Raw genomic sequence first — 57,134 nt, forward strand, 5'->3', positions numbered from 1 at the left:
GACCCTGAGCGCGACCCAGGAGCAGCTGCTGGAGAAGAACCTGGAGCTGGAGCGGGCCTACAAGGCGCTGGAGGATGTGAGCCTGACGGACCAGTTGACGGGCTTGCGCAACCGCCGCTTCTTCCTGCAGAACGTGGACGCCGACGTGGCCATGAGCCTGCGCGGCTACGACCAGCCGGCGCACCGCGCGCCCACCGAGTGCGAGCTGCTGGCGCCCAAGGACCTGGTGTTCTTCATGGTCGACCTCGACCACTTCAAGGAGGTCAACGACCAGTACGGCCACGCGGCCGGCGACGCGGTGCTGGTGCAGATGCAGGAGCGCCTGCGCGAAGTGTTCCGCGAGTCGGACTACCTGGTGCGCTGGGGCGGCGAGGAGTTCCTCGTGCTGGCGCGCGCCACCCACCGCGACGACGCGCGCGTGGTGGCCGAGCGCATGCGCCGCGCCGTGGCCGAGCGCGACTTCGAGCTGCCGGACGGCACGCGCCTGGCGCGCACCTGCTCGATCGGCTTCGCCTGCTATCCGTTCCTGCCGTCGCAACCGCGGCTGCTGCCGTGGCCGCAGGTGGTGGAGCTGGCCGACCAGGGCCTGTACATCGCCAAGCGTTCCGGGCGCAACGCCTGGGCCGCGCTGTACAGCACCGACGCCGCGCGCGCCGACGGCCTGTTCCCGCGTCTGATGCACAACCTCGACCGGGCCGTGGCCGAGGGCGAGGTGCGCCTGCTGAGCAACCTGGCCGGCCCGCTGGTGCTGGGCGGCGAACGGCGCCGCGTGGGGCTGTCGAGCGATCTGGAAACCTGAGCGGCCCGGCGGATTCCGATCTTTCATACGGCGCCGCGCCCGCTCGTCCAATGATTCGGACACGGGGTGCGCCGGTCCCGTCCAATACGTGAAAATCCCTTGTTAAAACAAGCGCTTGCCCGCTTTTCTTGTGCGCGCCGGCATTGGCATGCCGATTGCTATCTCCCTGTGTTCGACGTCACAACAACAACGGGAGATGGAATATGCGAAGCAATAAAGTAATGATGGCGGCTGCGCTGCTGGGCATGATGGCCGGCGCGGTGGCGGGCGAAGCTGGCGGGGCGCTCAAGCTGGCCAAGCCCGGCGCGATCACGATCGGCTACCGCGACGCGTCGCAGCCGTTCTCGTTCGCCGACGCCCACCACAAGCCGGCCGGCTACACCATCGACCTGTGCGGCGCCGTGGTCGAGGCCATCAAGAAGGAGCTGGGCCAGCCCGACCTGCAAGTGAACTATGTGCTGGCGTCGTCCAGCGACCGGATCGCGAAGGTGAAGGATGGCGCCGTCGATCTGGAGTGCGGTTCGACCTCGGTCACGCCGCAGCGCGCCGCCGAAGTGGCGTTCTCCACGCCGATTTTCTACTCCGATACCAAGGTCATGGTGCGTGCCGATGCCGGCATCCAGTCCGTCGCCGACCTGAAGGACAAGCGCGTGATCGTCAACCAGGGCGCGTCCGGCGCGCCACTGCTGGCCAAGGCGGATATTGAGCAGGGCTTGCACATCCAGTTCGTCAAGTCGCACGACAACGTGGAATCGTTCGGCGCGCTGCAGCAGAAGAAGGTCGACGCCTTCGTCCATGACGACGTGCAGCTGGCGCAGTTGGCGGCCACCGCCAGCAATCCGAAAGGCTTCGTGCTGCTGAAGGAATCGCTGGCGACCGACCCGATCGCCATCATGCTGCGCAAGGATAACAAACCGCTGCAACAGGTGGTGGACGCCACGCTGGCCAAGCTCAACGCCTCGGGCGAATTCACCAAAATCTACGCCAGGTGGTTCCTCACGCCGACCTTCAAATTCCCCATGAGCGAAAACCTGAAGCACGCGCTGAAGAACCCGGGCAAGTAACACCGGGCCGCGCGGGGCGGCGCACGCGGTCAGCAACGTTGTTAAAACAGTGATAGATTGTGTGCCGCCCCGGTCGATCTTTCTCCTTGCGCGGCCGGGCTTTTCCGAGGAGCGCGCATGAAGACGAAAACGGTCGCCGTGATCGGCGCGGGCGTGGCCGGCCTGGCCGCCGGCATCCACCTGGCCCAACGCGGGTTCGATGTGACCGTGTACGAACGCGCGGACCGCGCCGGCGGCTGCTGCACCACCACGGAGCTCGACGGCTACCTGTTCAACGACGGCGCCATGTACCTGGCCATCCCCGGCATTCTCGACGTCGGCTTTGCGCGGCTGGGCATGGACCGCGCCGCGCTGCTGCCGCTGCGCCGGATCGAACGCATGCAGACTTCCCTGTTCGACGATGGCAGCGCGATCCGCTTCGGCGTTGGCAGTGCGCTGGCCGCCCAAGGCGCCGGCCTCGATGGCCGCACCGCCGAGTTGCAGGCCGAACTGGCGCAACTGGTGTCGCGCTGGCGTGAACTGTACGACGTCCTGACCGGTGAAATCATCGTGCAGCCGTTGTCCGTACCACGCCTGCTGGCGGCCACCTGGCGTCATTTGCCCAAGCTGGCCGGCACCGTGGGCAAGGAACTGGCGCGTCACATCGCCGATCCAAAATTGCGCGCCGCGCTGGCCAACGTCACGCTGTACACGGGGCTGGCGCCGGAGCGCACGCCGGCGTTGCAGATGGTGGGCACGATGGCCATGCTGCTCGACCAGTTCTACCTGCCGGTGGCCGGCATGGGCGCCATCCCGGCGGCGCTCGAGCAGCGCCTGCGCGCGCTGGGCGGCAAGCTCGTTTGCGGCGCGCCGGTGTCGTCCATCGACGTGGCGCATGGCCGCGCCGCCGGATTGACCGTGGCGGAGAGGGGCGCCATGCCGTACGACGCCATCGTGTCCACCGTCAGCGGCATGCACACCTTCGCCTCGCTGCTGAACGCGGCCGACGTTCCGGCCGCCATGCGCAGGAAGACGCAGCGCGCGCCGCTGTCGCAGCGGGCCGTGTCGGTGCAGCTCGGGCTGCGCAACCGCATCGATGGCGTCAGCCACTTCAACTACCGCACGCCGTTGATGGATCAGCAGCACCGCTTCCTCGATGCCGGCGATATGGCGTGCCTGGCCTACACCGTGCCCACCGTCACCGCGCCTGAACTGGCGCGCGATGGCGGCAGCATCATCGAACTGTATCCGACCATCGACCAGTCGCTCTCGCCCGATGCGTGGAGCGACGCGCGCACGGAGCAGGTGGCGCAGGCCGCGCAGCAAGCCCTGGCGGCGCTGCATCCGCTGGACGTGGCGGTGCGCCGCGTGCGTTCGCCGCGCCATTTCCGCGACCGGATGTTCCTGTACGAGGGCGCGGTGTACGGCTTGTCGCCGGCCGCCGACGGCCGCGCCCAGTATCCGCACGCCACGCCCATCCCCAGCCTGTACCAGGCGGGCCAGACCTCCTATCCGGGCTTCGGCGTGAGCACGTCGCTGCTGTCGGGCATCTTCGCGGCCGAGCAGTTGCTGGCGCGCGCGTGAGGCATGGTCGGGCGCCGGTACTGAACACATAGGATAGCTACACGAAAAGATTATGCAAATATCTCAAAATGAGATAGAGTGCCCTTATGCGCGTGATATCTAACAAAGCCCTGGTAGATTTCTCGGCGATCCACCCGTCAGCCGGGGCGTCACTGCAGGCTTGGCGCAAGATTGTCGAATCCCGGCCATTTTCGAATTTCGCTGAGGTAAAAGCGACTTTCAACGCTGTCGATAAGGTAGGGATTTACTATGTCTTCGATATCGGCGGCAATAAGTATCGCCTGATAGCTGCGATACATTTCGATCAGCAAAAGCTGTATGTCCGGCACGTTTTTACGCACAAGGAGTACGCCAAATGGCAGCCGTAATGGACCGTGAGGTGATAGAAGACATTACCAACCGTTTTCAGGCGTTGACGGCTGTGGTCCCGCTGCATGCCATTCGCACGGACGCGGACTACGATAAGGCGATCGCCGTCTTAAACCAGTTGCTCGATGCTGGCGCCGCCGACGAGCGTTCGCCGCTCGCCGATTTGACCAATGCGCTTGGCGCATTGATTGGCGACTATGAGGAAGCGAACAACCCGCCAGCTGAAGTTGCCCCGGTTGCGATGTTACGGTTTCTGATGGAGCAACACAATCTATCTCAGTCCGATCTTCCCGAGATAGGGAGCCAGGGCGTGGTATCTGAGATTTTGCGTGGCAAACGCGATCTCAACGTTCGCCAAATCAAGAAGCTCGCTGGCCGTTTCCACGTACCGCCAGCTGTTTTCATTTAATTATTTATACTGTTCGCCTTCCGCGCCTCAAGCTCCCGAATCCGCCGCCATGACCATCACCCGCTGCCGCTGGGCCAACCCGGCCAATCCCCGCTATCTCGATTACCACGACCACGAATGGGGCGTGCCTTGCCACGACGAGCTGCGCCTGTTCGAGATGCTGAACCTGGAGGGCGCGCAGGCGGGACTGAGCTGGGAAACCATCCTCAACAAACGCGACAGCTACCGCGCCGCGTTCGACCACTGGGACGCGGAAAAGATCGCCGCCTACGACGAGGCCAAGGTGGCGCAGTTGCTGGCCGATCCCGGCATCGTGCGCAACCGCCTGAAGGTGGCGGCCGCCATCAGCAACGCGCGCGCCTACCTGCGCCTGCGCGCGGAGGGCGGCTCGCTCGACCGCCTGCTGTGGGACTACGTGGACGGCCGGCCCATCGTCAACGCCGAACAGCCGCGCCCCAGCAAGACGGCGCTGTCCGACCGCATCTCCAAAGACCTGGCCAAGCGCGGCTTCAAGTTCGTCGGCTCGACCATCGTCTACGCCTACATGCAGGGCATCGGCATGGTGGACGATCACGATCCGGCCTGCTTCCGCCACACGGAGCGGCGGGCATGAGCGCGCTTCACGTGATCCTCGCCACGGATTTCGGCGATGGCGCCCATTTCATGGAAAACTGGGCCGCCAGCTCCGGCGAACTGCACTACATCGCCATCGCACCGCGACCGCCGGCCGCGGCCGACATCGGCGACCCGCAATTGCGCGCGCTGTGGTCGTTGCCCATGCCGGGCACGCACCGCATCGTGCTCGATGGCGGCCGCGTCACGCTCGACCTGATGGTGGGCGCGGTGGAAGCGATGCTGCCGCAGGTCGTGGCGCGCGTGCACGCGTTCCACCTGCCCGCCGCCGTTGGCGAGCAGCCGCCGGCGCGCACGCTGGCCGGCGCGCTGGCCAGCCTGGCCACGCCTGGCGCCACGCTGCTGGCGCAGTCGCCCGACGAGGCGCTGGTGTGGGCGCTGACGGCCGCCGGTTTCGCCTGCAAGGTCGTGCCGGAGACGCGCGGCCATGCTGTTCCCGATATTGAAGCGCGGTTCGCGAGCCGCCGCCCGCAGCCGCCGGCGCCGCCCGCGCCCGTGCGGCGCGCCATCGTCATCGGCGCTGGCGTGGCCGGTTCCGCCGCCTGCCAGCGCCTGTGCGCGCGCGGCTGGGACGTGACCCTGGTCGAACGCCATGAGGGGCCGGCGCAGGAAGCGTCGGGCAACCATGCCGGTATCTTCATGCCGCTGCTGTCCAAGGACGACAACATTCCCACCCGCCTGACCCGTACCGCCTACCTGTTCGCGCTGCGCGAATGGCAACGCATGGGCGGTGTGGGGCGGGCGTTCAAGGGCGCCAGCTGCGGCGTGCTGCAACTGGCGCGCGACGCCGAGCATGACGGCGTGCAGCGCGAGGTGGTGGAGGAGGGCGGCTATCCACCCGAATTCGTGCGCTGGCTCGATGCGCCGGCCGCCAGCGCCTTGCTCGGTTCGGCCACGCCGCATGGCGCCTGGCTGTTCGGGCAGGGGGGCTGGGCGCGTCCGTCGTCGCTGTGCCAGGCCATGCTGGACGCGTGCGGCGAACGCCTGCGCCGTGTGTTCCATGCCGAGGCGCTCACGCTGGCGCGGGTGGACGGCGAATGGCAGGTGCGCGCGGCCGATGGCGCGTTGCTGGCGCAGGCGCCCACGCTGATCCTGGCCAACGGCAATGGCGCCAAGCGGCTGGCGCAGGCGGCCGAATTGCCGCTGTCGGCCGTGCGTGGCCAGGTCACGCACCTGGCGCAGGACCGCGCGCCGGCGCTGTCGTTGGTGGTGTGCCGCGAAGGGTATGTGACGCCGCCGTCGGATGGTGTGGTATGCGTCGGCGCCACCTACGGCATGGCCGACGATCCCGCCCTGCGCCCATCCTGCCATCAGCAGAACCTGACGCGGATGGCCGAGATGCTGGACGGCGCGTCGGCGGCCGACGCGCCGCTGGCGGGCCGGGTCGGCTTCCGCAGCGCGGCGCCGGACCGCTTGCCGCTGGTCGGGCCGCTGCCCGACTATCCGTCGGCCGGCCGGCTCGAGCAGCTCGAGGATGTGCCGCGCCATCCCGGCCTGTATGGTCTGCTGGGCTACGCGTCGCGCGGCTTGATCTGGGCGCCGCTGATGGCCGAGCTGCTGGTGTCGCAACTGGAGGGCACGCCGCTGCCGGTGGAAGCCATGCTGGCCGAGGCGCTCGATCCGGGCCGCTTCCTGCTCAAGCAGCGCCGCCGCAGCCAGTAACGCGCCCGCCGGCCTGGCGAGCGTTGCATCCGCGCCAACTGATCTATTGCTGCAGCGCAATTCCAAGCGTTTTACACTTGTCGGCAGGATATAATTCAACTCCTACAATGCGGGCAGCAAGGGCGCCGCGCGGCCCTTGACGGAGAGCGGAATGATGGATGACCAAGCGGGTGCGCCCGAGCTGTTTTTGTTCCTGGCTTCGACCGTGCACGACATGAAGAACTCGATCGGTGTGCTCAGCGGCACGCTGGAGCAGCTGCTGTCGGCCGCGCCGCCGCCGGCACCGGCTGCGGCGCCGGCCGACAGCGATCCGGCCGCGACGGCCGAACCGACGCCGTACAGCCAGATGGCCCACATGCTGTACCAGACCCGCCGCCTGAACGACAACCTGATCCAGCTGCTGGCCCTGTACAAGGAAGTGGGCAAGCCCGGCTACCCGTTCGACCCGGCACCGCAGCAGATCGGCGAGCTGGTGGAGCAGGTGGCGTCGCAGGCGCGCATCCTGCTCAAGTCGCGCGGCATCGCGCTGGAACTCGATTACGCGCCGGAGCTGATCTGGTCCTTCGATGAAGACCTGGTGATCGGTGTGCTGGTGCACGCCATCAACAACGCGATCCGCTACACGCGCGACCGCGTGCGCCTGGCCATCCGCGTCGACGGCGAAGAATTGGAACTGCGGGTCGAGGACAACGGCGACGGCTTCCCGCCCGCCATGCTGGCCGCCGGCGCGGCGCCGATGGAGCAAAGCCGCGTCAACTTCCTCACCAACAGCAGCGGCCTGGGACTGTACTTCTCGCGCGAAGTGGCGCGCATGCACAAGCACCGCCAGCGCAGCGGCAGCATCGCGCTGACCAACGGCGGCGCGCTGGGCGGCGGCTGCTTCGTCCTGCGCCTGCCTTAGGAAGCCGCGCGCCATGACCCCCACCGTCCTCCATCCCGCCGCCATCGACGCCGTCGACTGGGCCGAGAAACGCTATCTGCTGGTCGACGATTTCGTCGGCATCCGCCAGTTGCTGCGCGAATCGCTGCGCAACCTGGGCGCCAAGCACATCGACCAGGCGGCCAGCGGCGGCGAGGCCATGGTGTTGCTGGCCAAGACGCGCTACGACGTGGTGCTGTGCGATTACAACCTCGGCGACGGCAAGAACGGCCAGCAGGTGCTGGAGGAGGCCCGCATCAAGCACCTGATGCTGCCCAGCAGCGTGTGGCTGATGGTGTCGGCCGAGAAGAGCGTGGAGTCGGTGATGGGCGCGGCCGAGCACCAGCCGGACGCCTACATCATCAAGCCGATCACGGAAGGTGTGCTCCTGACCCGCTTGAACCGCGTGTGGCACAAGAAGCAGATCTTCCGCGAGATCGACCAGGCCTTCGCCGACAAGGACTTCCTGCGCGCGGCCCGCCTGTGCGACGAGCAGATCGCCCACAACAAGCTGCACGAGGTCGACCTGCTGCGCATGAAGGCCAACCTGCTGCTCAAGGCGGGCGAGCCGGAACAGGCGCGCGCCGTATACGAGCGGGTGCTCGAGGGCCGCGAATACAACTGGGCCCGCACGGGCCTGGGCAAGATCCGCATGAACAACGGCGAGCTGGAGGCGGCGCGCCAGATGTTCCAGGGCGTGATCGCGGAGAACCGTTTCTACATCGACGCCTTCGACCAGCTGGCGCAGGCCTATCAGCGCATGGGCAAGACCGAGGAGGCGTGCGACGTGTTGGAGAAGGCGGCCAAGCTGTCGCCCAATTCCGTGCCGCGCCAGCGCAGCCTGGGCATGGCCGCCCTCAAGCTGGGTAACATCCCGCTGGCCGAGCGGGCCTTCCGCAAGTGCATCGAGATCGGCGAATATTCGATCCTCAAGACGGTGGACGCGTATTTCGGCCTGGCCCGCGTGTACGGCCAGAAGAACGACACCAAGGAGGCGCTGCGGCTGCTGAACTCCGCGCTGCAGCAGTTCTCGGGCGACCATGTGAACCTGCGCGCCAAGATCACCGAGGGCCTGGTCTACCACGAGAGCGGCGACTACCGGCGCGCGCGCAAGTCCGGCGACGAGCTGGAACAGATGCTGGTGGAGGAGAAGCTGCGTCCCGACGTGCCCACCTGCATGGAGATGGCCACGCTGCTGTTCGCGGTCGGCGTCAAGGAGGCGCCGGTGGACCTGCTGTGCTACGTGGCCCGCAACAACGACGACAACGAGCCGCTGCTGGACGACATCCAGAAGGTGTTCGACAAGGCGCGCATGGGCGAGGAGGGCGAGGCCCTCATCAAGTCCTCGCGCAAGGAGGCGGCCGACATGATGAACAAGGGCGTGCTGCTGTGGAAGACGGGCAAGCTGGACGAGGCCGTCGACTGGATGCGCGAGGCGCGCCTGGCGCTGCCCAACAACATGCGCATCCTGTTCAACTCGGCCCAGATCATCATCTCCCACCTGCAGCAGAGGGGCTATTCGCGCGAGCTGTCGGACGAGGCCATCGCGGTGCTGATGCATGTCGATCACATCGCGCCGGGCCAGCAGCGCTTCGCCCAGCTGATGGAGCAACTGGCCCTGCTGGCGCCGGCCCCCGTGGCCGCGCTCGACGAGGTGGCCGAGGCGCTGGAACAGAGCGTGTCCGAGTGATGGATGGACGCAACGCCGGCGACGCGCGCGCTTGTTGCACGCCGGTCAAATGATTACACTGAAAATCCGGCGCGGCCCGTGGCCAGTGCGGCTACCCCGCGCCCTATGATAAGCAACAGCCAAGAGAAGGGCACACCCATGCGCGATATCGCCAAAGAAGTCTACGAAAAAATGAAAATCGGCGGCACCGCCTGGATCCGGCCCGTGACCGCCAAGGGCGACACGCTCGACAGCTTCCAGGGCGCGCTCGACGGCGCCAAGCTGTTGGCGGACGAGGGTTTGATCAATATCGAGAAAGTTCAGCGCCAGGCGGACGGCCTGATCGAGGCCATCCGCATCCTGCGCCTGTCCTGACGGCGGCGGCGTACGCCGCCGCGCAACACCGACAGAACGCGCTTACTGCGCCGAAGGCTTGACGGCCGGCTTGGCCTTGACGGCGCGCGGCTTGGCGGCGGCTTTGGCGGGTGCCTTGGCGGCCGGCTTGGCCGCATCCGTTTCCGCCTTGGGCTTGGCGGCGGCGCTGGCCGCCGTGGCGGCGTTGGCCGCCGATTTCGCCACCGAGGTGGCGGCCGCCGTGGCCGCCGCCGCCATCTTGCCGGCGTTGCTCATCGCTTCCGGTCCCAGCGTGCTGGAGACGGCCTGCTTGAACTGGTCCTGCAGCAGATTCCACCAGATGGCCGGATTGGCCATTTGCGCCGTCGCGTCGGCGTTCGGGCCGGCGGCCGGTTTGGCCGCACCGGCGTCGGCGGCCGGGGGCGCGCTCGCGGCTGGCGCGGCCGGCGCGGCCGGCGTTTCCTTCACGGGCGCCTTGGCCGGCGCCGCCGCCTGGGCCGCCTGCTGGAAGAACACGGACGCGTAGGGCACCGTGTCGAGCAGCGACTTGGCGTCGCCGCCGCCCTGGTTGACGGCCGCCGCCATGCTGGCGCCGACCGACTTGAGCGTGGCGATGGTGCCGCGCTGCACCTCCAGCGCCTGGATACTGCCGCGCAGCATGCTCATGTTCAGGTTCAGCCACGTTTCCACGGCCTTCAGGTCATTGATCTTCTTGTCCAGTTCATCCACGGACAGGGTGGGCGCCGTCAGACCCGGCACGCTCATGCTCCCCCACAGGTTCTTGACGAAATCGAGTGTGTCCGTCATGACTGCAGCGCCTGGGATGTTGGGCATTTGAGGGTTAGACATGGCTGGGTTCTCCTGTGAGTGAGCGATTAGCGTAGCAGATATCGGAGGGGCGTTCAAAAGGTTTTGACAACATTCGCGCCCGCGATTGACGCGCCGGCGCCTGCGGGCGCCGCCGTCGTCAGCGGACCAGGGCCCGGACACGTTAAACTAGCGCCATGACGATCGCCACCTTCCTCCGCCCACGCCGCCGCTGGCTGCTGCTGGGCGCCGCCACCGTGGCGCTGCACTACCTGACCATCGACTGGGTCGGCACCCAGCTGGGGCAGCGCGAGGCGCGCCGCCGGCCGCCGCCGTCGCTCGTCACGGCCCAGCTGCACCTGGCCCTGCCGCGGCACCATGAGGCGGCGCCGCTGCCGGAGTTGCAACCGTTGAGCGCGTCCGCACCCAAGCCGGCACCAAAGCCCGCACCCAAGCCGGCCCCCAAGCCAGCACCCAAGCCCGCGCCGCCGCCACCGCCACCGCCGGCACCGGCACCGGCGCCCGCGCCCGCGCCCGCGCCCGAACCAGCGCCCGAGCCAACACCCGCAGCAATGGCCGAGCCGGCGCCCGCGCCGGTGCCGCCCGTGGCCGACGGCGGCGCTGCCGACAACGGCGCCGGCGCGCAAGCGCAGTCCGGCGCCGAGCGCGCCCCGGCCGCCGCCCAGCCGCAGGCGGGCGCCGACCAAGCCACGCCCGGCGCGGCCCCGGCCCCCACGGCCCAGACCAGCGACGCGCCGCCGGCCCCGCCCGTGCAGGCGCCGGGCCAGGGCATGCGCCGCTACAAGGTGAACCTGCCGCCCTCGGCCGATTTCCTGCTCGACGTGCGCCGGGTGGACGCCAACGGCACCAAATGGACGGGCGAGGCGGCCATGAAGTGGCATACTGACGGCGGCAGCTACACCTTGTCGGTGGAGGCCGGCATCAGCATGCTGATCACCCGCCTCAACCTGCTGGTGCTGACCAGCACCGGCACCATCGACGATTTCGGCATCGCCCCGGTCACGGCGACCGAGAAGCGCAGCGGCCGTTCGCAGACGGCCACCCACTTCAACCGCGACGACGGCACCATCACGTTCTCCGCGTCCGAACGCAGCTACCCGCTGCTGGTGGGGGCGCAGGACAAGGCCACGGTGCCGTTCCAGCTGGGCGCCATCGGCCGGGCCGACCCCAACCAGTTCGGCACCGACATCGACATCCTGGTGGGCGAGGACAAGGAGGCGAACATCTTCCGCTTCCAGCTGGTGGGCGAGGAGGAGCTGGAGACGGGGCTGGGCAAGCTGCAGACCTGGCACCTGACCCGCCCGCCCAAGCCGGGCACCTATTCATCGCGGCTGGACGTGTGGCTGGCGCCCTCGCGGTACTGGTATCCGGTCCAGATCCGCAACACGGAAGCGAGCGGCGCGCTGACCACGCAGACCGTCTCCAGGATAACCATGACAGATTCGGGAAAATGACTATGACTACAACGAACACCTCGGCGGCGCTGCTGCTGGCGGCCGCCGTGCTGGCGGCGCCGATGCCGGCGACGGCCGCCCAGCGCGGCCAGGCCGCCGGCGCGGGCGCGGCCAACGCGGCCGCCGCCACGGCCAGCGAGCACCCCAGCGTGCGCCGCGCCTACAACCTGCCGCCGTCGGCCCAGCTGCGCTACACGATCTCCGCGCGCCAGCGCAGCCTGCCCATCTCGGGCGACGCCGTGGTGGCGTGGCAGGCGGGCGAGGGCAAGTACAGCATCAGCACCGAGAGCCACGCCGTCATCTTCGGCAAAATCCTGGAGAACCGCAGCGAGGGACTGGTGGACGGCTACGGCCTGGCGCCCCTCACGTTCTACCAGAAGCGCTTCCGCAAGGACCCCAGCACCACCACCTTCAAGCGCGACAGCAAGACCATCGTGTTCACCGACGGCGACGACAGCTACCCGCTCAAGGGTGGGGAGCAGGACCGCACCAGCGCCCCGTGGCAGCTGCTGGCCCAGGCCCGGGCCAACCCCGAGCGCTTCAAGCCGGGCACCGAGTGGGCCTATTTCGTGGCCGGCCCGCGCGACGCCGAGCCGTGGGTGTTCAAGGTGGTCGACCACGAGACCGTGCACACGGGCCAGGGCGACGTCGACGCGCTGCACCTGGTCAAGGCGCCGCCGCCGGACGCCCAGGGCCAGCAGGTCGACCTGTGGCTGGCGCCGTCGCTCGAGTGGTATCCGGTGCGCATCCGCTTCGCCGACGCGGACGGCGACTTCGTCGACCAGACGCTCGACAAGATCAGCAGGAAATAGCGGCCGTGCCTGATATACTGACGCCCCCGCGATGAAGATGACGGGCCCGCGAGGGCCGATTCTGTTGTCATCTTAATCATCATCGAGAATGGCACAGAATGATAGAAATTTTGGCAAATGCAGCCACGGCTGCGGAAGCACCGCTCACCGGCACCGAGCACCAGGACACGCTGCAAGCCCATTTCCAGCCCAACGTATCGGCTGACGAGATCGAGCAGGTCTACCACCTGAAGCGCGCGCAACCGCTGCTGCAGGTGTTCACGGCCCTGTTCCACGGCGGCTTCGACGGCGTGCTGGTGCGCCTGCTGGTGCTGCGCGAACTGGCGTCCGACACGGCCACGTCGGCGTTCTCGCGCGCCGACATCAACACCCGCCTGGCCTACCTGCTGCCCGAGAGCCTGGAGACGGTGCTGATGCGCCTGCGCTCGAACCAGCTCCTGGCCTGGGACGCCCAGCAAGCCGTGTACCGCGTCACACCCATGGCCCGCAACGTGCTGTCGGCCATCGACGGCCTGCTGGCGCTGGGCCAGAACGAGGACGAGGCGGAGATGGGCTTCCTGCTGTCGCAGGTGGCCGGGGCCCAGGCCGTGGGCGGCGTCACCGTCGAGCAGCTCCAGCACCTGCTGGGCCGCCTGGTCGAACTGACCGAGGAATTCGCCGACGCCATCGCCTCCGGCTCCGAATTCCGCCTGCGCGCCTCGCAGGCCAAGTGGCACATGGCCTGCGACTGGGTCGAGAAGGGTTCCGAGATCCTGCGCGCCATCACGGCCGACGAGAACGCGGACAGCGCCACCCACAAGGCGGCCCAGGCCATCGGCCGGGCCCAGAGCGCGCTGCTCAACATGCAGGGCATGTTCTCGCGCGCCCTGAACCAGATCGAACGCCAGCGCGTGCACCTGGGCCAGTCCGGCCTGTCGACCACCGACATCAAGCGCTGGCTGCTGCAACATGAAGACCTGGCCTCGCTGGCCGACGGCGCCATCGACCAGCCGGTCGTGCCGCTGTTCATCACGCCGGCCGAGATGATCGACGTGGCCGAGACCGAGCTGCTGTCGGACCGCGTGTCCGGCGTGGCGCCGGGCGGCCTGCCGGACGGCCAGGATGCACCCACCACCATCAACGACACACCCGCCATGCAAAAAGAACTGGACGACTGGCTGGCGCGCCTGTCCGACTTCGCCGCGCTGGGCAATTTCCCCAGCATCGCGGAGGAAGCCCCGAAATCGATCCCGATCCAGGATTCGCTGCTGCCGGCCACCTTCGCCGTGGCCTCCTACCGCGCCTCGCTGCTGCCGCTGTTGGGCGACGCCTCCGAGGCCAGCCTGCAGGGCGCCACGGCCGAACTGGCCCGCCTGCCCGTGACCTTCACCCCGTCCGACGAGATGATCGAACTGCCCGACCTGCACGTGGCGGCCATGTCGCTGGCCACGCTCTCCCTCTCCCTCGATCCGCAAGGCGACAAGAACGATGAATGACGACGCACAAATCCTGATCGCGCGCCTGCTGACGCACCAGACCCTGCGCCGCGACGACAAGCTGGTCAAGCGCGTGCTGTCGGACGAGTTGTTCCGCGCCGAGGTGGACACGCGCTTGCAGGCCACCGGCCTCAAACTGCTCGACAACGTGTACGCCGACCATGTGACGCTGGCCCTGACGCGCGCCATCGAACCGAAGATCTTCGGCGCGCGCGACGTCTGGCAGAACAACAACTTCGGCCTGTCGCGCGACGGCGTGGCCCTGCTGGTGGTGCTGTGGGCGCAGATCATCCTGCCCAAGCGCGAGCGCCAGGAGACCCACCAGCACGCCGAGGACGACCAGAACGACATGTTCGGCGTGGAGAAGCCGCTGCCGCGCGCCGAGGACACCTCGATCGGCATCGCCTACAAGGCGCTGCTGGCCGATTTCGGCGACAAGCTGGGCAAGAAGACCCGCCTCGACATGAACCTCGGCATCCTGGCCAAGCTGGGCTTCATCGAACGGCGCGGCGACGTGATCGTGGAAGGCCCGCTGCTGGACCTCTTGATGGACACCGACCTGCTCAAGGAACGCATCATCAACGGCGCGCTGGCCGACGTGTTCAAGCGCGCCCCGGCCCAGATCATCCCGGTGCCGCGCGCCACGCCGCCGCTGGCCGTGGACGAGGCGCCCGCCGCCCCGGCCGACGAGGAAGAACCGGCGTTCGAAGTGCCCGCGTTCGAGGTGCCCGACGCCATACTGCGCGAGGCGCTGCCCGCCGGCGACGCCATCCAGACCCACGCCGCCGACATGGGCGCCAGCGACGACAGCGCCGCCGCGCCGACCGACGACACTCCAGCCAGGGACTAATCCATGTTTCACATCAAATCACTCGAACTGGTGCACTGGGACTACTGGCAGCGCATCAAGAACATCCCGCTCGACGCCAAGATCATCACCATCGCCGGCCAGAACGGCTCCGGCAAGACCACGCTGCTCGACGCGCTGCGCACCCTGTTCGGCCTCGATTGCTCGATGGGCCGCACCTACAAGCACTACGCGCGCCACTCGGGCCAGCAGACGGCGTGGCTGCGCGCCGTGGTCGACAACAAGAACGTCGGCAAGCAGTTGTCGAACCGACCGTTCCGCAGTTCCGGCTTCTTCAGCGACGACGAGGTGACGCTGTTCTGCCAGATCCAGAAGAACGGCGGCGACTGGAAGCGCCAGTACCTGATGCGTCCCGGGAACGTGCAGATCGAGGAGATCACCGAGGCCAACGACTGGCTGGGCGTGGAGAACTACCGCAAGCGCCTGGCCAACGCCGGCCTGTCGCCGGCCATGGCCAAGGTGCTGGCGCTGGAGCAGGGCGAGACGGACAAGCTGTGCGAATACGCGCCGCGCCAGTTGCTCGACCTGGTGTTCCAGGTGTTCGGCGACAAGGAGGTGCTGGACGCCTACGACGAGGCCAAGCGCCACCAGCGCGACACGGAACAGGAACTGAAGCGCTTCGAGACGGAGCTGGAAGCGTCCAAGACCAATCTGGAAGGCCTGCGCCTGCGCGTGGCCAACTACCACCAGTGGGAAGACCTGAACAAGGAACGCCGCAACCTGCAGGAAGAAGTGCTGCCGACGCTGGAATACCACGAGGCGCGCGAAAAGCACGCCAACGTGAGCCGCCAGTTGCGCGACGCGCGCAAGCCGCTGGCGCAGGCCGACCAGCAGTTGACCGACAAGCGCAACGCGCTGGCCGCGCAAGCGAAAGCGCTGACGGAAGCGCAGCAGCATGAAACGGTGCTGGAGCAGGAATCGACGGCGCTGCAAAGCCGCCTCAGTCAGATCAACGGCAAGCTCAAACCGCTCGACAGCCTGCTGGAACAGAAGGCCCGCCTGCAAAAGCTGGCCGCCGATTCCGGCAACGACATCGCCGAAGTGGCGCAGCAGCTGGAGGAGAAGGAAGCGGAACTGGCGCGCCAGAAGCAAGCGCGCGAGGCGCTGTCGGCCCGCATCGCCGGCGAACTGGCCACCATCGCCGCGCTGCAGGGCAAGACCGCCATGCCGGAACCGGAAGCGGTGCGCGGCATGCGGCGCGCGCTGCGCGACGCCGGCATCGGCCACGCCATGCTGTCGGACATCGTGGAAGTGACGGACGCGCGCTGGCAGGGCGCCGTCGAGGGTGTGCTGGGTGGCTATGCCTCCGTGGTGCTGCTCGACAAAGCCAAGGACGCGCCGGCCGCCTACCGGCTGGCCGAGAAGGAGCGCTATCGCCACTTCATCGTGCCGGAGCTGGTCACGGCGCCCGGCGTCAAGGACGACAGCCTGCTGTCGGTGGTGAAGTTCTCGGCGCCGGTGCCGGCCTGGCTGGTGGACCAGCTGTCGCGCATCGCCCGCGTGGACACGGTGGACGAGGGCTTCAAGCTGGGCAAGGACGAGGAATGGATCACGCCCGAGGCCTACCACCGCGAACGCCGCGGCGGCCGCTCGCTGTTCGTGGAGGCGTCGCGCTACCGCTTCGGTTCGGCCGGCCGCACCCAGCGCATGGAGGCGATCCAGAGGTCGCTGCCGGCGCTGGAGGCGCAGGAGGACGCGCTCACGCTGGCCATCAGCAAGCTGGCCTCGGAAGTGGGCGCGCTCAAGGCCCGCATCGCCGGCGTGGACGCGGCCAAGGAACTGGCCGCGCGCCAGGCCGAATTCGATGAGGCGGCCCGCAACGCCGTGCCGCTGCGCGAGGAGCGCATGGAGGTGGGCACGCGCCTGGGCGAGCTGCAAACGCTGATCAAGGACGCCACCGTGCAGCGCACCCGCACCGACACGGTGTGGCAGAACGCGCGCTTCGCCCTGTCCGAGGCGGAGGCCGGTCTGCGCCTGAACAACAAGCGCCAGATCGAACAGCGCGGCGACCACGCGCGCGCGCTGCTGGCGCTGCGCCGCGCGTGGCGCCATCTGCCCAAGAGCTGGCGCCGTCCCGCGCGCCGCGCGCGGCTGGTGGCCGAGCACCAGAACTCGCACCAGGTCGCGCTGCGCATCCACAGTCTGGAGGCGAGCCTGGCCCGAAGCGACTGGGAGCTGGACGCCACCGTGATCGACCAGTACCAGCGCCTGAACGAGCAGCTGCACGGGCGCCAGTCGGAGACCGACGAGCGCCGTTACCAGAACAACCGCGCCATCGAGGCCACGGCCAACGCGCGCGGCGCCTACATCGAGCGGCTGCGCTACACGATCAAGACCTACAGCAAGAACATCAAGGAGCTGGGCGAGCTGGCCGGCATCGAGGTGCACGCCGACCCGGTGCGGCTGGAGAACGACGACACCCAGCTGGCCCAGGCCGGCCTGCACGTGCGCTTCAAGTTCGACGGCAAGGGGCCGATCGGCATGAACGACGGCGAGGCCTCGGGCGGCCAGCAGGTGATGAAATCGCTGGTGCTGCTGATCGGTTTGTTGAAGTCCGAGGATGGCTCGGGCGGCTTCGTGTTCATCGACGAACCGTTCGCCCACCTCGACATCCGCAACATCCAGCTGGTGGGCGAGTTCCTCAAGAACACCGAGGCGCAATACCTGATGACGACGCCGCTCACCCACAACACGGACGTCTACGACCCGTCGGAACTGACGCTCATCACGAGCAAAAAGAAGAAGGACACGTTGTGGGCCCAGCCCATCTTCGTGCTGCAGCGCCGCCCGACCGAAGCGGCCAAGGCGGCCTGACAAAATAAGCGGGGTCAGCAAGAAGCCGGGGTCGGTTCCGGCAATCGGCAATATGGCCGATTGTCGGCACCGACCCCGCTTTTGCTGCGTTTTTGCTTAGCGCACCAGGTCGTCGTCGCGGCGCTCGCCGAGCAGTTGATCGAGCTGTTCGCCCAGGCGTTGCGCCAGTTCGCCGCCCTTGGCTTTCAACACCGCCTCCAGATACGGGCGCCGCAATTCGCGGAAGTCTTCCACGCACGCCGCTTTCTCCACCTTCAGCTGCAAGGTGAAGCCGCGCAAGCCTATCGTGCTCTTGATGGTTTTGTTGTAGAAATCGTACAGCGCCTGGAATCGTTCGGCCTGGGTGAGCGGGCTGGCAGCGGGGGCGGGGGCCGGGGCCGATGGCGGCACGGCCGGCGCTGATGCCGGCATCGGCACCGGCGCCGGCGCGGCCACGGTCGCCGGCACGGCCATCATCGCTGTCTCCTCCTCCAGCGGCGCGTCGATGGTGCTGTAGCTGGTCGACAGCACGATGAATTGCTGGGCCAGCAGTTCCTGCATGGCGTCGGCCGTCAGTCCCAGGCCGGCCACGTTGCGCAACAGCTCATCCTCGGGCCGGTGGCCGTCGACCATCACCAGCAGCGTGCGCAGGCGCGGCGCCAGCTGGTAGCGCCGGGTGGCGATCTCCTCGCGGCCTTTGGCGGTCTTGTCGTAAATGGACGTCTTCATCGACTGGCGTAAATTCGCATGGATTTCTTCTCAGAACATAAAGTTGCCTCAAGGATACATGAAGCATACCATCAAATGCGCGATTTCCAGTACCAATGATAGTCCCGCCAGCGCGGGACGCGCGCAAAACCGGGCGCCGGTTTTGCGCGTTACAGCAGACGGTCGAGCGGGCCGCGCGGCACCGGCTGCTGGCCGCGCTGCCAGCGCGCCAGCAACCAGTGGTAGCTGCCGAAGAAGCCGGCCAGCAGGCAGAACGGCAACACCGTCAGCGGGTTGCGGTGGAATTCCTCGGGCGGCAACGGGGTGCCGTTGTGCATCTGCAGGTACAGCTCGAAGCCGCGGTACAACAGGCGCGCGATGAACAGCATCGACACCAGCACGCCCAGGCGCAGGTTGGGCGTGTAGAAATAGCCTTCGGGCGTGTTCTCCAGCCGGCTCAGCCGCATGTTGCGGTAGCCGAGCGCGATCCCGCCGGCCAGGCCCAGCGCCAGCGCGCCCAGCGCCAGCGGGCTGTCGAGCACCTTGGCGGCCAGCCCGCCCACCAGCGCCGCCAGCAGCAGCACCACCGCGTAGTGGCGCCACAGGATGGACTGGCTGCGGCCCATGGCGGCCTTGAGGCGGGAGTAGATCCGCCACACCAGCAAGGGCACCAGCAACAGCAGGATGATCGTCGTAATTTCCATTTCAGCGTTCCAAAGACAGGCGCGGCACCGCGCCGCGCACCGCGATTGTAAGCCAGAACGGTGGCGCATTGACTTTCGCCGGGCGTATCAGCAATATGGGGCGACCGCCGCACAGACAGGGACCGCCACCCACATGAGTACACTGATTCCTCCCTTGCCGCCCGGAATAGGCCTGATGGCCGCCTCGCCCAACAGCGGCCCGCAGGATGGCCGCTACCAGTTGCCGGCGCCGGCGTTGCAGGCCATCGTCGACGCGCCGCGCGCGCCGGCCCTGAGCCTGAGCCCGCGCCGCGACCTGGCCGCCATGGTGCAGACGCCGCCGCTGCCCGGCATCGAGGAGGTGGCGCAGCCGGAATTGAAGCTGGCCGGCCTGCGCATCAACCCGCGCACCTGCGCCGCCAGCCGCTTCGCCTACGGCGCCGACCTGACCCTGCTCGACATCGCCAGCGGCAAGGAGAGCCGCATCCGTGGCTTGCCGCGCGCGCTGCGCGTGTCGGACCTGAGCTGGGCGCCCGACCAGCGCCACCTGGCCTTCAGCCACGTGGCCTACAAGGGCGAGCGCGGCGAGGTGCAGCTGTGGCTGATCGACATCGCCGCGCGCCGCGCGCGCCGGCTGGTGAGCCAGCCGCTGTCGGCCGTGCTGAGCCGGGGCTTCTCGTGGCTGCCCGACAGCAGCGGCCTGCTGCTGCAACTGCGGCCGGCCGGCATGGGCAAGCCGCCCGTCGTCGATCCCGTGCCGTCCGGCCCCGTGCAGCTCGACAGCGACGCCGAGGGCGCCGTGCGCCAGTTGCGCACCTACCAGGATCTGTTGCGCAGCGAGGACGACGCGCGCCTGTTCGAACATTACGTCACCGTGCAACTGGCCCACACCGACCTGCAGGGCACCGTGCGCCCGCTGGGCGAACCGGACCTGTTCTCGCGCGTGTCGGTGGCGCCGGGCGGCCAGTACCTGCTCACCCACAGCATCATGCGGCCGTATTCCTACCTGGTGCCCGTGTCCGGTTTCGGCGAGCGGATCGAAGTGCGCGACATGCAGGCCAAACTGCTGCACACGGTGGCCATGCTGCCGCTGGAGGAGGGCCTGCCGCCGGGGAACGATGCGGTGTCGGCCGGCGTGCGCCACGTGTCGTGGCGGGCCGACGCGCCGGCCACGCTGATGTGGGCCGAGGCCCAGGATGGCGGCGACCCGGCGCGCCACGTCGAGCACCGCGACGTGCTGTACCTGCACGCGGCGCCGTTCCATGGCGCGCCGCAGGTGCTGGCGCGGCTGGCCATGCGCTACGGCGGCATCGCCTGGGGTCGCGGCGACGTGGCCCTGCTCAACGAGCACTGGCACAAGACGCGCGCCGTGCGCCGCTGGATGATCGCGCCCGACCATCCGGCGCTGGCGCCGGAGCTGATCTACGAAGGCTCGTACGAGGACCGCTACAACAGCCCCGGCTCACCGGTGACGCGGGCCGACACCAGCGGCTTCCCGCGCCTCGTGATCGGACCGGAGACCACGATTTTGCTCGATGGCGCGGGCGCCACGCCGGAAGGCGATCGCCCGTTCATCGACCGCCTGAGCCTGACCACGCGCAGGAAGGAGCGGCTGTTCCAGAGCACCGCCCCGTATTACGAGAACGTGGCGGCCGTGCTGAACGAGGAGGGCACGCTGCTGCTGACGACGCGCGAATCGCCGACCGAGCGGCCCAACTACTACGTGCGCGACCTGCGCCTGCCGCCGGAACACCAGCTGCGGGCGCTGACCAGCTTCCCCCATCCCACGCCCGAGCTGAAGGACGTGCAAAAGGAGCAGATCCGCTACCGCCGCAACGACGGCGTGGAGCTGACGGCCACGCTGATGCTGCCGCCCGCTTACGACGCGGCCCGCGACGGCCCGCTGCCGATGCTGATGTGGGCCTATCCGCACGAGTTCAAATCGGCCAGCGCGGCCAGCCAGACCACGGGGTCGCCGTACCGCTTCAACGCCGTCAGCTACTGGGGGCCGGCCGCCTTCCTGGCCGTCGGCTACGCGGTGCTGGACAATCCCTCGTTCCCCATCATCGGCAGCGGCGACGCGGAACCGAACGACAGCTATCTGGCCCAGCTGGTGGCCGACGCCGAGGCGGCCGTGGACGAGGTGGTGCGGCGCGGCGTGGCCGACCGCCGCCGCATCGCCGTCGGCGGCCATTCGTACGGCGCCTTCATGACGGCCAACCTGCTGGCCCACACGCGCCTGTTCCGGGCCGGCATCGCCCGCAGCGGCGCCTACAACCGCACGCTCACGCCGTTCGGCTTCCAGTCCGAGGAGCGGCCGTTCTGGCAGGCGGCGGCCGTCTACCAGGCCATGTCGCCGTTCAACCACGCGGACAGGATCAAGGACGCCATGCTGCTGATCCACGGCGAGCAGGACAGCAACCCCGGCACCTTCCCCATGCAGAGCGAGCGCATGTTCCAGGCCATCAAGGGGCTGGGCGGCACGGCGCGGCTGGTGATGCTGCCCAACGAGGCGCACGCCTACCGCGCGCGCGAATCGATCCTGCACATGCTGTACGAGACGCACCGCTGGCTCGACAGGTACGTCAAGCACGCCGAGTGAGGCGCAGGGGGATAGTCGGCGTCGGCCAGGATCGGCCGGCAGCGGCGGCCGGATCAAATTGTGCGCAGATCGGACGGGGCGCGGGCCGCGGCGGCGTAGAATGGAAGCACATCGCCAGCCACCCCGGAGGGAAATCATGCACAGTGCCGCCATCCACGCCCACCGCGCGCCAGACCCGGCCCCGGTCGACGACCCCGTGCCGGAGCCGCCGCCGCACCAGCCGCACCCGGTGCCGCAGGACGACCCGGTGCCCGACCACAATCCGGCCGCCCAGCCATCGTGGCGATGCCAGACGGCATGACCTGACCCCGGTTTTTGTTTAATCGAAGGTCCAGGTGTAGAGCACGTCGAGCGCGTTGTTGGTGCCGGTCTGGAATTGCAGCGTGATGCGCGGATTGAGCTTGTAGCGCAGCTTGACCAGGCTGGTGGCGGAACTGGCGCCCTGCTCGAAACTGAGGTAGGCGCGCGATGACAGCCGCTTGCCCACCGTGACCACCGTCGTCTCCAGTCCCTTGGCCTGGCTCACGCCCAGTTCGTCCACGCCCAGCGAGTTGGCCAGCCGGCCCTGGCCGCCGCCGAACAGGGCGCCGGCCGCTGTGCTGAGCAGGGCCATGTCGTTGCCGGCCGTGCTGTCGATGCCGTGGCCGAGCACCAGCCAGGCCAGCTTGTCGCTGTCGGAAACGGCCGGCGTGGACACCAGCTTGGCCACCGGCGCCAGCGCCGTGCCGCGCACCTCCACCCCCGCTTCCACGTTGTTCTCGTTGAGCGCTTCGCCTTCGGGGCGCTTGCGCACGGCCAGGATGTTCAGGCCCGGATTGTCGTACGCGCCCGTGAAGTTGATCACGCCTTTTTCGATCGCCAGCTTTTGCCCGTAGGCCGCGTAGGTGCCGCTCACCACGCGGATGCCGCCCGTCACGCGCGGCGGCCGGCGGTCGGCCACGCGGATCCGCACGGCGCCGGCCAGCTGCGCGTCCAGGCCCTTGCCTTTGAGCGTGAAGGCGTCGCCCAGGTCGGCCTCGACGTCCACGCTGAGCGGCAGCGCCTTGCTGTCCCTGACCGGCGCCGCCCCCCGGCCGAGGATCACCACGTCGCTGCTCATGGTCGGCGTGTCCTGGCTGGCCAGTTCGATGTTGGCGCGGTCGGCGCGGAATTTGCCGTCGAGCTGGAAGCGTTTGCTGTCGCGCACCAGCGTGCTCTGGCCGCTGATGACGAGTGTGCGGTCGGGCCGGGCCAGCACTTCGAGCTGGTCGGCCGTCAGCTTGAGCTGCATGCTCGCTTCGGCGCCGGCGAAGCGGATCGCGCCTTCGGCCTGGGCGTGGCCTTCGGTGCCGTCGAATGTCAGTTTCTGCAGCAGCAACTGGTCGCCCGTCAGGCGCGCCTGCAGTTGGCCGTTGCGCAGGCGGACGCCTTGCTCGGCCCAGTTCAGCACCAGTTTGTCGCCGTTGATGTCGCCGTTCAGCTGCGGCGCGCCCCAGGTGCCGGCGCCGGACATGGCCAGCCTGAGGGTGCCGTCCAGCTCCAGTCCGGGCTGGCCGGCCAGCGGCGCCAGCCAGGCCAGCGATCCCATGTTGGCGCTGCCGTTCACGCTCAGCGCGCTGGCGTCGGTCAGCTTGCCGTCGATCAGCTGGGCGCTGGCGTCGAGCCGGGCCTGGCCGGCGCGGCTGCCGTCGAGCGCCAGTTGCAGCCGCAGCGCGCCGGCCGCCGCGTCCACGCGCGCGTCCAGTTGTTTGAGGCCGAGCGGCAGCGGCACGTCCGCGCCCGTGACGGTCAGGTCGCCCTGTTCGCGGTACAGGTGCAGCATGCCGTCCACGGCCGGCGCGCCGCCGGGCGGGGCGGCCTGCACGGCCAGCGACCAGGCCGCGCCCACCGTCATGTCGCTCCGGATGTTGTCGCGCCAGGCGTCGGACAACTGGGCCAGGTAGTTGACGGGCACCCCGGCCGCCTGGCCTTTGCTGCGCCACTGCGGGCCGTTCTTCTCCAGGCTGTCGATGCGGATGGAACCGGCCGGCAGCGCCACCGTCGCGGGGCCGAGCGCGATCTGCTCGGGGTGCAGCAGGCCGGCCACGCCGCCGCCGGCCGGCGCGGCCAGCCGCAGCGGCGCCGGCGCTTGCAGCGTGAGCGCGTAGCGGCCCCGGTTCTGCAGCGTGTCGATGGCGCCCGTCCACGCGTCGCCGCGCCAGCCGCCCTTGAGGCGCACGGCCGCGTCGAAGTCGCGGTTGCCGCCGCTCAGTTGCAGCACGTGGGCCGCGCGCGTGCCGCTCGCCTGCACGCGGGCGCGGTCCAGCGTGAGCGCGGGCGAGTCGTAGCCGGCGATGGCGATGTCGGCCACCACGGGGTCGTCGCCGCTGTCGTTCGCGCGCGCACCGGCGAGCGCGCGCACGCCGGCCAGCATGCGCGTGACGGGGTTGTCCGCCGGCTTGGTCGTTCTGCCGCCTGCGCTGGCCGATGCCGTGCCCGCGCCCGCGTTTGCGTTGGTGCTGGCTTCTGCGCTGGTGGCCGGACTGGCGCCAAGGCTGGCGCTGCCGCGCAGCGATTTGATCTGCTGCTGTCCGGGCGCGCGCAGGTTGGCGCCGTCCACGGTCAGCGTCAGCGCGGGCCGCTCGGCGCTGCCCGACAGCGTGCCCGCCGCGTGCAGCGCGCCGCTGAATTGCGGCCCGGCGCTGGCCAGTTGCGGCGCGTCGAGTGTCCAGTCGAGCCGGTCGCGCGGGCTGCCGAACGCGCCGCGCGCCTGCGCGCTGTTGGGCCCCAGTTGCAGCGCGATGTCGGCGTTGCCGATGTGGCGCGGATCGGCGGCCAGCTTCGCGTAGCCCGACAGCGCGCTGCCCGACAGCGTCGATGGCTGCAGCTTGAGATCGAGAGCGGCGCGCCAGTCGGCGCCCAGCGCCGCGTTGCCGCTGAAATCGGCGTTGACGGCGCCGGCCGGGTAGCTGCCGAAGGCGGCCGGGTTCAGGCGTTGCGCGCTGCCGCTCGCCTTCAGTTCCAGCTGGCCCGCCGGGCCGGCCAGCCACGCCTCGCCGCTGGCGTGCAGCACGCTGTCGGGCACCGGGTGGCGCGCGGCCGCCACGCCCAGGCCGCGCAGCGTGGCGTCGAAGCTGGTGCGCGGGGCGGCCAGCGTGCCGCGCGCCGTGCCGCTGGCGGCCAGGGCGCCCAGCAGTTTGCCGCCGGCCGTGCCCAGGTCGCGCGCGTCGATCCTCCAGTCCAGTTGCTGGTCCGGCGTGCCCAGGCCGCCGCGCAGTTCGGCCGTGTTCTGGCCCAGCGCCAGGCGCGCCTCCACGCCGCTGATGCGCTGGGCGTCGGCCGTCAGCTTGCCGGCGCCCGAGACGGGCTGGCCCAGCAGCTTGCCCGGCTTGAGCGTGAAGTCGGCCGCCACCTGCCACGCGGGCGACAGGTGGCCGCTGGCGTTGACGTCGGCGTTCAGGTCGGCCGCCGGGTAGTTGCCGAAGGCGGCCGGGTCGAAGTGTTCGGCGCTGATGGCGGCCTTGAACGCTTGCGCGTCGCGCAGGCTGGCCTGGGCGGTGGCGTTTACGCTGCCTTTGCCCAGTTGCAGGCGCGCCTGGCGCAGTTGCAGCAGCTCGTCGGCCAGCGTCGCCTGCAGGTCCAGCCGCAGCCCGTCCTGGCCCAGCGCGGCGCGCAGCGTTTGCTGTTTGCCGTCGCTGTCCATGGTCACGTCGCCGCCGATATTGGTGGCGTGCAGGTTGCCGACCACGCGCTGCAGATTGAGGTGCTCGGCGCGCAGCGCGAGTCTGGCCTTGTCCACGCCGGCCTGTGGACCGCCGCGCGCGGCGTTGATCGTGGCTGCGCCCGTGAAGCGGCCGGCCGCGCCCAGGTCGATGGCGATGGCGTCGATGGTGGCCGCCGTCAGCGTGCCGCCCAGCTTTGCGGTGGCGCCTTGCAGCGGCAGCCGTTGCTGGTCCAGCGGACCCGGTTGGCCTTCATTGCGCAGCGCCAGTTGGCCCGCCAGCGCTTGCTTGCCGTCGACGCGGGCCGCCAGTTGCACGGCCAGCCGCGCGTGCGGCCAGGCGGCGCGGTAGCCGGAGGGGTCGATGCCGCTGGCCTTCAGGTCGATCCCGTGCAGGATCACGGGGTCGAACGGCGCCAGCGCCAGCGTGGCCGTGCCGCTGGCCGTGCCGGCCGTGCCGTCGGCGTCCAGCCGCAGCTGCGTCAGGTCGCCATGGGCGCGCATGCGCAGTTGGGCGGGGTGGGGCGGGGCGCCCTCGGTCTGGGTCAGGCTGGCCTTGGCGTCGACGGCGAACGGGCGTTGGGCGCCCACCGTGAGCTGCGCCTGCACACGGCCGATGTCGGTCAGGGCGTCGCCGTCCTCCAGCCGCCAGCCGCTGCCGTCGCCGCTGAGGCGGAAGCGGAGCTGGCGCACTTGCGTGCGGCTGCCGTGATCGAGCAGGGTGAGTTGGCCCAGGCGCGCGTCGGCGATGTTCAGCCGGAACGGCGCGGCCAGCGAGGCCGGCAGCACGGGCGGCGTGGACGGCCCGGTGCTGTTGACGGTCAGCGCGTTCGCCTGCAGCGCGCTGATGGCCACGCCCTCGGAGAAGAACTGCAGCGGCGACCAGGTGATGTCGATGCCGTCGATCGTGATCACGGTGCCGGGGCTGCGGTGCACCAGCCGCGCGATGTGCATGCGGTGGTACAGCGAGCCGCTCACGCCCTGCACTTCGATCTGGCCGCCGCTGGCGGCGGCGATGCGGCGCATCAGCTGCTGCAGGGTGCTTTCGCGGCCCAGCAGCCAGACGGCGCCGCCCAGCACCACGCCCACCGCGCCCACCCCGATCAGGGTGCGGCGCAGCCAGCGGCGCCGGCGCGGCGGCGTCGGCGGCGGGGAGGGCGGGGTGCCGCCGTCGGTGGTGGCGGGCGTGTGGTCGGTGTCGGACATCAGAACGTGAATCCCAGTGAGAAGTGCAGCCGGTATTTTCGCACCGCGTGGCCGTAGGCGAGATCGACGTTGATGGGGCCGACCGGGCTTTTCCACCGTCCGCCCACGCCGTAGCCGGACTTCGGATGCAGATCCTTGAGCGTGTCGGCCGCGCTGCCGGCATCGTAGAACACGGCGGCGCCCCACGTCGGCTTGAACCAATGCTGGAATTCGACGCTGCCCGTGCCCAGGTAGCGCCCGCCCGTGATGGCCGTGCCTTCCTGGATGCCGAGCTGCTGGTAGGCGTAGCCGCGCACGGACTGGTCGCCGCCGGCGCGGAACAGGTAGACGGCCGGCACGCCCTGTTTTTCACGCGAGGCCAGCGCGCCGCCCTCGGCCCGCAGGATCACGTTGTTGTAGGCACCCAGCGGGTGGTACAGCACGGCGCGCGCGTAGCCGCGCACGAAGGCCTGGTCGGTCAGGATCGGCAGCAGCGCGCCGCCCAGCTGGGCGTTGATCACGTAACCCTTGGTGGGGAACAGCAGGCTGTCCAGGTGGCGCCAGGTGGAGCCGTAGGTGAGCGGCAGGCTTTTGCTGCTGCCCGTCTCGACGTTGGCGATGGTCTTGGTCTCGCTGAGGAACTCCAGCGTCAGGCTGCGTTCGAGCAGCGGCGTGCCCCACGCGCGCTTGCCCGAGACGGCCGCCACGCTGGTGACCTCGCCCGAGATGTCGCTGCGTTCGAACGAGGCGCCGATGCTGTCGCGGTAGCCCTGGGCCGTGACGGGGTAGTAGAAGTCGCTGTGCGCGCTCTGCTTTTTCGTCTCCAGCGTCAGCGCGCTCTTCATGCGCAGGCCGAAGATGGACAGGTCGTCGTACGTGAGCGAGGTGCGGTTGCCGGTGTTGGTGCTGTAACCGATACCGGCGCTGACGTTCTTGCGCTTGTTCTCCGTCACCCGCACCAGCAGCGGCAGCGCCGGCATCGGCGGCGCCTCCGCCGCCGCCGGCGCATGGACCTTGGCCTGGGCCGCCTCGCCCGCTTCGAGCTGCTCGCCGATCACGGCGCTCGTGTCGGCGCTCACCTCCACGGTGGCGAAGTAGCCGGTGTCCTGCAGCCGGCCCTGGAACGCCTGCAGCGCCGCCTCGCTGTAGTCGTCGCCGGGCTTGATCTGGTTCAGGTTGGCCACGATGGATGGCGGATAGCGCTTCAGGCCTTCGATGCGCAGCTCGCCGAAATGCAGCTCGGGGCCGCTGTCGAGCACCACGCGCAGCAGCGCCAGGTGGGTGTCGGGATCGACGGTGGCCTGGCTGTCGGTCAGCCGGGCGCGCGGGTAGCGGGTCTGCACCACCTGGCGCAGCAGGGCGCGCTTGGCCTGTTCCCAGTCGGCCTGGCGGAACACGGCGCCGCGCGGCAGGCCCCAGCTGGCCAGCAGCGCGTCGCGGTCGTAGCGGCGGTCGGCCGGCTGGCCGGACGGCGCGTCGAAACCGGTCAGTTCCAGTTCCACGTCGCCCACGCGCACCGGCTCGCCCGGCTGCACGCTGATCAGCACCTGCGGCTCCGCCGCCGCCTCGTCGAGCCGCACGCTGACCTCGGGCGAGTAGTAGCCGTCGGTGGCCACCAGCGTGCGGATCTGGGCCGGCGCCACGCGCACCATGCGCTGCAGCTGCTCGCGGTCGATGCGCTCGTTGCCGCGGAAACGTTCGAGGTCGAGGTTCTGTTCGAGCAGCGTGTCGAGCGGGCGCGGCGCCTCGATGCGCACGCGGTAGCGCAGCCCCCCGGCCATGGCCGGGGCGCAGGCCGCCATGGCCACCGCCAGCAGCGATACTTTTACGGCCAGTTGTGCCAAAATTCGTGATCCTGCCTCGGTGCGGGCGGGTGGTGCCGGAAACATGGGACTCCATCGGGATGTGCGCTATGCGCATGTTACCGGATTGCCTAAACCGATGGCGTACTTATAATGTTGCGTTCGACCACCGCAACACCGACTGAAAGACCGCAATGCTACCTACCGATACCGCCCTGGTGCTCTTTAGCGGCGGGCAAGACTCCACCACTTGCCTGGCCTGGGCCCTGCAGCACTACGCCCGGGTGGAAACCATCGGCTTCGACTACGGCCAGCGCCACGCCGTCGAGCTGACCGTGCGCCCGACCGTGCTGGCCAAACTGCGCGCCCACAACAGCGCCTGGGACGCCAAGCTGGGCGAGGACCACATGATCGACCTGTCGCTGATCTCGGCCATCTCGCAGACGGCCATGACGCACGACATCGCCATCGAGACCCAGGCCAACGGCCTGCCCAACACCTTCGTCCCCGGCCGCAACCTGCTGTTCATGACGGTGGCGGCCACGGTCGCCTACCGGCGCGGCCTGAGCGTGCTGGTGGGCGGCATGTGCGAGACCGATTTCTCCGGCTACCCCGACTGCCGCGACGACACCATGAAGGCGCTGCAGGTGGCGCTCAACCTGGGCATGGACAGCCGCTTCAAGCTGGAGACGCCGCTCATGTGGCGCGACAAGCGCCAGACCTGGGAGCTGGCGCACGAACTGGGCGGCGCGGCGCTGGTGGACCTGATCCGCGACGAGACCCACACCTGCTACCTCGGCGAGCGCGGCGCGCTGCACGACTGGGGTTACGGCTGCGGCACCTGCCCGGCCTGCGCGCTGCGCGCGCGCGGCTACCGCCAGTACGCGGGCACCGAGGCGCCGGCCGCCTGACCCGGCCCCGCGGCCGCCCGGCTTGCCCGGCCCCTCGGCCGCGCGGCTTGCCCGGGCCGCCCGGGCCGCCCGGGCCGGCCGTGCCGCCCGGCGCGCCGGCGCCGGCGCGTCCATTGTTGCTAGCACGCATGAAGTGCGTTGCATGGCGGCAGTCTCTCACGTACTATCGTCGCACGGACGGTGGCGGCCGCGGTCGTGGCCCAGCCTTGCCGGCGTGCCGTTCCCGCTTCCAACCTTAGGCGACGATCGCAGATGACCCCTCCCGCTCCCCGCGCTCCCATGGTCCGGTTGCTGCAGGCCTTGCTGCGGCCGGCCGTGCTGGCCGCCGTGATCCTGGCCGGCGGGCTGGTGCTGACGGCCGGCCTGTGGCGCGACGCCCGCGCCGACGCCGCGCGCGACGCCCAGACCGAGTTCGATTTCCGCGTGCGCGAGCTGGTCAACAGCATCGGCCAGCGCATGGACGCCTACCTGCAGGTGCTGTACGGCGTGCAGGGCCTGTTCGCCAGTTCCGATTATGTGGACCGCGCCGAGTTCCACCGTTTCCTCGAAGGGCAGGGGCTGGGCATGCACCTGCCCGGCGTCCATGGCGTCGGCTACATGCGGCTGGTGGCCGGGTCCCAGCGCGCGGCCCACGTGGCGGCCGTGCGCAGCGAGGGCTTCCCCGACTACGCGCTGTTCCCGCCCGGCGAACGCGAACAGTACGCGCCCGTCGTCTACCTGGAGCCGTTCAGCGGCAACAACCTGCTGGCCTTCGGTTTCGATTCCTGGTCCGAGCCCGTGCGGCGCGCCACGCTGGTGCAGGCGCGCGATTCGGGCCAGCCGGCCATGAGCGGGCGCATCCGCCTGCTGCAGGACGGCACCGGCGGCGGCCAGTCCGGCTTCCTCATCATGTTGCCCGATTACCACAGCCACATGCCGCGCGCCACGCTGGCCCAGCGCCGCGCCGCCATCCGGGGGTGGGTCTACGCGCCGTTCCGCATGGTCGAGGTGATGGCGGGGCTGGACCGGGGCCGCGGCCTGGGCCTGGAGGTGGAGATCTACGACGGCGAGGCCCACGACCCGGACGCGCTGATGTACGACAGCGCGCCCGGCCACGCGGCGTGGGGCCGCCAGACGGTGCAGAGCATGCGGCTGGCCGGCCACCGCTGGACGCTGCGCATCGGCGCCGCGCCGGCCACGGCCGGCGGGGTCGGCCGGCCGGCGCTGGTGGGCGGGGGCGGCGCGGCGCTGTCGGTGCTGCTGGCCGGGCTGGCCTGGCTGCTGGCGCGCAGCCGCAGCCAGGCCAAGCTGGCGCTGGCCGAGGCGCACCGGCTGGCCGGCGAGCTGCGCGACGGCGAGGCGTCGCTCAAGCAACTGGCCGGGCGGGCCCAGCGCAGCCAGGCCATGTTGCGCAGCATCCTCGACTCGACCGTGGACGGCATCCTCGTCGACAGCCTGGACGGCACCGTGTTCGATTCCAACCGCCGTTTCCGCGAACTGTGGAACCTGCCCGAGCAGCCCGACTGGCAGGCCGACGGCGCCGTGCTGCTGGCCCACATGGCCTCGCAGCTGGTCGGCGACGCGCCGCTGCGCCACGCGGGCGCGCCGGCCGGGGCGCAGGCGGGGGAGCGGCGCGGCCCGCACAGCACGCTGCTGTACACGCGCGACGGGCGCGTGATCGAGCAGGTCACGCGCAGCCTCGCGCTGGGCAGCGCGGCGGCGCGCCTGTGGTCGTTCCGCGACGTCACCGACGCCACCCGCAGCGCCCAGCGCGAACAGACCCGGCGCCAGGTGCTCGAACTGCTGGCCACGGGGGCGCCGCTGCCGGCCATCCTCGAGAGCGTGGTGCTGGGCGTGGAGGCCGACCATCCGGGCATGTTGTGCAGCATCCTGCTGCTCGACGAGGCCGGCGAGCACCTGCTGGTGGCGGCCGCGCCCAGCCTGCCGGCCTTCTTCAACGCGGCCGTGCACGGCATGTCGATCCACAGCGCCGAGGGCAGTTGCTGCCGCGCGGCCCGCACCGGCCAGCGCGTGATCGTCGAGGACATCGGCCGCGACCCGGCCTGGGCCGGCAACGCGGCGCTGGCCGCGCGCGCCGGGCTCGGCGCCTGCTGGTCCGACCCCATCGTCGGCGCCAACGGCAAGGTGCTGGGCACGTTCGCCATCTACCACCGCGAGCCGCACCGCCCGAGCCCGGACAACATCGCGCTGATCGAGCAGGCCTCGCGGCTGGCCGGCATCGCCATCGAGCAGGCGCGCGCCGCGCAGGCGCTGCGCGCGGGCGAGGCGCGCTTCCGCAGCCTGTACGACAACGCGCCCGTGGCCCTGTGGGAGCAGGACTGGTCGGCCGTGCGGGCGGCGCTGTCGGAGCTGGCCCTGCGCGGCGCCGAGGAGCCGGCCCGCTACCTGCAGGCCCACCCGGGCGAGCTGCGCCGGCTGGCCGGGCTGGTGCGCATCCTCGACGCCAACGGCGCCGCGCTGGCCCAGGTGGGGGCGGCGCCGGGCGGCAAGGATCTGGCCACGCTCAGCCTGGCCCAGTTGTTCGACGCCGACGCCATGCCGGCGTTCGCGCGGGCCGTGGCGGCGCTGGCCGGCGGCCAGCAACTGTTCGCCTGCGAGGGCAGCTTCCAGCGCCTCGACGGCAAGTCGCGCCTGAACGAGCTGACCCTGCTGGTGATGCCGGGCCACACGCTGAGCCTGGACTTCATCATCGTCTCGACGGTCGACATCACCGAGCGGCGCCGCATGAACGACGAGCTGCTGGTGCTGGCCACGACGGACTTCCTGACCGGCTTGCCGAACCGGCGCGAATTCATGCGCCAGCTCGACGCCGAGCAGGCCCGCTTGCAGCGCGACGTGGGCGGCTGCGCGGCCGTGCTGATGCTGGACCTGGATCTGTTCAAGCGCGTCAACGACGAGCACGGCCACGCCACCGGCGACGCCGTGCTGCGCCACCTGGCGTCGCTGATGCGCGACAGCCAGCGCAAGATCGACATGCTGGGCCGGGTGGGCGGCGAGGAGTTCGCCATCCTGCTGCCGGGCGCCGACCTGGACGCGGCCACCACCTTCGCCGAGCGGCTGCGCCAGCGCATCGCCGACACGCCGTTGCAGGTCAACGGCCAGCCGTTGCCGGTGACGGTGAGCGTGGGCATCGCCGCCCTCAGCGCGGCCGACAGCCAGGCCGACCAGGCGCTGATCCGGGCCGACCAGGCCCTGTACCGCGCCAAGCGGGGCGGGCGCAACCGGGTCGAGCGCATGCCGGCGGCGGCCTGAACAAGGGTGGCCGGCGCGGCGGTGGCGGCGTTAGCGCTGCGTTAGGGCCCGACCCTTGGGGCCGACCCCGGTTTGTTGCCTGGCGAGCGCCCGGAACGACTAGGCATGGACCGCGGCGTGCTTGCGGCTGCGGGCGGAGAACCACCAGAACAGGCCGACCGGGATCAGCAACGGCAGCAGCAGCGGCGAGATGGCCGCCACCAGCACCAGGGCCAGCATGGCCAGCCCCACCACCAGCAACACGCCGAGGCTGGCGAACAGCAGGCTCACGAACACGGCCGTGCAGGTGATGGCGATGGCGGCGATCATCATGCCGGCGCCGCCGAACAGCATGGCCAGCACGGCGCCCAGCGGGCCGTCGATCTCGTCGCCGTCCACGTTCACGTGCAGGTCGCCGGTGGCGAGCGCGTACCAGATGGCGGCCGCCAGCAGGGCCAGCACGGCGACGGGAATCAGTTTCTTGGCAGACAGGTTCATGGTGGTCCTCTTGGTCGGGTTGTGGTGGGCCCGGGCGCGGGGCGCGTCAGGCATGGTGCCACTGTAGGGCGGCGCGGCGCGCGGCGCCACGGGCTTGCGACAGAGCGTCGCTTTGGCGGGATGGACGGCCGTCGGACGGCGCTCAACAGTCGGCGCCCGGCCGCCGGCCGCCGCGCTTGACCGGGGTCAAGGCGCGGCGATGGCGGGGCGGCAAGGCGGCCGTTTTCCTTGAACTAATGTTATGCCTGCCTATACTGGAAGTCTGACCAGTCGTACGGAGGGCAACATGGCATGGCTAGAAATCAGCGAGGGTCAATCGATATCCTCGATTTGCAACCGGGCACAGCGCCAGCGTAGCGCACAGGAATGCTCGAACGGGCCCAAGGGGCCGCCGTCGGCGCCGCCCACGATACCACCGATCATTATCAATCCCTTCAGCTACCAGATGCCCGAACCGGCCATCGATCCGCGCGTGACGCCGTTGCGCCCGCCGATCACGCCGCCGGCCCGGCCCGCGCTGTCGTGCGCGGGCAAGCGCATGCGCGGCTGAAGCAGCCCGGATATCCCCGCAGGTGGCGTTACAGGGTCAGGCCGCATGGCCTGGTCCTGGTAGCTTGTCGCGCCCACGCGCGCGCGGGCGGGGCGGCGGCGCGGCCGCGCGGCTGCGGACACGGCCGATTTCGACTATCATGACGGCCCCGTACTTAGCCGCGAGCCGCCCGCCATGCCCACCGACGCCCCCGATTTCCACGAACCCGAAGACGCCCTGGTCCAGGAGGCCCGCGTCTGGCAAGGCAATGGCTGGACGGCGCGGGTGATCAAGAACGAGGAGGACGAGGGCTGGGCCGTGGCCATGATCAAGGACGGCGAGCCGGAACCGGCGCTGGTGGGCCCGTGGACCATGGGCCGCGACAAGAAGAACCCCAAGCCGCTGGACGTGAACGCCTTCAACACCTTGGTCAAGACGGCCAACGAGGTGCTGCGCCGCCACGAGCAGCAATTGCACGCGCAGTTGCACAAGAGCGTGTTTGTCAGCACCGACGCCGGCCAGCTCAAGGTCAACCTCGACATCGTGCCGGACGAGGACGATCCCTACGCCACCCTGAGCGCGTGGGATGGCTACGGCGAGCAACTGGCCAGCGTGCGCGTGGCGCCGACCTTCAAGCTGACCGTGGCCAGCGCCGAGGCCTGGATCGCCAACGACTACCGCCGGCCGTGACCTGAGCGGCGAAGATTGCTGGCCCAACCGCCGGGCGACCTGCTAGTATTTCCTGTGTGCATTTACAAACGTGGGAAAAACCGATGGAAAGTCGCCTCACCCGGCTGGAAGCCGTGCAAACCATGCTGCTCGAGATCGGGCGGCTGTCTAGCCGTTGCACCAATGTCACGGAATTCCTGGAGGGGGTGCACACGGCGCTGGGCCGCATCATGTACGCCGCCAATTTCTTCGTCGCCCTGACCGACCAGGGCGGCGACGACGACAAGATGGTGCGCTTCGTTTATTTCGTCGACGAGGCCGACGCCGCGCCCGACCGCGACACCTGGTTCCCGCTGGCCTCGCCCGAGCAGTCGCCCACGGCCTGGGTGATCCTGCACGGCACGCCGCTGGTGATGACGGCCGAACAGGCCATCTCCAAATCGTTCGACGGCAGCACCTGGGGCGTGGGCACCACGGCCGAGCACTGGATGGGCTGCCCGCTGCTGGACCAGAACCACGCGGCGCTGGGCGCCGTCGTGATCCAGAGCTACGACAAGGAGCACACCTTCAGCGCCGAGGACCAGGCGCTGTTCGAACTGATCGCCGGCAGCGTGTCGAGCGCGCTGCAAGGCTTGCAGAGCGTGGACCGGCTGGAGCGGGCGGTGCGCGAGCGCACGGCCCTGCTGGCGCACGAGGTGGCCGAGCGGCGCCGCGCCGAGAGCATCCAGCACGCGCTGTACCAGCTGGCCGACCTGTCGGCCAACACGGTCGACGGCGCCACGCTGAACCGCCGCCTGCACGAGATCATCGGCGAGCTGGTGCCGGCCCGCAATTTCCTGATGGCGCTCTACCATCCTGACCGGCACGAGATGACCGTCCCGTACTTCGTCGACGAGAAGGATGCGCAGGCGCCCGTCAAGCGCTTCGCCTACGGGCAGGGCATGAGTTCCTACGTGCTGCAGCAGCGCCAGGCCGTGCTGCTGGACGGGCCCGGCTACGCGGCGCTGGTGGCCAGCGGCGAACTGAAGGAGCCGATGGGCAGCGTCGAGATCGCCAGCTGGATGGGCGCGCCCATGCTGCTGGGCGAGAAGATCTACGGCGTGATCATCGTGCAAAGCTACGATCCGGCCGTCGTCTACACCCAGGCCGAGCTCGACATCCTCGCCTTCATGGCCAACCACGTGGCCGTGGCCATCGCCCGCATGCAGGCCGACCGCGCCATCCGCAAGGCCAAGGAGGCGCTGGAGGAGCAGAACGCGGCCTTGAATTCGGCCCTGACGGCCCTGCGGGAGGCGCAGTCGGAACTGGTGCGCCAGGAGAAGCTGGCCTCGCTGGGCCGGCTGGTGGCCGGCGTGGCGCACGAGATCAACACCCCGCTCGGCATCTGCGTGACGGCCACCAGCCACCTGGTGCAGGAGCTCAAGCTCACGCGCGAGGACCTGGCGGCCGGCGCGCTCGACGAGGAGGGTTTGAACAGCTTCTTCGACATCGTCGACCAGTCGCTGCGCATCATGACCACCAACACCCAGCGCGCGGCGGCGCTGGTGCGCAGCTTCAAGCAGGTGGCCGTGGACCAGTCGTCCGACGAGATCCGCTCGTTCAACCTGCGCAAATACCTCGACGAGGTGCTGCTGTCGCTGCAGCCCAAGCTCAAGGGCAAGCAGGTGGCGGTGGAGATCGACTGCGCGCCCGACATCCACATGGAGAGCTTCCCCGGCGCCGTGTCGCAGATCGTCACCAACATGGTGGTCAACTCGCTGGTGCACGGCTATGGCGAGGGCCAGCAGGGCAAGATCCGCATCACGGGCAGGCTGGAGGACGACCACGTGCTGTTCGATTATAGCGACGACGGCATCGGCATGGACAACACCACGCTGAGCCAGTTGTTCGACCCGTTCTTCACCACCAAGCGCGGCTCCGGCGGCAGCGGGCTGGGCGCGCACATCCTGTACAACCTGGTGACGGGGCCGCTCGGCGGCACGGTCAAGGTGGTGAGCGCGCCGGGCATGGGCCTGCACTACAAGCTGCGCTTCCCGCGCACGCGCCGCAAGCAGGGGCCGGCGGAACTGGCCGAGGCGGAACCGGCCTGACATGGGCGCGCGCATATAGCGCGGCGGTGGCGGCAGGCGCTGGCGTGTTGTTTATTTGATTGTGTTCACAATTGCAAGCTTCACAATTCGCACGAAATGTGTGGCAAGTATATTAAGATTGTGAAACGCCTCTGATACGCGCTCGCGTATATGGAGCGACCACAATAAAGGAGACACCATGACCTCACGCGCCAGCGCGCAGCGGGCCGCGCCATGACGGGAGCCATCCCCTTCGTGGCGGCCGTGCTGTTGCCGACCGTCGATCCTGCCGAGCCCGGCTACCCTGCCGATGCCGCCGATGCCGCCGATGCCGCCGATGCCGCCGCATCCGCCACCGCCGCCACCGCCCCTGCCGTCGCGCGGAAGCCGGAGCCGCTGCTGCTGGCCGCGCTGGCCGGCGTGCTGCGCAGCGCCCGCGACGGCGATCTGCCGTTGTTCGTGCGCACGCTGGGCATGCCGCAAGCGTCGCTGCTGCGGATGGCCGGCTGCTGCTTTCCCGCGCTCGACTATCACGAGCCCATCCCCGAGCGCAAATACGCGGCGCTGCTGGCGTGCGCGCCGCCCGAATTCCACCGGCTGCACGCGCTGCTGATGGCGCAGCGCGGCGTCGACGCCGACCCGTGCCATGCCGACTGGCTGGCGCGCGCGCTGGCGGCCGCCTGCCTGGGACAGCGTTTCCTGTGGCAAGACCTGGGCTTGACGGGGCGCGAGGAACTGGAGGCGCTGCTGCGCCGCTATTTCGGGCCGCTGCACGTGCGCAACGGCGGACGCGGCCAATGGAAGCACTTCCTGATGCACGAGCTGGGCGCGGCGCCGGCCATCCGGCTGGGCGCCGGCATGGTGTGAACCGGGCGCCGGCGCGGCCCTAGTCGGGGAAGCGCTCGTTGATGGCCAGCGCCTTGTCGATGTTCTTGCACAGCAGTTCGACATAGACCGGGTCCAGGTGCTGGCCGGCCACCTCGCGCAGGTGGGCCACCACCTGCTCCACCGGCCACGCCTCCTTGTAGCAGCGCTTGTGCATGAGGGCGTCGAACACGTCGGCCACGGCCACGATGCGCGCGTACAGGTGGATGGCCTCGCCCTTCAGGCCCTGCGGGTAGCCGCTGCCGTCGTATTTCTCGTGGTGCTGGTGGGCGATCACGGCGGCCGCCTTGAGGATGGGGCGCTGCGAGCCGTCCAGGATCGACAGGCCGACGGCCGGGTGCTGCTTCATGATCTCCCATTCGGCCGCGTCGAGCTTGCCCGGCTTGAGCAGCACGGCGTCCGGGGTGGCGATCTTGCCGATGTCGTGCATCGGCGCGGCGTGGCGCAGCACGGCCGTCTCGTCGTCCGACATGCCGGCCGCCGTGGCCAGCAGGTGGCAGATCTCGGACATGCGGCGCACGTGGTTGCCGGCCTCGTTCGAGCGCGACTCGACCACGTCGCCCAGGCGCAGGATCAGCTCGGCCTGGGTGTCGGTGATCTCCTGCGTGAGCAGGATGTTGTCGAACGCGATCGCCACGCCCGAGCAGAACACTTCCAGCAGCTTGGCGTCGATCTCGGAGATCTCCTCCACGCCCTTGAGCACCAGCAGCGAGGCCTTGCCGCTGGCGTTGGGGAAGTAGCCGACGTAGACGTCGCCCTGCACGCGCGAGATCTTGTTGCTCTCGGCCTCGTCGAGCTGGGCCAGCACCTCGGGGCTCAGGATGGCGCCGTCGTCGTCGCCGATCTGGGCCAGGATCTCGTATTCATGTTCGCCGCCGATGGCGGTGGCGCCGCGCAGGCGCAGCAGCATGCTGTTCTCGAGCCGCAGCAGGGCCACCACCTGCTGCAGCAGGCCGTTGGCGAAGTCCTTGAGGTTGCGCTGCTGGAAGATGTGGGCCGAGGCCGCGATCACCCGCTCCAGCCCCTCGCGGTAGTTGAGCTGGGCGCGGCGCGCCTCCTCCACCTTCATGATGTCGCGGTAGGCGCGCAGCGCGGCGAAGGTGGTGGTGAACAGCTTGGTGCGGTCGAGCTCGGTCTTTTCCTTGTAGTCGTTGATGTCGTAGTTGACGATCACGCGCTCCTCGGGCGCCTGGCCCGGCTGGCCGGTGCGCAGCACGATGCGGGTGAACTGGTTGTCGAGGTCCTCGCGCATCCAGCGCGCCACCTCCAGGCCCGAATCCTCGCGCTCCATCACCACGTCGAGGAACACCAGCGCGATGTCGGATTCGCGCGCCAGCACCTGCTTGGCCTCGGCGCCGCTGTAGGCGTGCACGAAGGCCAGGCCGCGGCCTTCGAGCCGGAAGCGCGACAGGGTCAGCTTGGTGATGTCATGGATATCGGGCTCGTCGTCCACCAGCAGGATTTTCCAGGGAGGCAACTTGGGCGACGCAGTAGACAGGAAAGACATAAGAACGAGTTCCGCAAAATGACACAAAGACTCAATACCAAAGGCGCAGCCTATAGGGCGTTTTCACTGCAGGCAAAACTTCGCGGTGTGCATTTTCCGGGCACACTTTTTCGATTGTAGTCCCAAGCCGTCGTTATTAACAACAAGCAATAATGTTTCCTGCCGTCCAAACAACATCCGGTGCCGGGCGCGGGGGATGTGGCGGCGTTCCCGGCCACGCCCCGGCGCGCTATGCAGACCAGACATTACTTCATTTTTAGCAATATTGCTATCTCCGCGCAAATAAAAAACCGGGGTCAGGTCATGTCGTCACACAACTTGCGTGACGGCATGACCTGACCCCGGTTTGAGGGGGGCGGCGGGCCGCTTAGCTCAGCACGGGCAGGCCGGTCAGGTAGCCGACGGCCGCGCCGAAGCGGTCGCGGTAGTTGGCGCGGATCAGCGGATCGAGCGTGGGCATCACCTTCGAATGCAGGCCCGTCAGGTTGCCGGCCGCGTCCTTGCCCACCTCCCAGTCACCGGGGTGCTGGAAGTTGCTCATGATGTAGGCGAAGCCGTTGATGTCGTCGACCGCGTGCAGCCCGGTCGACTCGGCGCCGGCCGGCGTCGACAGCAGCCGCGTCAGCGTCTTGCTGTCGACGTTGTAGGCCCACAGGAAGTTGTTCACGTGCAGGCCGCTGTCCTCGCCGATGAACAGCGTGCGCAGCTTCTCCGAGAACTTGATGTTGTCGGGGTTGGCCACCTTGTCCGGGTTGGCCAGGTTGCCCAGCGCGTCCGGCGTGGCCAGGTCCTCGCCCACCAGGGCCGGCACGGCGGCCATGTCGACCGGCACCCAGTCGCTGTCGATGGCCGCGCCGGTCGTGTCCTTCTGGCCGCCCTTGAGGTTCAGGCCGTACACGATGCCGGCGCTGGGGCCGGTCACCTTGACGCCGCCCGAGCCATCCTTCATGGCGCCGTTGATGTAGCTCATGGCCGAATAGGCGATCTTGTCCTTGGCGTTGACGGTGGTGCCCTCCATCTTGGTGAAGCCCATGCTGCCGCCCTTGAGCGCGGCGTAGCGGTGGGTCTCCAGGAACGCGGCCGCCTTGTCCATGCCCGCCATCAGCTTGACCCAGTTCTTCTTGCCGCTGTACGGGATCTGGGTGTAGCTGGCGTCGGCCGGGTCGGCGGTCTTGACGGCCATGATGTCGGCCGCCTTGAGCGTGTCGGCCAGCGCCTTGATCTCGGCGCTGGTGGCGCTGCCGAGCTTGATCCAGCTGAGGTCGGCCGAGCCGCCGTTGTCGGCCGTCTTCTGGGCCCACTTGGCCACGTACAGCGTGCCCGACGACAGGTCGCGCGCGCGGTCGGCCACGAACATGAACAGGCCGCCGTTGGTGGCGTCGTCGCCCATCAGCGCGGTGCGCTCGTCGGGCATCACCTGCACCAGCTCGTGCGACAGGCGGCCCATGCAGTAGTGCTTCTTGATGCTGGCCGTGCCGTCCGGGTTGACCGTGACCTCGGGCAGGTGGCCGTAGTGGTAGGGGTTGGCCTTGGCGGCGTCGCCGAACAGGTTGCTGCTGAAGGCGGCGAACTGGCTGTTGGTCGCGATGCTGGTGGCGTCGGGCTCGTACTCCTCGCTCGACAGGTGGGTGTTCCACGGCGAGCGGCTGGCGCCGCAGGTGATCCACAGGCCGTTCACGGCGCTGGTGTCGACGTTGTGGTATTTGACCAGCGACAGCGCGCCGGTGGTCTTGTCCTGGTCCAGCGTCAGCACGGCGATCGGCGACGGCAGCATGCCGTACATGGAGGCGCCGGCCACGTTGCGCGTGGTGTACTCGAACTGCACCACGGCGAACACGGTGTTGCCCTTCACGCCGGGCACGGTGGGCGCGTCCAGCTTGAGCAGCGAGGTGCCGTCCGGGCAGTCGGAGAAGAACTGGCGCTGGCCGGCGTCGGTCTTGTCGACGATCGGTTTGTTGTTGATGTCGTAGTAGCCGCCGGCCAGGATGGTGCCGCCGCTGCCGTTGGGCACCATGGCGCCGGTGATGAAGAAGGTCTGGTACTGGAGCGTGTAGCTGCGCTTGCTGCCGTCGCTGTAGCTGGCCTGCAGGGCCGAGCCGACCGTGGTGGTGGCCATCTTGGCCGCGTCGGCCAGGGCCGGGGCCGGCATGCCGGAGAAGGTGACGGTGCTCAGGGTGGCGGTGGGCGGCACGGCGGCCGCGTCGGCGGACGAACCGCCGCAGGCCGACAGCAGCGCGGAGGCGCCACCGGCGCCGGCCAGCGGCAGCAGCGGCGCGCTGGACAGGAATTGCAGCAGACGGCGGCGGGACAGATCGGGGGATTCGAGCATGAAAAACATCCTGTAATGGTGAAACCGGGGTTGAGCCATTCCACGTGCCGCCCGGCGCGGCCCGGCGGCATCATGCGGGGCGGTGGCGCGCCTCCATGTGCGGCATCTTAGTTTTCCGATATGACGGGCGCGTGACATTGGTAACAATGTTGTGCAATGCGTACCCGCCGGCATCAAACGCGCTATAGTGAAATGGTGTTGAAGTCAGGCGGCGCGGCCGCCTTCCCCGTCTGAAAGGAACCACGATCATGCGTACCCGTTACCATCTGCTGGCCGCCGGGGCGCTGGCGCTGGCCGCCTGCGGCGCCGCGCTGGCGGAGGTGAGCGTCAGCTACGTCAAGCCTGAACAGTTCAGCGACGTGCCGTATGGCGTGCGCGAACGCGAGCATGTGATGAAGGAGCTGACGGCCCACTTCACCGAACTGGGCAAGCGGCTGCCGGCCGGCCAGAACCTGAAGGTGGAGGTGCTCGATGTGGATCTGGCGGGCTGGGTCTATCCGCGCCGCTGGGGGCCGGACGACATCCGCGTGCTGCGCGGCGGCGCCGACTGGCCCCATATGCATCTGCGCTTCACGCTGGAGCAGGACGGCAAGGTGCTGCGCAGCGGCGACCGCGAACTGGCCAACATGATGTACCAGGACCGCATGAACCGCTACCCGAGCGACGACGCGCTGCGCTACGAAAAGCAGATGCTCGACGACTGGTTCGGGAAGGAATTCGGGCCGGCCAAGAAGGCCGGCTAGCGGCCGGCTTGCGGCCGGCCGGGCAAGCCCGGCGGCGCGCCAAGGCAGGCCGGCGTCAGGGCAGGCGGTTGACCTGCGGGAAGCGGGCCAGGAAGGCCTCCGGCATGGGCGCCACCTTGCTGGCCGGGTAGTTGAAGAACACGAAGCCGTATTTGGCCATGGCCACCAGCGCCGCGTCGCGCGGGCGCGTGACGCGGAAGATGATGTCGCCGCCGTACTTGTTGAAATCCATCACCCCCACCTCGAACAGCAGCTGGTCGCGCGCGTGCGCCTCGGCCCGGTAGGTGGTGGCCAGGTCGGTGATGATGATGCCGGTGCCGTCCGGCTGCACTTCCGGCACGCCGGCGTCGTACAGGAAGCGGGCGCGCGCCTCGGACAGCATGGAGATCATCGAGTCGTTGCCCAGGTGGTTGGCGCCGTTGATGTCGGTCACGCGCACGGTGAGCTGGGTCGAATAGCAGAACAGGTGGTCGGGGAAGTCGAGGACGAGGCGGGCCATGCGGGTTCCTGTTAAAGATGTTCGCCCAGGAACACCAGCGTGTTGCCGTGGGCCTGGGCCGCCGCGCGCTGCTGGTAGCTGGCGCGGTGGTTGCAGTTGAAGCCGTGCTGGGCCTGGTCGTAGACGTGGATCTCCACCGCGTCGTTGTCGTCGAACGCGTTGGCGACGCGGGCCACGGCGTCGGCCGGGATGTGGGCGTCGAGCGCGCCGAAGTGCAGCTGCAGCGGGATGCTGATTTGTCTGGCGCGCGCCAGCGCGTTCTGGATGCCGCCGCCGTAGTAGGCCACGGCCACGTCCACCAGGCCGTTGGCGGCCGTGTGGTAGGCCAGCAGGCCGCCGTAGCAGTAACCGACCGCGCCCAGCTTGCCCTGCACGCCGGGCAGCGCGCGCAGCGTGCGCACGGCGCGGCCGACGTCCTGCTGGGCCAGTTCCACGTCGGTCGCGTTCTTCAGCGCCACGGCGCGCTGCCAGTCCGCGTCGTCGTAGCCGAGTTCGATGCGCGGCCCGTGGCGCCAGAACAGGTCGGGCGCCAGCACCACGTAGCCGTCGGCCGCGTACTGGTCGGCGACGTTGCGGATGTGGCTGTTGACGCCGAAGATCTCCTGCAGCAGCACGATGCCGGGCCCGCTGCCGCCGCGCGGCCGCGCCAGATAGGCGCCGAAGCGCTCGGCGCCGTCCTCGATGTCGATCCAGCTGGAAGTGGTGTCCATGGTGGCTCCCGTGGGGTGGAAAGCGGACATGCTACCGCAGATCGCCGCGCACCGTCAGTACACTTCGCGCAGGTAGACCACGGGGCCGGCCCGGTACACGCCGAACGTGGCGCGGCCCGTGGTGCTGGGCAGGTAGGGAATCGCTTGCGTGCCGCTCTTGCTCAGCGTGATGTCGACGGCGCCGCTGCGGCCCGGCGCGGCCACCGTGAACTTGCCCGCGCCACTGGCGAAGGTGAGGTTGCCGTTGGCCAGCGTGAACGCGACGGCGCAGGTGTTGCTGCCGCTGTTGGCCAGGTTCTTCTGGCAATTGCTGAACGTCAGCTTGCCCGCCAGCCCGACGACGGGCGTGGCGTTGGCGTAGGCCGCCGTGTTGACCCAGCCTATCGTGGCGCCGGCCGGCGTGGCGCCGCCCCAATACTGGGCCTGCACGCCCACGGGCATGGGCAGCGCCTCCGAGCCGTAGCTGTTGGCCACCAGCAGCCGGCCGCTGACCACGCTCACCAGCGCCTCGTTGGTGGAAGCGCCGCGCAGCGAGGTGGCGAGGTCCGCGTCGGTGGCGCGCAGCCAGATGTTGGTCGGTGGCGCCAGCTTGTCCGGCGTGGCCGGGTAGCCGTTGGCGAACTGGTAGGCCGGCAGGTAGGCCGGATCGGCCGTGGCCGCGCCCATGCTGAAGCGCGCGGCCGTCACGGCCTTCACGGCGGTCTGGCCGAGACCGTTGCCGGCCGGGGTGGTGGGCGGATTCTGGTTGGCCGCGCCGCTGGCGCCCAGGCCGTTGTAGGCGGCCAGCGTGACATCCCTGGCGTACGCGCCTTGGTAATTCTGCGTGACGGGGCCGCTCTTGCTGTAGGCCGTCACGCGCAGGTCGAACGGCTGGGCCGCGAACACGAACTTGCCGCCCACGTTGGGCGCCGGGCAGGGGTTGGCGATCGCGGCGTTGCTGACGACCGCGGGGCAGGTCATGGGCACGGCGCCGTTGAGGGCCGTGTCGAAATGGTCGGGGATGAAGCGGCCGATGTTGACGCTGCCCGTCACGCCCAAGGTGGAATTGAGATAGCCGTTCGGGTTGGCCAGCGCGGCGGCGAAGTTGATGATGCCCACTTCATCCCAGCGCATGGGCGTTGGCGGCGTGGGGCTTTGCGTCGAGGCCACGCCGTTGACCATGGCGGGCAGGCTGCCGCCCACGGCCACCATGCGTCCGCCCGCCGGCGCCACCAGCGACTGGGCCAGTGTGTAGCTTTCCGCGGGCGACTCGTTGCCGAAATTTGCCGTCACGGCGTTGGCCGAATTGAGGGCTTCCAGTTTGGTGTTGAAGTCCTGGCCGGCGCCGATGAACACGGGACCTGTGTCGTTGGTCGCGGCCGGATTGGCCGCGCCGTTGCTGGCAGCGGTGACGGTGAAGCGGAAGCTGGCCGGCGCGGCGGTGAAGCTGGCGGCGCCCGCCAGCACCAGACCGGCGTAGGGACCGCTGGGCGGGATCAGCTTGGCATTCAGCGTCATGCGGCCGGCGTCGGCGTATTGCAGCGTGGCGCTGGCCGTGCCGGTGGCGTCGAACGGCAGGCTGACGGTGGCGCCGCCGGCGCTGCAGCTGGACGTGGCGCTGCCGGCCAGCGGCACGCCGCTCACCCGCGCCGGCACGGTGCCGCTGGCAGGGTTGTTGTAGCTGCAGCTGAAGTTGACGTTGTGCGTGACGTTGGCCAGCAACGGCACGCACACGTTGCCGCCGCTGCCGGCCTTGAGCGCGCGCAGCGTGAAGCCCTGCGCCTGCTCGGCGCGGTGGTTGGGGATGGTGAAGCTGAAGCCGGCGTCGGCGAACAGCATGGTGCAGCTGCTGCTGCCGGTCGCCGTGTTGTAGCAGGCGTTGGCGTTGTTGGCCTCGGCCGCGCTGGCCGACAGCGTGGCGTTGCCGGCCGTCGTCTGCTGCACGGTGCCGCTGCCGCTGCCGCCCGTGATGGTGACGGTCTGGCCGCCCGGCGTCAGCGTCACGTCGACGGGATCGGTGTAGTAGGCCGAGCAGGCGGCGTCGGCGCAGGCCGTGATGGAGACGGTCTGCGGCTCGCAGGTCAGGGCGCTGCCGGGGTGGCTGATCAGGATGTGGTCGAGGTCGGTGACGGTGCCACCGCCCCCGGTATGGTTGCACGCGCCGGGATTGCCCTTGCCCTTGCCGGTGGCGCAGCTGTTGCCGCCGCCGGTGCAGGTGATGGTCCCGCCGACGTCGCCCTGGGCGCCGATGTTGATGGCGTTGACGGCCGCGTCGCCGCTGATGTAGGCGCAGGCGTTCTGCAGCACCACGTTATGGGCCGCCAAGTCGCCCCAGACGGTGCCGTGGTTGTCGATGTCCACGTCACCGCTGGCGTTGACGCTGCCCTTGAGGCTCGATTGCTTGGCAACGTACAGCGTGCCGGTCTGCACGCTGGCCACCACGTCGGTGTGCATGGCGGTGCTGATGCTGGCGGCCGTCACCAGGCCCGTCACGCGCAGGCTGGACTGGAACGCGAGATCGCCGGCGGCCGTGACGGTGCCGTGGATCACGGCACCGTCGCTGTTGTTGATGGCGATGGTGGCGGCGCTGATGTTGATGGTGGGGCTGGCCGCGCCGATGCGCAGCGCCAGGCTGCCGCCCACCGTCAGGCTGCCGCCGCTCATGGCCAGGTTGCTGGTGGCCAGCGCGAGGGAGCCGGCCACTCGCAGACTGGCGCTGCCGTCCATGGTCACGGTCTGTCCCGCCCCGATGCTGGCCGAACCGTTGATGACGACCGTATAACCGTCGGCGACGGCGATGTTGTTGGTGCCCGGCAGCGTATTGCAGCTATAGGTGCTGCTGGGGGCGTCGAAGCTGCAGCCGGCAACAGGGCCGCCGTTGTAGTTGTCGGTGGCGGCGTGGGCGGCGCCGGCCAGCGACAGCGCGGCCAGCAGCAGCGCCGGGCGCAGCGCCTGAAGCAGCGCGCGCGGCACGACGCGGGACAGGAATGGGGGCATGGTGGAATCGGGTGGACGGGCCTGCCCAGATTATAGGCCGATTCCAACCGTTGCCCTGTGGCATTTACAACACGGCCGCCCTCGTTGACCTCAGCGCTTGACCTTGCCGAACGCGTCGCCCGCCTTCCAGCTGGGCATGGCGCTGCCGTTGGCCAGCGCGTAGCCGAGATTGAGCGTGAACTGGGCTTGCTGCACCATGCCCGACAAGTCCCAGTCCGCATGGTATTCGTCGCTGACCTGATGGTAGTCCTTCTTGAACGCCACCATCTTTGCGCTGGCCGCCTCCTGATCGCGCGCGAACTCGAAGTAGCCGTCGCCCGAGAACACGGCCGAACCCACATTGAAGGCGGGCACGCCGGCCTTGGCGAAGTTGAAGTGGTCGGCGCGGAAGTAGGCGCCCGACAGGTCGGGCACGGACGGCGCCAGCTTGAGCCCCATCTTGCGCGCCACCTGCGCGGCCGTGTCGATCAGCGAGCTGCGCTCGGCGCCGGCCACGCCGATGTCGCGCGTGGTGCCGACGAAGTTCATGCTGTCCAGATTGAGGTCGGCCAGCGTTTTGTTCAGTGGCCACAGCGGCTGCTGCACATAGGCCGCGCTGCCCAGCAAGCCCTGTTCCTCGGCCGCCGGCCACAGGAAGATCTGGCTGCGGCGGGCCGGGTGCTTGACCGCCTCGGCCGCCATCGCCAGCAGCGCCGCGCTGCCCGAGGCGTTGTCGATCGCGCCGTTCCAGATATGGTCGGTGGGCTCGTCGCGGCGCGCCCCTTCGTCCATGCCCAGATGGTCCCAGTGGGCCGAGTAGATCACGGCTTCGGCCTTCAACTTCGGATCGGTGCCCGGCACCACGCCGGCCACGTTGAACTGTTCGACCTGACGGATCGCGCTGCGCACTTCCGCGTGCACCTTGATGTTCAGGTCCACCGGCGCGAAGGCGCGCGTTTCGGCGCGCGCGCGCAACGCGTCCAGATCCTGCCCGGCGGCGGCGAACAGGGCGCGCGCCGTGTCCTCCTGCAGCCAGCCTTCGACCGGATTGCCGGCGCCGGCCAGGTGGAAACGCTCGTGGCTGAAGCCATTGGCCGGCACGCTCCATGGATAGGAGGCCGAAGGTGTGGTGTGAATCAGCAGCACCCCGGCCGCGCCCTGGCGCACGGCCTCCTCGTACTTGTACAGCCAGCGGCCATAGTAGGTGTAGGCCTTGCCGGCGAAGCGGTTCGGCTCCTCGGCCGTCGGCTGCGGGTCGTTGACCATCATGACCAGCACCTTGCCTTTGAGGTCGGCGCCCTTGTAATCGTCCCAGTGTTCCTCCTCGGCGCGCACGCCGTAGCCGACGAACACCAGCGGCGCATCGAACTGCACCTCGCTCTTGCCGCTGGCCGTGCCGAACACGATCTCGGAGCCGATGGCCGGCGTGATCACCTGCAGGCCCGTGTCGAAGCGCAGCGCGCTGCCTTCCAGCAGCTTGCTGCCTTCGATGCGCACCGGCTGGCGGTAGCCGGCGCCGGCCAGCGGTTTGAGGCCGATGATGGCCGCCTGCGTCTCCAGATAGCGCACCGCCAGGTCGCCGCCGCGCTGGCCCGTGCCGCGCCCTTCCAGCAGATCGTCGGCCAGGAACGCCAGGTGGGCGCGCAGCGGCGCTTCGCTGACCACCGGCTGCTGCGGTTGGGCGTGGGTGACGGACGATGCCAGAACAAGTCCGGCGGCGATGGCGAACGGGGTAAGACGCATGGCGACTCCAGCGTGATGTTGAATATGGGCTGTCATCTTACTGCATAGTCGGCGCGGCGATGCTCGCGGCGCGGCGGGCAGGGGGAGTGTATCCGTTGCGGGGCCGGTTGTAAGCGAATGTAAGACTCGGTAAGAGGTTGTAATGCCCGTCAACTGGACCGTAGCGGGCCCCGTTTTCTGCTCAGTGACACGGGAATTGTCCCGGTGCCGAAAACCAGAAAAGGATTACACATCATGACCAAAATCATCGCTTCCCTGATCGCCGGCCTGTTCGCTACCGCTGCATTCGCACAAGCGCCCACCGCCAGCGCCACCACCGCCGCCGTCAGCGCGCCAGTCGCGGTGAAAGCCGAAGCGAAAGACAGCAAGGCCGCCGTCAAGGCCGAAGTCAAGGAAACCAAGGCCGCCGCCAAGACCGAAGCGAAGGTCGAGAAGGCTGATGCCAAGGCCGCCAAGACCGAAGTGAAGACGGAAGCCAAGGTTGAAAAAACCAAGGAAACCAAAGAACACAAGAAGGCAGAAGAAGGCAAGGCCAAACCCGCCGCGGAAGCAGGCAAGGTGGCCGGCAAGGAAGCTGTCATCACCAAGTAATCAGCACCGGATACGCACGCAGCACCACACCGACACATTACGCACACTGAACTGTTTTAAAGGATGACCACCATGAGCAAAATTCTCTCCGCCCTGATCGCTACCCTGTTCGCCACCGCCGCTTTCGCACAGGCTCCCGCACCCGCCGCCGCCGGCGCCACGGTCAGCAGCGCACCCGTCGCCGCCAAGGTAGCCACCAAGGAAGCCAAGCCCGCCGCCGTCAAAGCGGAAGCCAAGGAGACCAAGGTGAGCGCTGCCACCGGCGAAGGCACGGAAGGCGCCAAGACCGAGGCCAAGGAAGGCAAGGAAGCCAAGGTCAAAGCGCATCACCACAAGGCCACGAAAGCCGCCAAGGCCAAGACCGAAAACAAAGAGGCGGCCAAGGTGAGCGAGTCGTCGCCGGCACCGGCTGCCGCACCGGAAGCGAAAGTGGCGACGAAATAATCCACACCGTATTGTCGTGATGAAGGACAGGGTTTGCGCCCTGTCCTTTTTTTTTCATCCGCCCTGATGCCGCGCGAGCGCGCAAGCAAGGGCGATTGGGGACCGCTGTTCTGCCGTCCAACTTTTAGTACGCTTTCTAAAGGTGGCATTCCGGCGTCGTCATCCGAAAAATCATCCAATTCAGTCCGGATTGCCGGGAGGGAGTAAACTACGCACCAATTTCTTTCGCAATTAGGCGATTCGAACAATTTTTGTGAGTGACGCCATGTCTGCATCCCCATCCCCCATCGCCAATTTCTCCGACCTGAACCTGAGCGCTCCGCTGCTCAAGGCGCTGAACGACGTTGGCTACGAGTCGCCATCGCCGATCCAGGCCGCGACCATCCCCCTGCTGCTCGATAACCAGGACGTGCTGGGCCAGGCCCAGACCGGCACCGGCAAGACGGCCGCCTTCGCGCTGCCCATCCTGGCGCGCATCGACATCAAGCAGACCACGCCGCAAGCACTGGTGCTGGCGCCCACGCGCGAACTGGCGATCCAGGTCGCCGAGGCGTTCCAGACCTACGCCAGCCACATCCCCGGCTTCCACGTGCTGCCCATCTACGGCGGTCAGAGCTACGGCCCGCAGCTGTCGGCGTTGCGTCGCGGCGTCCACGTGGTGGTGGGCACGCCCGGCCGCGTGATCGACCATCTGGACAAAGGCTCGCTCGACCTGTCCAAGCTGAAGACGCTGGTGCTGGACGAAGCCGACGAAATGCTGCGCATGGGCTTCATCGACGACGTCGAACGCATCCTGCAGGAGACGCCCGAAACGCGCCAGACGGCGCTGTTCTCGGCCACCATGCCGTCCGCCATCCGCCGCATCGCCAACACCTACCTGCGCCAGCCCAAGGAAGTGACGGTGGCCGCCAAGACCGGCACCAACGAGAACATCCGCCAGCGCTACTGGCTGGTGAGCGGCATGCACAAGCTCGACGCGCTGACCCGCATCCTGGAGGCGGAGAACTTCGACGGCATGATCGTCTTCTCGCGCACCAAGCTCGGCACCGAGGAACTGGCCACCAAGCTGCAGGCGCGCGGCTTCTCGGCCGCCGCCATCAACGGCGACATCCAGCAGGCGCAGCGCGAGCGCACCATCCAGATGCTCAAGGACGGCAAGATCGACATCCTGGTCGCCACCGACGTCGCCGCGCGCGGCCTGGACGTGGAGCGCATCAGCCACGTGGTCAACTACGACGTCCCGCACGACCCGGAAAGCTACACCCACCGCATCGGCCGCACCGGCCGCGCCGGCCGCACCGGCGAGGCGATCCTGTTCATCACGCCGCGCGAAAAGAACCTGCTCAAATCGATCGAACGCGCCACGCGCCAGCCGATCGGCATGCTCGAACTGCCGACCATCCAGGCCGTGAACGACGTGCGCATCGCCAAGTTCAAGGAACAGATCACGGAAACGCTGGCGCAGGGCGAGCTGGAACAGTTCCAGAGCCTGATCGAGGACTACGAGCAGGAGCACAACATCCCCGCCGTCGAAATCGCGGCCGCGCTGGCCAAGATGGCGCGCGGGAACGTGCCGCTGCTGCTCGATAAGAAGCAGCTGACCACCTCGTGGGAAGAACGCCCCGCGCGCGCGGCCAGCTTCGACCGACCCGAGCGCGGCGAACGCCCCGAGCGTGGCGAACGCAGCGACCGTTTCCCGAAAAAGGAGCGCATCGTGCGCGCCGCCGATCCCGGCATGCAGACCTACCGCATCGCGGTCGGCTACCAGCACGGCGTCAAGCCGGGCAACATCGTCGGCGCCATCGCCAACGAGGGCGGTGTCGATTCCAAGTTCATCGGCCGCATCGAGATCTACGACGACTACAGCGTGCTCGATATGCCCGACGATCTGCCGGCCGACACGCTGGAGCACCTGGCCTCGATCAAGGTGGCGGGCCAGCAGCTGCGCATCTGCCGCGACGATGGCGGCGTGACGCCGGCCGCCGCCGCGAAGGCCGCACCAGCCGCACCTGCCGCACCGGCAGCGTCCGCGGCACCGGCCGCCGCCGCGAAGAAGGCTTCGCCGTTGGCCAAGGCCGCACAAGTGGCGCCGGACGAACTGGAAGCGGCGCCGGCCAAAAAGAAAAAGGAAAAGCCGGGCAAGGTGCAGATTCCGATGAGCGCCTTCCGCATCGAAGTGGGCAGCAATAACGCCGCCACGCCGAGCAATATCGTGGGCGCCATCGCCAACGAGGCGGGCCTGGAGGCCAAATTCATCGGCCGCATCGAGGTGTTCGACACCTACAGCATGCTGGAGCTGCCGGCCGGTATGCCGGACGACATCTTCCAGCACCTGGGCAAAGTGTGGGTGGGCGGCGCGCAACTGCGCATCAGCCACGCCGACCGCATGCCGCCGGAATCGGGCAAATCGACCCCGCCCAAGAAGCCGGTGCCGGGCGCCAAAGGCGACAAGTTCAAGGCCAAGCCGGGCGCCAAGGGCGCCAAGTCCCCCAAGGGCTACTGAGCGCGCAAGGTGTGACATGAACTGAACGACAGGGCCTGCGGGCCCTGTTTTTTTTTGGTGGCGCCACCGTCGCCGCGAATGCGTGTAGCATGCCGCTCAACTATCCGGTTTGTACAACCTGACGTCGAGAGGATGGCAGCATGTTGAAACAAATAAGCGAGCGTCTGATGGCCGGTGCCACGAGCCCCGCGCCCGGCGGCGCGCAACCAGCGCCGATGACGCTGGACGATTACCTGGCCCTGCACGGCAGGGCGCCCGATCTGCGCGTCGACTATGGCGGCGCGCCGTCCCAGTTCGCGGAACTGTTCGTGCCGCAGGGCGCGGGCCCGTTCCCCGTGGTGGCCCTGATCCACGGCGGCTGTTGGACCGTGCAGTACGGCGGCATCACGCAGATGCGCGACATGGCCACGACGCTGGCGCTTCAGGGTATCGCCGTCTGGAACATCGAATACCGCTGCCACGACCAACCGGGCGGTGGCTACCCAGGCATGTACCAGGACGTGGCGCAGGCGCTGGACCTGCTGCGCACACTGGCCGCGCCCCATAGGCTGGATCTGGCGCGTGTGGCGCTGGTCGGTCATTCGGCCGGCGGCCATCTGGCGCAATGGGCCGCCGCGCGCGCGCGCCTGCCGTGCGGCAGTCCGCTGTTCGTGGACGATCCGCTGCCGGTGCCGGTCGTGATCAGTCTGGGCGGGCTGGCCGATCTGCGCAACGAGGCCGCGCTGATCAAGTGCAGCTGCGAGCGCGACACGGCGCAACTGGCCGGCCGGCCCAGCGCGGCGCGGCCGGACGTGTTCGCCGACACGTCGCCGGCCGAACTGCTGCCATGCGGCGTGCGCACGGTGCTGATCCACGGCGAGTTCGACACCATCTCGCCGCTGCGGGCCGGCGAGGATTACGCGCGCCGCGCCCGTGCGGCCGGCGACGCGGCGGAAGTGGTCGTGCTGCCCGGTGGCAGCCATTACGATGAGGTGTCGGCCGGTTCGCCGTGCTGGCCCATCGTGTGCGGCCAGATCCGCGAGGCGCTGGGGATGGCGGCGTAGCGCCGCTGCCCGCGCGGGCGGGTCCCCCGCATCGCCTATTTTCATGCGGAGGATGGGTTCCCGCCTGCGCGGGAAGTCGCCCCGGGGGAGCAATGACGTGCGGGGTGGACCTCAGTAGTCCGAGTACTTGCGCGCGTCGCCGCGCACGCGGTCGGCCGGGTATTTGCGGCGGTTCAGTTCCATCTTCTCGCGCAGGGCGGCCGCCAGGTCCACGTTGGTCTTGTCGGCCAGCTGGATCACGTAGGCCAGCACGTCGGCCAGCTCGTGGCGGATGCCGGTGCGCTTTTGCTCGTCCAGCTCCGCGTCCGCGCCCGTGGGCAGCCACTGGAAGTGCTCGACCAGTTCCGCCACCTCCACCGACAGCGCCATGGCCAGATTCTTCGGCGTGTGGAACTGCTCCCAGTCGCGCTCGCGCGCGAACGCGCGCAGGTCGTCGCGCAGGGCCGTCAGGTCGTCGGCCCGCGCGGCGCCGGCCAGCGGCTTTTCCATGAACACGCTGAGCGGATCGTCGGGATAATCGCCATACGGCGCGCAGCGGCGGAAGCCGTGGCGCGCGTACAGGGCCAGCGCCGGCGGCTGGCACGGCCCCGTCTCCAGCGTCATGCGCGGACAGCCGGCCGCCCGCGCCGCGTCCTCCAGCATGCGCAGCAGGCGCCCGGCCGCGCCCCGGCCACGCGATCCGGGCCGCAGGTACATGCGTTTGATTTCGCCGTAGTCGGGCGTCAGCACCACGGCGCCGCAGCCGACGGCCGCGCCGGCGTCGTCGCGCACGACGGCGAACTTCACGTGCGGCTGCTTGAGCGTGGCCAGGTCCAGCGCGTACACGCTTTCGGGCGGATAGAGCGTGAGGTGGTAGGCGTCGAGTTCGGCGATCAGGGCGATCACGGCCGGCTGGTCCGGCGATTCAAAGGTGATGTGCATGCCCGCTAGTGTATCGACAGCACGGCCCGCACGCTAGGGTCCAGCGCGCTGCGGTCGATGTAGCCGACCAGATTCGGATTGTCGGCCACCAGCCGGCGGATGGCCGCGTTGTCGCCCGATTCCACGGGCGGCTGGCCGCGTCCCGTGAACAGCATGCGGGCCCAGTGCGCCTTCATCTGGGCCGGCGCCTTGCCGCTGGCCCTCAGGTAGAAGGTGTCGCGCACGGGCGAGCCTTCGCTCTGGTCGATCGGCACCGCGTGCAGGCCGTTGGGGAAGTCGGCCGACTTGCCGAGGAACAGATCGGCCGCCTGTTCGCCGCTGAGCGTCCTGAGGGGATTTTTGGCCGAGACGATCACCACCACTTCGGCGCGGCAGCCGGCGCCGGCCAGCAGGGCGCCGGCCAGCAGCAGGTGCACGATGCGCAGCCGGCGAAGGAGGGCGGGGACGGGCTTGTGCATGATGGGCCTCGTCGTCAGAAGATGAAGTCGGCCAGCGCGCTGACCACGTTGACCTGGCCGCCGCGCGGCGTGCCCGGCGCCACGCTTTGCAGCGTGCCGTAGGAGCCGGCGCCCAGGTGCAGCTGGTCCCACTGCAGCTTGAAGTCGAGATTGCGCGCCGCGTCCCAGCGCACGCCGGCCGCGTAGGTGTGCTGGGCGATCGGCGCGGCGCCCGTGTCCGACAGCGGCTTGAGGGCCGACACGGTGGCGTACGGCGTCAGGTTGCCGACGCGGACCCCGGCGTTCACATACCAGGCCGCGCGCACGGCCTCGATGCCCTTGGCGTCGTAGTTGGTCACGCGCACCCACTCGGCCGACGTGAACCAGTCGCCCGGATCCCACGCCGCGCCCAGCGACATGAAGCGTCCGCGCTGCGGGTTCTGGTTGTCCACGTCGCGCTGCTGGTAGGCCGCGTGCAGCGTCAGCGGGCCGTGTTCGAGCGTGTCGAACACGCCCGTCACGGCGCTGGAATGGACGTCGACGCCGCGCGTGTTGGTGACGGTGCGCTTGCCGTACAGGATGCTGGTGGTGTTGCTGGTGTCGCCGCTGCGCACGCGGTACGACGCGTCCACGCCGTCGCTCTCCTTGAGCGCCAGCAGGCGGTACACCTCGATCGGCGGCCGGGCCGTGACGTTGCTGTAGCCGACCCGGCGCGAGTCGGACGCCAGGAAGCTGGCCAGCGCGATGCGCCCGGCCCGCACGCTCAGGTTGGGCGTGATCGAATATTTGAGGTTGGCCCAGTTGATGAACGGCTGGTAGCTGTTGTTCCAGCGGTACTCGGACAGCACCTGCACCACCGCCTGCAGCTGCGGCGTGAAGTTGGCCGTGAACTGCACGCCGAGCCGGCTGTCGACGTCGCTGCTCCACTGGTGGTTGCGGCCCGTGCCCTGCGGCTGCAGGTTGTCGAACACATAGTCGGCGCCGTGCTGGTCCGAGTGCGCGTAGCCGAACGTGCCGAAGCCGTTCACCGACAGCAGCGGCCGCGCCGGGTCGGCCGGCGCGGGGCCGGCGGCGGTGGCGGCGGTGGCCGCCGGCGCAGGGCCGGCGTCGTCAGGGCCGGTGGCGCCGGCGGCCGGTTCGCCGGCGTGCGCGGCGCCGGCCAGCGACAGCAGCAGGGCGGCCAGGGCCGGTGTCTGGGGCGGGACGGCGAAGTGCTGGGACATCCGGGCTCCGGGGCGGGTTAATTTTCGAGGTAGTGCGACAGCAGTTTATCGAGTTCCCGGGTCTTGTCTAGCCGGGCCAGCCCGCTGTTTATGGTTTGCAACAGCTGGGCCGCCCCGGCGCCGCTGGCGGCCACCCCGAAATACAGGGCGCGCAGCGGTGAACCGGGCAGCGGCTGGCTCACCAGCGTGCCGTCCACCAGCATGCCGCGCAGCGTGGGGTTGATCAGGTACTGGCCGGCCATGGTCTCGCGGCTGTCGATGAACAGGTCGCAGCGGCCCAGGTGCAGCTTGCCGATCAGCTGCTCGTAGCCGATGGTGGCGCCGCGGTCGACGTCGGCCGTGGCGATGCCGTAGGCCTCGAAGCGGTAGCCGCCCAGGCCGCACAGGTGGTAGCGCTGCACGTCGGCCAGCTGTTGCAGGTGGATGCCCTGCGGGCGCGCGCGGCGCGAGTAGAAGTACACATTGTGCACGGTGAAGTAGGGATCGCTCAGCAGCAGCTTGCCGGCGGCGGCGTCGGCCTGGCCGATGTTGAGCGCCAGCGCGATGCGGTGGTCGGCCACCAGCGCCAGGCAGCGCGCCCACGGCAGCAGCTGCACCTGGACCTGCCAGCCGCGGCGGGCCCCGATCAGGTTGAGCAGGTCCACGCTGGCGCCCACCACGTGGCCGCTGCGCTGGCCGTGCACGCGTTCGGCGTACACGAACGGCGGCATCTCGGCCTGGTCGGCGCACGCCTCGATCGTCGCCGCGCCCGCCGGGGCCGTGGCCAGGCTGAGCAGCAGGAGCAGGAGGGCGTGGACGCGGTTCATGGTGTGGGCGGGGCGGCGGCGGAGACTGATCCCCATTCTAACAAATGCGAAAGTCGCGGCGGCCATCGTTGTTGCGCCAATGCAAATGCGACGCCGCCCGCCGCGCCGTCCCGTCAGGCCGGGCTGCGCTCGGGCGCGCGCAGGTCGGCGAACTCGCGCCGGAACGCCAGGTAGTCGCGCGCGCTCTGGCGCGGCGCCTCCAGCATCGGCAGGTGGCCGATGCCGGGCATGACGATGGTGCGGCTGCGGCGGCACAGGGCGCCCAGCGCGGCGGCGCCCGATGGGTGCAGGATGCGGTCCTGCTGGCCCCACACGATCAGCGCGGGCGGCGCCAGTTCGCGGTATTGCTGCTCCAGCAGCGGCGCCGTGGTCAGCTGGTGCAGGATGCGGCTGTGCAGCGCATGGTCGGCCACGCCGCGCCGGCCCAGCGCCACGCGCACGCAATACGGCAGGAACGGCGCGCGCTCGGTGGTGCTGGCGATCAGCCGGCGCACGTCGCCCACCCGGCGCAGCAGCAGCGGCATGTCGCCCGTGTCGCGGTAGCGCTCCAGCACGGCCGTGCTCTGGGCGGCCGCCGTGCCGGCCGCGTCCAGCAGCCACAGGCTGGCCACCCGCTCCGGGTAGGTGGCCGCGAACTGGGCCGCGATGAAGCCGCCCATGGAGTTGCCGCCCAGGTGCACGGGGCCGGGCGCCACCTGGTCGAGGAAGGCGCGCAGCCGCTCCACCTGTTCCGCGATCGTGTAGCTGGCCGCCGCGTTGCGCGTGGCCTCGCCAAAGCCGGGCAGGTCGGGGATCACGACCCGGTAGTGGGGCGTGAGGAAGCGCGCGATGCGGATGAAGTTGTCCTTGTCGCCGCTGAAGCCATGCACCAGCACCAGCGGCGCGCCATGGCCGCCGTCCAGGTAGGGCATGACGAAGCCGGGCACGGCGACCCGGGCCAGCCGCAGGCCGGCCCGCCAGCGCTCGAGACCCATGCCCAGCCTGGCCGTCGGCAACGGCGCCAGACGGTTGGCCAGCAGCACCGCGACGACCAGCGCCGCCAGCGTCCACAAGACGGTATGGATGAATTCCATGTCAGGCGCTCCGGCGGCGGGTCTTGGACGGCGCGGGCGCCGCCGGGGGGGCCGATGGCGCCGATGGCGCGGCCGGCCCCTGCCAGACGGCCGCCGTGGCCAGGCCCAGGGCCAGCAGGTTGCGCACCAGCGCGGCGCGGGCCGGCTTGAAGTCGGCCAGCGCCCAGTTCTTGGCCGTCTGGTAGATGGCGCCCAGCAGCGCGCCCGACAGCAGGCGCGGCGACAGGCCGTTGGCCGGCTTGGCCGGCAGGTCGGCGCAGATCACTTGCTCGATCAGGTCGGTGGCCAGATCGAGCCGGTGGCGGTAGGTGGCGTTGGCCGCCTCGCTGGCCCCTTCGATCTCCATCAGCACCAGCCGCGCGCGCGCCTTGTCGGCCGCCACGGCCGCCAGGTAGGCCTCCAGCGCGGCCCGCATGCGGTCGTGCGGATTGGGGGCGGCGCGCGCCACCCCGGCCGTCACCCTGGCCAGTATCGTGTCGGCCGCC

The 57,134-nt window shown here is 69.3% G+C and carries 45 protein-coding genes and 2 pseudogenes (2 of these 47 running past the window's edge); 28 read left to right on the forward strand and 19 right to left on the reverse strand.

The genetic code is table 11. The features are described 5' to 3' along the window. From AC1RQG_RS02610 to AC1RQG_RS02655, 10 genes are all read left to right on the forward strand, one after another. A protein-coding gene (locus AC1RQG_RS02610; RefSeq protein WP_493127989.1) for a diguanylate cyclase crosses the window boundary here: on the forward strand, nt 1-799 show its 3' portion. The gene continues 2,039 nt to the left of window position 1, outside the view; 799 of the gene's 2,838 nt are visible here — the last part of the coding sequence; its start codon lies beyond the left edge, outside the window; it ends in the stop codon at nt 797-799. 203 nt (nt 800-1,002) lie between these two features. Continuing rightward, on the forward strand, nt 1,003-1,863 hold the full coding sequence (locus tag AC1RQG_RS02615) for an amino acid ABC transporter substrate-binding protein (protein WP_493127991.1): 861 nt from the start codon (nt 1,003-1,005) through the stop codon (nt 1,861-1,863). Between the two features lie 117 nt (nt 1,864-1,980). Then, nucleotides 1,981-3,426, forward strand: a complete 1,446-nt coding sequence (locus AC1RQG_RS02620; RefSeq protein ID WP_493127993.1) for a phytoene desaturase family protein — start codon at nt 1,981-1,983, stop codon at nt 3,424-3,426. An 86-nt stretch (nt 3,427-3,512) separates the two neighbouring features. Beyond that, a complete protein-coding gene (locus AC1RQG_RS02625) occupies nt 3,513-3,794 on the forward strand; it encodes a type II toxin-antitoxin system HigB family toxin (protein WP_493127995.1) in 282 nt (93 codons plus the stop codon). After that, on the forward strand, nt 3,782-4,204 hold the full coding sequence (locus AC1RQG_RS02630; RefSeq protein WP_493127997.1) for a helix-turn-helix domain-containing protein: 423 nt from the start codon (nt 3,782-3,784) through the stop codon (nt 4,202-4,204). Before AC1RQG_RS02625 ends, AC1RQG_RS02630 begins: the two co-directional genes overlap by 13 nt. 49 nt (nt 4,205-4,253) lie before the next feature. Further along, a complete protein-coding gene (locus tag AC1RQG_RS02635; protein ID WP_493127999.1) occupies nt 4,254-4,817 on the forward strand; it encodes a DNA-3-methyladenine glycosylase I in 564 nt (187 codons plus the stop codon). Next, nucleotides 4,814-6,499 carry an FAD-dependent 5-carboxymethylaminomethyl-2-thiouridine(34) oxidoreductase MnmC1 gene (gene mnmC1 / locus AC1RQG_RS02640; RefSeq protein ID WP_493128001.1) on the forward strand — a complete coding sequence of 562 codons (1,686 nt, stop codon included), beginning with the start codon at nt 4,814-4,816 and terminating at the stop codon, nt 6,497-6,499. Before AC1RQG_RS02635 ends, mnmC1 begins: the two co-directional genes overlap by 4 nt. Before the next feature lie 154 nt (nt 6,500-6,653). Then, a complete protein-coding gene (locus AC1RQG_RS02645; protein WP_493128228.1) occupies nt 6,654-7,400 on the forward strand; it encodes a sensor histidine kinase in 747 nt (248 codons plus the stop codon). Nucleotides 7,401-7,413: 13 nt separating this feature from the next. Continuing rightward, nucleotides 7,414-9,108, forward strand: a complete 1,695-nt coding sequence (locus AC1RQG_RS02650; protein ID WP_493128003.1) for a tetratricopeptide repeat protein — start codon at nt 7,414-7,416, stop codon at nt 9,106-9,108. Nucleotides 9,109-9,246: 138 nt separating this feature from the next. Further along, nucleotides 9,247-9,462 carry a hypothetical protein gene (locus tag AC1RQG_RS02655; RefSeq protein ID WP_493128005.1) on the forward strand — a complete coding sequence of 72 codons (216 nt, stop codon included), beginning with the start codon at nt 9,247-9,249 and terminating at the stop codon, nt 9,460-9,462. A 42-nt stretch (nt 9,463-9,504) separates the two neighbouring features. Here the strand turns inward: AC1RQG_RS02655 and AC1RQG_RS02660 are convergent, their stop codons facing one another. Continuing rightward, nucleotides 9,505-10,290: a PhaM family polyhydroxyalkanoate granule multifunctional regulatory protein gene (locus AC1RQG_RS02660; protein WP_493128007.1), complete on the reverse strand. Its 786-nt coding sequence runs from the start codon at nt 10,288-10,290 to the stop codon at nt 9,505-9,507. A gap of 155 nt (nt 10,291-10,445) precedes the next feature. Between AC1RQG_RS02660 and AC1RQG_RS02665 the strand changes: the two genes are divergently transcribed. From AC1RQG_RS02665 to AC1RQG_RS02685, 5 genes and pseudogenes are all read left to right on the forward strand, one after another. Then, complete coding sequence (locus AC1RQG_RS02665; protein ID WP_493128009.1) at nt 10,446-11,723, forward strand: DUF3108 domain-containing protein; 1,278 nt, start codon at nt 10,446-10,448, stop codon at nt 11,721-11,723. A 2-nt stretch (nt 11,724-11,725) separates the two neighbouring features. Continuing rightward, the gene (locus tag AC1RQG_RS02670; protein WP_493128011.1) at nt 11,726-12,535 is read left to right on the forward strand and encodes a DUF3108 domain-containing protein; all 810 of its coding nucleotides are present in this window, start codon (nt 11,726-11,728) and stop codon (nt 12,533-12,535) included. Nucleotides 12,536-12,633: 98 nt separating this feature from the next. Further along, complete coding sequence (locus tag AC1RQG_RS02675) at nt 12,634-14,010, forward strand: hypothetical protein (protein ID WP_493128013.1); 1,377 nt, start codon at nt 12,634-12,636, stop codon at nt 14,008-14,010. Continuing rightward, nucleotides 14,003-14,728: pseudogene (locus AC1RQG_RS02680) on the forward strand (hypothetical protein); the annotation flags it as partial. The gene AC1RQG_RS02675 and the pseudogene AC1RQG_RS02680, both read left to right, overlap by 8 nt. A 135-nt stretch (nt 14,729-14,863) precedes the next feature. Continuing rightward, nucleotides 14,864-17,692, forward strand: coding sequence for an ATP-binding protein (locus AC1RQG_RS02685; protein WP_493128015.1), 2,829 nt, complete (start codon nt 14,864-14,866; stop codon nt 17,690-17,692). A gap of 96 nt (nt 17,693-17,788) precedes the next feature. Here the strand turns inward: AC1RQG_RS02685 and AC1RQG_RS02690 are convergent, their stop codons facing one another. Then, nucleotides 17,789-18,400, reverse strand: a complete 612-nt coding sequence (locus AC1RQG_RS02690) for a hypothetical protein (protein ID WP_493128017.1) — start codon at nt 18,398-18,400, stop codon at nt 17,789-17,791. Nucleotides 18,401-18,549: 149 nt separating this feature from the next. Further along, nucleotides 18,550-19,083, reverse strand: a complete 534-nt coding sequence (locus AC1RQG_RS02695; protein ID WP_493128019.1) for a CcdC protein domain-containing protein — start codon at nt 19,081-19,083, stop codon at nt 18,550-18,552. A 133-nt stretch (nt 19,084-19,216) separates the two neighbouring features. On the opposite strand from AC1RQG_RS02695, the gene AC1RQG_RS02700 reads away from it, so the two are divergent. Further along, nucleotides 19,217-21,664 (forward strand): S9 family peptidase, encoded by a 2,448-nt coding sequence (locus AC1RQG_RS02700; protein ID WP_493128021.1) that lies wholly within the window; start codon nt 19,217-19,219, stop codon nt 21,662-21,664. 136 nt (nt 21,665-21,800) lie between these two features. After that, on the forward strand, nt 21,801-21,965 hold the full coding sequence (locus AC1RQG_RS02705) for a hypothetical protein (RefSeq protein WP_493128023.1): 165 nt from the start codon (nt 21,801-21,803) through the stop codon (nt 21,963-21,965). Nucleotides 21,966-21,983: 18 nt separating this feature from the next. Here AC1RQG_RS02705 and AC1RQG_RS02710 read toward each other — a convergent pair whose 3' ends face one another. Beyond that, nucleotides 21,984-26,549, reverse strand: a complete 4,566-nt coding sequence (locus AC1RQG_RS02710; protein ID WP_493128025.1) for a translocation/assembly module TamB domain-containing protein — start codon at nt 26,547-26,549, stop codon at nt 21,984-21,986. After that, a complete protein-coding gene (locus AC1RQG_RS02715; protein WP_493128027.1) occupies nt 26,549-28,372 on the reverse strand; it encodes an autotransporter assembly complex protein TamA in 1,824 nt (607 codons plus the stop codon). Before AC1RQG_RS02715 ends, AC1RQG_RS02710 begins: the two co-directional genes overlap by 1 nt. Before the next feature lie 152 nt (nt 28,373-28,524). Between AC1RQG_RS02715 and queC the strand changes: the two genes are divergently transcribed. After that, on the forward strand, nt 28,525-29,241 hold the full coding sequence (queC, locus tag AC1RQG_RS02720; RefSeq protein ID WP_493128029.1) for a 7-cyano-7-deazaguanine synthase QueC: 717 nt from the start codon (nt 28,525-28,527) through the stop codon (nt 29,239-29,241). A gap of 279 nt (nt 29,242-29,520) precedes the next feature. Next, nucleotides 29,521-32,493 carry a CHASE domain-containing protein gene (locus tag AC1RQG_RS02725; protein ID WP_493128031.1) on the forward strand — a complete coding sequence of 991 codons (2,973 nt, stop codon included), beginning with the start codon at nt 29,521-29,523 and terminating at the stop codon, nt 32,491-32,493. Between the two features lie 99 nt (nt 32,494-32,592). Here the strand turns inward: AC1RQG_RS02725 and AC1RQG_RS02730 are convergent, their stop codons facing one another. Continuing rightward, entirely contained in the window at nt 32,593-32,970 is a 378-nt protein-coding gene (locus tag AC1RQG_RS02730) for a hypothetical protein (protein ID WP_493128033.1), read from the reverse strand. A gap of 286 nt (nt 32,971-33,256) precedes the next feature. Here AC1RQG_RS02730 and AC1RQG_RS02735 point away from each other — a divergent pair, with 286 nt between their 5' ends. From AC1RQG_RS02735 to AC1RQG_RS02750, 4 genes are all read left to right on the forward strand, one after another. Then, complete coding sequence (locus AC1RQG_RS02735; protein WP_493128035.1) at nt 33,257-33,520, forward strand: hypothetical protein; 264 nt, start codon at nt 33,257-33,259, stop codon at nt 33,518-33,520. Nucleotides 33,521-33,694: 174 nt separating this feature from the next. Next, a complete protein-coding gene (locus AC1RQG_RS02740) occupies nt 33,695-34,189 on the forward strand; it encodes a hypothetical protein (RefSeq protein WP_493128037.1) in 495 nt (164 codons plus the stop codon). 83 nt (nt 34,190-34,272) lie between these two features. Next, nucleotides 34,273-36,258, forward strand: coding sequence for a GAF domain-containing sensor histidine kinase (locus AC1RQG_RS02745; RefSeq protein WP_493128039.1), 1,986 nt, complete (start codon nt 34,273-34,275; stop codon nt 36,256-36,258). Nucleotides 36,259-36,471: 213 nt separating this feature from the next. Then, nucleotides 36,472-37,104, forward strand: a complete 633-nt coding sequence (locus AC1RQG_RS02750; RefSeq protein WP_493128041.1) for a nitrogen fixation protein NifQ — start codon at nt 36,472-36,474, stop codon at nt 37,102-37,104. A 19-nt stretch (nt 37,105-37,123) separates the two neighbouring features. Here AC1RQG_RS02750 and AC1RQG_RS02755 read toward each other — a convergent pair whose 3' ends face one another. Together AC1RQG_RS02755 and AC1RQG_RS02760 are read right to left on the reverse strand one after the other, a co-directional pair. Beyond that, a complete protein-coding gene (locus tag AC1RQG_RS02755) occupies nt 37,124-38,629 on the reverse strand; it encodes an HD domain-containing phosphohydrolase (protein ID WP_493128042.1) in 1,506 nt (501 codons plus the stop codon). A gap of 367 nt (nt 38,630-38,996) precedes the next feature. Beyond that, nucleotides 38,997-40,958: a PhoX family protein gene (locus AC1RQG_RS02760; protein ID WP_493128044.1), complete on the reverse strand. Its 1,962-nt coding sequence runs from the start codon at nt 40,956-40,958 to the stop codon at nt 38,997-38,999. 248 nt (nt 40,959-41,206) lie between these two features. Between AC1RQG_RS02760 and AC1RQG_RS02765 the strand changes: the two genes are divergently transcribed. Next, nucleotides 41,207-41,701, forward strand: coding sequence for a DUF3016 domain-containing protein (locus tag AC1RQG_RS02765; protein WP_493128046.1), 495 nt, complete (start codon nt 41,207-41,209; stop codon nt 41,699-41,701). Nucleotides 41,702-41,756: 55 nt separating this feature from the next. On the opposite strand, the gene AC1RQG_RS02770 is transcribed toward AC1RQG_RS02765, so the two are convergent. From AC1RQG_RS02770 to AC1RQG_RS02785, 4 genes are all read right to left on the reverse strand, one after another. Further along, a complete protein-coding gene (locus AC1RQG_RS02770; protein ID WP_493128048.1) occupies nt 41,757-42,200 on the reverse strand; it encodes a thioesterase family protein in 444 nt (147 codons plus the stop codon). Between the two features lie 11 nt (nt 42,201-42,211). After that, the gene (locus tag AC1RQG_RS02775; protein ID WP_493128050.1) at nt 42,212-42,910 is read right to left on the reverse strand and encodes a dienelactone hydrolase family protein; all 699 of its coding nucleotides are present in this window, start codon (nt 42,908-42,910) and stop codon (nt 42,212-42,214) included. 54 nt (nt 42,911-42,964) lie between these two features. Continuing rightward, the gene (locus tag AC1RQG_RS02780; RefSeq protein ID WP_493128052.1) at nt 42,965-45,886 is read right to left on the reverse strand and encodes a DUF6701 domain-containing protein; all 2,922 of its coding nucleotides are present in this window, start codon (nt 45,884-45,886) and stop codon (nt 42,965-42,967) included. A 90-nt stretch (nt 45,887-45,976) separates the two neighbouring features. Next, nucleotides 45,977-47,608, reverse strand: coding sequence for a M28 family peptidase (locus AC1RQG_RS02785; RefSeq protein ID WP_493128054.1), 1,632 nt, complete (start codon nt 47,606-47,608; stop codon nt 45,977-45,979). A 234-nt stretch (nt 47,609-47,842) separates the two neighbouring features. Here AC1RQG_RS02785 and AC1RQG_RS02790 point away from each other — a divergent pair, with 234 nt between their 5' ends. From AC1RQG_RS02790 to AC1RQG_RS02805, 4 genes are all read left to right on the forward strand, one after another. Next, entirely contained in the window at nt 47,843-48,199 is a 357-nt protein-coding gene (locus tag AC1RQG_RS02790) for a hypothetical protein (protein WP_493128056.1), read from the forward strand. Nucleotides 48,200-48,271: 72 nt separating this feature from the next. Next, complete coding sequence (locus tag AC1RQG_RS02795; protein WP_493128058.1) at nt 48,272-48,643, forward strand: hypothetical protein; 372 nt, start codon at nt 48,272-48,274, stop codon at nt 48,641-48,643. A gap of 265 nt (nt 48,644-48,908) precedes the next feature. After that, nucleotides 48,909-51,146 (forward strand): DEAD/DEAH box helicase, encoded by a 2,238-nt coding sequence (locus tag AC1RQG_RS02800; protein WP_493128060.1) that lies wholly within the window; start codon nt 48,909-48,911, stop codon nt 51,144-51,146. Nucleotides 51,147-51,286: 140 nt separating this feature from the next. Next, nucleotides 51,287-52,189: an alpha/beta hydrolase gene (locus AC1RQG_RS02805; RefSeq protein WP_493128062.1), complete on the forward strand. Its 903-nt coding sequence runs from the start codon at nt 51,287-51,289 to the stop codon at nt 52,187-52,189. A 111-nt stretch (nt 52,190-52,300) separates the two neighbouring features. Here AC1RQG_RS02805 and AC1RQG_RS02810 read toward each other — a convergent pair whose 3' ends face one another. The 7 genes and pseudogenes from AC1RQG_RS02810 to AC1RQG_RS02840 all read right to left on the reverse strand — a co-directional run. Further along, a complete protein-coding gene (locus AC1RQG_RS02810) occupies nt 52,301-52,678 on the reverse strand; it encodes a nucleotide pyrophosphohydrolase (protein ID WP_493128230.1) in 378 nt (125 codons plus the stop codon). Nucleotides 52,679-52,729: 51 nt separating this feature from the next. Continuing rightward, nucleotides 52,730-53,110: pseudogene (locus AC1RQG_RS02815) on the reverse strand (GNAT family N-acetyltransferase); the annotation flags it as partial. A gap of 5 nt (nt 53,111-53,115) precedes the next feature. Beyond that, nucleotides 53,116-53,568 (reverse strand): type 2 periplasmic-binding domain-containing protein, encoded by a 453-nt coding sequence (locus tag AC1RQG_RS02820; RefSeq protein WP_493128064.1) that lies wholly within the window; start codon nt 53,566-53,568, stop codon nt 53,116-53,118. Between the two features lie 14 nt (nt 53,569-53,582). Further along, complete coding sequence (locus tag AC1RQG_RS02825) at nt 53,583-54,770, reverse strand: hypothetical protein (RefSeq protein WP_493128066.1); 1,188 nt, start codon at nt 54,768-54,770, stop codon at nt 53,583-53,585. Between the two features lie 17 nt (nt 54,771-54,787). Further along, nucleotides 54,788-55,576: a substrate-binding periplasmic protein gene (locus AC1RQG_RS02830; RefSeq protein WP_493128068.1), complete on the reverse strand. Its 789-nt coding sequence runs from the start codon at nt 55,574-55,576 to the stop codon at nt 54,788-54,790. 113 nt (nt 55,577-55,689) lie between these two features. After that, nucleotides 55,690-56,649: an alpha/beta fold hydrolase gene (locus AC1RQG_RS02835; RefSeq protein WP_493128070.1), complete on the reverse strand. Its 960-nt coding sequence runs from the start codon at nt 56,647-56,649 to the stop codon at nt 55,690-55,692. A gap of 1 nt (nt 56,650) precedes the next feature. Then, nucleotides 56,651-57,134, reverse strand: the 3' portion of a protein-coding gene (locus tag AC1RQG_RS02840; protein WP_493128072.1) for a TetR/AcrR family transcriptional regulator. The gene runs 245 nt beyond the window's last position; 484 of the gene's 729 nt are visible here — the last part of the coding sequence; its start codon lies beyond the right edge, outside the window; the stop codon is at nt 56,651-56,653.

The organism is Rugamonas sp. GW822-FHT03B10, from assembly GCF_058801745.1.

Coding starts and splice junctions, on each gene's coding strand:
- AC1RQG_RS02685 (WP_493128015.1), top strand. CDS start 14,864: ATGTTTCACATCAAATCACTCGAACTGGTGCACTGGGACTACTGGCAG.
- AC1RQG_RS02775 (WP_493128050.1), bottom strand. CDS start 42,910: ATGGACACCACTTCCAGCTGGATCGACATCGAGGACGGCGCCGAGCGC.
- AC1RQG_RS02710 (WP_493128025.1), bottom strand. CDS start 26,549: ATGTCCGACACCGACCACACGCCCGCCACCACCGACGGCGGCACCCCG.
- AC1RQG_RS02615 (WP_493127991.1), top strand. CDS start 1,003: ATGCGAAGCAATAAAGTAATGATGGCGGCTGCGCTGCTGGGCATGATG.
- AC1RQG_RS02630 (WP_493127997.1), top strand. CDS start 3,782: ATGGCAGCCGTAATGGACCGTGAGGTGATAGAAGACATTACCAACCGT.
- AC1RQG_RS02645 (WP_493128228.1), top strand. CDS start 6,654: ATGGATGACCAAGCGGGTGCGCCCGAGCTGTTTTTGTTCCTGGCTTCG.
- AC1RQG_RS02770 (WP_493128048.1), bottom strand. CDS start 42,200: ATGGCCCGCCTCGTCCTCGACTTCCCCGACCACCTGTTCTGCTATTCG.
- AC1RQG_RS02705 (WP_493128023.1), top strand. CDS start 21,801: ATGCACAGTGCCGCCATCCACGCCCACCGCGCGCCAGACCCGGCCCCG.
- AC1RQG_RS02820 (WP_493128064.1), bottom strand. CDS start 53,568: ATGCACAAGCCCGTCCCCGCCCTCCTTCGCCGGCTGCGCATCGTGCAC.
- AC1RQG_RS02765 (WP_493128046.1), top strand. CDS start 41,207: ATGCGTACCCGTTACCATCTGCTGGCCGCCGGGGCGCTGGCGCTGGCC.
- AC1RQG_RS02675 (WP_493128013.1), top strand. CDS start 12,634: ATGATAGAAATTTTGGCAAATGCAGCCACGGCTGCGGAAGCACCGCTC.
- AC1RQG_RS02780 (WP_493128052.1), bottom strand. CDS start 45,886: ATGCCCCCATTCCTGTCCCGCGTCGTGCCGCGCGCGCTGCTTCAGGCG.
- AC1RQG_RS02625 (WP_493127995.1), top strand. CDS start 3,513: ATGCGCGTGATATCTAACAAAGCCCTGGTAGATTTCTCGGCGATCCAC.
- AC1RQG_RS02670 (WP_493128011.1), top strand. CDS start 11,726: ATGACTACAACGAACACCTCGGCGGCGCTGCTGCTGGCGGCCGCCGTG.
- AC1RQG_RS02790 (WP_493128056.1), top strand. CDS start 47,843: ATGACCAAAATCATCGCTTCCCTGATCGCCGGCCTGTTCGCTACCGCT.
- AC1RQG_RS02690 (WP_493128017.1), bottom strand. CDS start 18,400: ATGAAGACGTCCATTTACGACAAGACCGCCAAAGGCCGCGAGGAGATC.
- AC1RQG_RS02735 (WP_493128035.1), top strand. CDS start 33,257: ATGGCATGGCTAGAAATCAGCGAGGGTCAATCGATATCCTCGATTTGC.
- AC1RQG_RS02620 (WP_493127993.1), top strand. CDS start 1,981: ATGAAGACGAAAACGGTCGCCGTGATCGGCGCGGGCGTGGCCGGCCTG.
- AC1RQG_RS02725 (WP_493128031.1), top strand. CDS start 29,521: ATGGTCCGGTTGCTGCAGGCCTTGCTGCGGCCGGCCGTGCTGGCCGCC.
- queC (WP_493128029.1), top strand. CDS start 28,525: ATGCTACCTACCGATACCGCCCTGGTGCTCTTTAGCGGCGGGCAAGAC.
- AC1RQG_RS02760 (WP_493128044.1), bottom strand. CDS start 40,958: ATGCTCGAATCCCCCGATCTGTCCCGCCGCCGTCTGCTGCAATTCCTG.
- AC1RQG_RS02805 (WP_493128062.1), top strand. CDS start 51,287: ATGTTGAAACAAATAAGCGAGCGTCTGATGGCCGGTGCCACGAGCCCC.
- AC1RQG_RS02665 (WP_493128009.1), top strand. CDS start 10,446: ATGACGATCGCCACCTTCCTCCGCCCACGCCGCCGCTGGCTGCTGCTG.
- AC1RQG_RS02830 (WP_493128068.1), bottom strand. CDS start 55,576: ATGAACCGCGTCCACGCCCTCCTGCTCCTGCTGCTCAGCCTGGCCACG.
- mnmC1 (WP_493128001.1), top strand. CDS start 4,814: ATGAGCGCGCTTCACGTGATCCTCGCCACGGATTTCGGCGATGGCGCC.
- AC1RQG_RS02740 (WP_493128037.1), top strand. CDS start 33,695: ATGCCCACCGACGCCCCCGATTTCCACGAACCCGAAGACGCCCTGGTC.
- AC1RQG_RS02695 (WP_493128019.1), bottom strand. CDS start 19,083: ATGGAAATTACGACGATCATCCTGCTGTTGCTGGTGCCCTTGCTGGTG.
- AC1RQG_RS02700 (WP_493128021.1), top strand. CDS start 19,217: ATGAGTACACTGATTCCTCCCTTGCCGCCCGGAATAGGCCTGATGGCC.
- AC1RQG_RS02635 (WP_493127999.1), top strand. CDS start 4,254: ATGACCATCACCCGCTGCCGCTGGGCCAACCCGGCCAATCCCCGCTAT.
- AC1RQG_RS02755 (WP_493128042.1), bottom strand. CDS start 38,629: ATGTCTTTCCTGTCTACTGCGTCGCCCAAGTTGCCTCCCTGGAAAATC.
- AC1RQG_RS02660 (WP_493128007.1), bottom strand. CDS start 10,290: ATGTCTAACCCTCAAATGCCCAACATCCCAGGCGCTGCAGTCATGACG.
- AC1RQG_RS02835 (WP_493128070.1), bottom strand. CDS start 56,649: ATGGAATTCATCCATACCGTCTTGTGGACGCTGGCGGCGCTGGTCGTC.
- AC1RQG_RS02825 (WP_493128066.1), bottom strand. CDS start 54,770: ATGTCCCAGCACTTCGCCGTCCCGCCCCAGACACCGGCCCTGGCCGCC.
- AC1RQG_RS02745 (WP_493128039.1), top strand. CDS start 34,273: ATGGAAAGTCGCCTCACCCGGCTGGAAGCCGTGCAAACCATGCTGCTC.
- AC1RQG_RS02800 (WP_493128060.1), top strand. CDS start 48,909: ATGTCTGCATCCCCATCCCCCATCGCCAATTTCTCCGACCTGAACCTG.
- AC1RQG_RS02650 (WP_493128003.1), top strand. CDS start 7,414: ATGACCCCCACCGTCCTCCATCCCGCCGCCATCGACGCCGTCGACTGG.
- AC1RQG_RS02750 (WP_493128041.1), top strand. CDS start 36,472: ATGACGGGAGCCATCCCCTTCGTGGCGGCCGTGCTGTTGCCGACCGTC.
- AC1RQG_RS02730 (WP_493128033.1), bottom strand. CDS start 32,970: ATGAACCTGTCTGCCAAGAAACTGATTCCCGTCGCCGTGCTGGCCCTG.
- AC1RQG_RS02810 (WP_493128230.1), bottom strand. CDS start 52,678: ATGGAAAAGCCGCTGGCCGGCGCCGCGCGGGCCGACGACCTGACGGCC.
- AC1RQG_RS02795 (WP_493128058.1), top strand. CDS start 48,272: ATGAGCAAAATTCTCTCCGCCCTGATCGCTACCCTGTTCGCCACCGCC.
- AC1RQG_RS02655 (WP_493128005.1), top strand. CDS start 9,247: ATGCGCGATATCGCCAAAGAAGTCTACGAAAAAATGAAAATCGGCGGC.
- AC1RQG_RS02785 (WP_493128054.1), bottom strand. CDS start 47,608: ATGCGTCTTACCCCGTTCGCCATCGCCGCCGGACTTGTTCTGGCATCG.